The sequence below is a fragment of the Kitasatospora sp. NPDC001603 genome (assembly GCF_040298365.1).
GTDB lineage: Bacteria > Actinomycetota > Actinomycetes > Streptomycetales > Streptomycetaceae > Kitasatospora.
Map to the genome: position 1 here is coordinate 56344 of NZ_JBEPAA010000017.1, position 56442 is coordinate 112785.

General features: G+C 75.2%; 45 protein-coding genes, 1 pseudogene and 1 riboswitch (2 of these 47 cut by a window edge). Of the genes and pseudogenes, 17 read left to right on the top strand and 29 right to left on the bottom strand.

The features are described from left to right. Nucleotides 1-580: the start of a CHAT domain-containing protein gene (locus ABT263_RS13895; RefSeq protein ID WP_352290718.1), read on the bottom strand. It extends 2969 nt beyond the left edge of the window; 580 of the gene's 3549 nt are visible here — the first part of the coding sequence; the start codon lies at nucleotides 578-580; the stop codon falls past the left edge of the window. 151 nt (nucleotides 581-731) lie between these two features. Between ABT263_RS13895 and ABT263_RS13900 the strand changes: the two genes are divergently transcribed. Together ABT263_RS13900 and ABT263_RS13905 are read left to right on the top strand one after the other, a co-directional pair. Continuing rightward, nucleotides 732-1193: a hypothetical protein gene (locus tag ABT263_RS13900; protein ID WP_352290719.1), complete on the top strand. Its 462-nt coding sequence runs from the start codon at nucleotides 732-734 to the stop codon at nucleotides 1191-1193. Beyond that, complete coding sequence (locus tag ABT263_RS13905; RefSeq protein ID WP_352290720.1) at nucleotides 1190-2101, top strand: hypothetical protein; 912 nt, start codon at nucleotides 1190-1192, stop codon at nucleotides 2099-2101. The genes ABT263_RS13900 and ABT263_RS13905 overlap by 4 nt, the downstream gene beginning before the upstream one ends. A gap of 231 nt (nucleotides 2102-2332) precedes the next feature. Here the strand turns inward: ABT263_RS13905 and ABT263_RS13910 are convergent, their stop codons facing one another. The 5 genes from ABT263_RS13910 to ABT263_RS13930 all read right to left on the bottom strand — a co-directional run bounded on the left by ABT263_RS13910 (nucleotide 2333) and on the right by ABT263_RS13930 (nucleotide 10059). Further along, the gene (locus ABT263_RS13910; protein WP_352290721.1) at nucleotides 2333-5293 is read right to left on the bottom strand and encodes a bpX6 domain-containing protein; all 2961 of its coding nucleotides are present in this window, start codon (nucleotides 5291-5293) and stop codon (nucleotides 2333-2335) included. Beyond that, complete coding sequence (locus tag ABT263_RS13915; RefSeq protein ID WP_352290722.1) at nucleotides 5290-6966, bottom strand: hypothetical protein; 1677 nt, start codon at nucleotides 6964-6966, stop codon at nucleotides 5290-5292. The genes ABT263_RS13910 and ABT263_RS13915 overlap by 4 nt, the downstream gene beginning before the upstream one ends. 390 nt (nucleotides 6967-7356) lie before the next feature. Further along, on the bottom strand, nucleotides 7357-7869 hold the full coding sequence (locus ABT263_RS13920) for a bpX5 domain-containing protein (RefSeq protein ID WP_352290723.1): 513 nt from the start codon (nucleotides 7867-7869) through the stop codon (nucleotides 7357-7359). Then, on the bottom strand, nucleotides 7866-9116 hold the full coding sequence (locus ABT263_RS13925; protein ID WP_352290724.1) for an AAA family ATPase: 1251 nt from the start codon (nucleotides 9114-9116) through the stop codon (nucleotides 7866-7868). The genes ABT263_RS13920 and ABT263_RS13925 overlap by 4 nt, the downstream gene beginning before the upstream one ends. A gap of 379 nt (nucleotides 9117-9495) precedes the next feature. Next, nucleotides 9496-10059, bottom strand: a complete 564-nt coding sequence (locus tag ABT263_RS13930; RefSeq protein ID WP_352290725.1) for a hypothetical protein — start codon at nucleotides 10057-10059, stop codon at nucleotides 9496-9498. A gap of 481 nt (nucleotides 10060-10540) precedes the next feature. Between ABT263_RS13930 and ABT263_RS13935 the strand changes: the two are divergent. Then, nucleotides 10541-11010, top strand: a pseudogene (locus ABT263_RS13935) (MFS transporter). Between the two features lie 15 nt (nucleotides 11011-11025). On the opposite strand, the gene ABT263_RS13940 reads toward ABT263_RS13935, so the two are convergent. From ABT263_RS13940 to ABT263_RS13950, 3 genes are read right to left on the bottom strand one after another with little or no spacing between them, the layout of a single operon-like run. Next, the gene (locus tag ABT263_RS13940) at nucleotides 11026-13122 is read right to left on the bottom strand and encodes a PQQ-dependent sugar dehydrogenase (RefSeq protein WP_352290726.1); all 2097 of its coding nucleotides are present in this window, start codon (nucleotides 13120-13122) and stop codon (nucleotides 11026-11028) included. Then, nucleotides 13122-14777, bottom strand: a complete 1656-nt coding sequence (locus ABT263_RS13945) for a glycosyl hydrolase family 8 (RefSeq protein WP_352290727.1) — start codon at nucleotides 14775-14777, stop codon at nucleotides 13122-13124. The genes ABT263_RS13940 and ABT263_RS13945 overlap by 1 nt, the downstream gene beginning before the upstream one ends. Before the next feature lie 11 nt (nucleotides 14778-14788). Next, nucleotides 14789-15832, bottom strand: coding sequence for a chitinase (locus ABT263_RS13950; RefSeq protein ID WP_352290728.1), 1044 nt, complete (start codon nucleotides 15830-15832; stop codon nucleotides 14789-14791). 321 nt (nucleotides 15833-16153) lie between these two features. Here ABT263_RS13950 and ABT263_RS13955 point away from each other — a divergent pair, with 321 nt between their 5' ends. Then, complete coding sequence (locus tag ABT263_RS13955) at nucleotides 16154-17605, top strand: APC family permease (RefSeq protein WP_352290729.1); 1452 nt, start codon at nucleotides 16154-16156, stop codon at nucleotides 17603-17605. A 115-nt stretch (nucleotides 17606-17720) separates the two neighbouring features. Here ABT263_RS13955 and ABT263_RS13960 read toward each other — a convergent pair whose 3' ends face one another. Continuing rightward, on the bottom strand, nucleotides 17721-18530 hold the full coding sequence (locus ABT263_RS13960; protein WP_352290730.1) for an arylamine N-acetyltransferase family protein: 810 nt from the start codon (nucleotides 18528-18530) through the stop codon (nucleotides 17721-17723). 214 nt (nucleotides 18531-18744) lie between these two features. Here ABT263_RS13960 and ABT263_RS13965 point away from each other — a divergent pair, with 214 nt between their 5' ends. Together ABT263_RS13965 and ABT263_RS13970 are read left to right on the top strand one after the other, a co-directional pair. After that, complete coding sequence (locus ABT263_RS13965; RefSeq protein WP_329491412.1) at nucleotides 18745-18963, top strand: hypothetical protein; 219 nt, start codon at nucleotides 18745-18747, stop codon at nucleotides 18961-18963. 805 nt (nucleotides 18964-19768) lie between these two features. Continuing rightward, on the top strand, nucleotides 19769-21181 hold the full coding sequence (locus ABT263_RS13970) for a lamin tail domain-containing protein (protein ID WP_502885802.1): 1413 nt from the start codon (nucleotides 19769-19771) through the stop codon (nucleotides 21179-21181). 97 nt (nucleotides 21182-21278) lie between these two features. On the opposite strand, the gene ABT263_RS13975 is transcribed toward ABT263_RS13970, so the two are convergent. Both ABT263_RS13975 and ABT263_RS13980 read right to left on the bottom strand, forming a co-directional pair. Continuing rightward, nucleotides 21279-22505 carry an ROK family transcriptional regulator gene (locus ABT263_RS13975; RefSeq protein ID WP_352290732.1) on the bottom strand — a complete coding sequence of 409 codons (1227 nt, stop codon included), beginning with the start codon at nucleotides 22503-22505 and terminating at the stop codon, nucleotides 21279-21281. Nucleotides 22506-22695: 190 nt separating this feature from the next. Beyond that, nucleotides 22696-23541, bottom strand: a complete 846-nt coding sequence (locus ABT263_RS13980) for an SDR family NAD(P)-dependent oxidoreductase (protein WP_352290733.1) — start codon at nucleotides 23539-23541, stop codon at nucleotides 22696-22698. Nucleotides 23542-23629: 88 nt separating this feature from the next. Between ABT263_RS13980 and ABT263_RS13985 the strand changes: the two genes are divergently transcribed. Beyond that, complete coding sequence (locus tag ABT263_RS13985) at nucleotides 23630-24097, top strand: MarR family winged helix-turn-helix transcriptional regulator (protein ID WP_352290734.1); 468 nt, start codon at nucleotides 23630-23632, stop codon at nucleotides 24095-24097. Between the two features lie 136 nt (nucleotides 24098-24233). Here ABT263_RS13985 and ABT263_RS13990 read toward each other — a convergent pair whose 3' ends face one another. The 3 genes from ABT263_RS13990 to ABT263_RS14000 form a co-directional block, all read right to left on the bottom strand. Next, on the bottom strand, nucleotides 24234-25427 hold the full coding sequence (locus tag ABT263_RS13990; RefSeq protein ID WP_352290735.1) for a trans-sulfuration enzyme family protein: 1194 nt from the start codon (nucleotides 25425-25427) through the stop codon (nucleotides 24234-24236). A gap of 106 nt (nucleotides 25428-25533) precedes the next feature. Further along, on the bottom strand, nucleotides 25534-25740 hold the full coding sequence (locus ABT263_RS13995; RefSeq protein ID WP_329491405.1) for a hypothetical protein: 207 nt from the start codon (nucleotides 25738-25740) through the stop codon (nucleotides 25534-25536). Nucleotides 25741-26142: 402 nt separating this feature from the next. After that, a complete protein-coding gene (locus ABT263_RS14000; protein ID WP_352290736.1) occupies nucleotides 26143-26880 on the bottom strand; it encodes a hypothetical protein in 738 nt (245 codons plus the stop codon). Between the two features lie 377 nt (nucleotides 26881-27257). Here ABT263_RS14000 and ABT263_RS14005 point away from each other — a divergent pair, with 377 nt between their 5' ends. Beyond that, nucleotides 27258-28085, top strand: coding sequence for an alpha/beta fold hydrolase (locus ABT263_RS14005; protein ID WP_352290737.1), 828 nt, complete (start codon nucleotides 27258-27260; stop codon nucleotides 28083-28085). Nucleotides 28086-28241: 156 nt separating this feature from the next. On the opposite strand, the gene ABT263_RS14010 is transcribed toward ABT263_RS14005, so the two are convergent. From ABT263_RS14010 to ABT263_RS14035, 6 genes are all read right to left on the bottom strand, one after another. Then, nucleotides 28242-28901, bottom strand: a complete 660-nt coding sequence (locus ABT263_RS14010) for a helix-turn-helix domain-containing protein (protein ID WP_352290738.1) — start codon at nucleotides 28899-28901, stop codon at nucleotides 28242-28244. Nucleotides 28902-28984: 83 nt separating this feature from the next. Beyond that, nucleotides 28985-30058, bottom strand: coding sequence for a helix-turn-helix transcriptional regulator (locus tag ABT263_RS14015; protein WP_352290739.1), 1074 nt, complete (start codon nucleotides 30056-30058; stop codon nucleotides 28985-28987). 298 nt (nucleotides 30059-30356) lie between these two features. Next, the gene (locus ABT263_RS14020) at nucleotides 30357-31526 is read right to left on the bottom strand and encodes a magnesium and cobalt transport protein CorA (protein ID WP_329491400.1); all 1170 of its coding nucleotides are present in this window, start codon (nucleotides 31524-31526) and stop codon (nucleotides 30357-30359) included. Between the two features lie 358 nt (nucleotides 31527-31884). Next, nucleotides 31885-32058: riboswitch (M-box (ykoK) riboswitch) on the bottom strand. 78 nt (nucleotides 32059-32136) lie between these two features. Continuing rightward, entirely contained in the window at nucleotides 32137-33060 is a 924-nt protein-coding gene (locus tag ABT263_RS14025) for an ATP-grasp domain-containing protein (RefSeq protein ID WP_352290740.1), read from the bottom strand. 281 nt (nucleotides 33061-33341) lie between these two features. Further along, nucleotides 33342-34367, bottom strand: a complete 1026-nt coding sequence (locus tag ABT263_RS14030) for a hemolysin family protein (protein WP_352290741.1) — start codon at nucleotides 34365-34367, stop codon at nucleotides 33342-33344. Further along, entirely contained in the window at nucleotides 34364-35731 is a 1368-nt protein-coding gene (locus ABT263_RS14035; protein ID WP_352290768.1) for a hemolysin family protein, read from the bottom strand. The genes ABT263_RS14030 and ABT263_RS14035 overlap by 4 nt, the downstream gene beginning before the upstream one ends. 364 nt (nucleotides 35732-36095) lie before the next feature. On the opposite strand from ABT263_RS14035, the gene ABT263_RS14040 reads away from it, so the two are divergent. Then, complete coding sequence (locus ABT263_RS14040) at nucleotides 36096-37457, top strand: MFS transporter (RefSeq protein WP_352290742.1); 1362 nt, start codon at nucleotides 36096-36098, stop codon at nucleotides 37455-37457. Between the two features lie 45 nt (nucleotides 37458-37502). On the opposite strand, the gene ABT263_RS14045 is transcribed toward ABT263_RS14040, so the two are convergent. Continuing rightward, nucleotides 37503-38297 (bottom strand): metal-dependent hydrolase, encoded by a 795-nt coding sequence (locus tag ABT263_RS14045; RefSeq protein WP_329491395.1) that lies wholly within the window; start codon nucleotides 38295-38297, stop codon nucleotides 37503-37505. Between the two features lie 381 nt (nucleotides 38298-38678). Between ABT263_RS14045 and dnaE the strand changes: the two genes are divergently transcribed. Then, nucleotides 38679-42236, top strand: a complete 3558-nt coding sequence (dnaE, locus tag ABT263_RS14050; RefSeq protein ID WP_352290743.1) for a DNA polymerase III subunit alpha — start codon at nucleotides 38679-38681, stop codon at nucleotides 42234-42236. 10 nt (nucleotides 42237-42246) lie between these two features. On the opposite strand, the gene ABT263_RS14055 is transcribed toward dnaE, so the two are convergent. From ABT263_RS14055 to ABT263_RS14065, 3 genes are all read right to left on the bottom strand, one after another. Then, nucleotides 42247-43827, bottom strand: a complete 1581-nt coding sequence (locus ABT263_RS14055; RefSeq protein WP_352290744.1) for a PE-PGRS family protein — start codon at nucleotides 43825-43827, stop codon at nucleotides 42247-42249. Between the two features lie 815 nt (nucleotides 43828-44642). Beyond that, a complete protein-coding gene (locus ABT263_RS14060; protein ID WP_352290745.1) occupies nucleotides 44643-45401 on the bottom strand; it encodes a class I SAM-dependent methyltransferase in 759 nt (252 codons plus the stop codon). 581 nt (nucleotides 45402-45982) lie between these two features. Continuing rightward, nucleotides 45983-46627 carry a lysophospholipid acyltransferase family protein gene (locus tag ABT263_RS14065; RefSeq protein WP_352290746.1) on the bottom strand — a complete coding sequence of 215 codons (645 nt, stop codon included), beginning with the start codon at nucleotides 46625-46627 and terminating at the stop codon, nucleotides 45983-45985. A 122-nt stretch (nucleotides 46628-46749) separates the two neighbouring features. Here ABT263_RS14065 and ABT263_RS14070 point away from each other — a divergent pair, with 122 nt between their 5' ends. Together ABT263_RS14070 and ABT263_RS14075 are read left to right on the top strand one after the other, a co-directional pair. Beyond that, entirely contained in the window at nucleotides 46750-48231 is a 1482-nt protein-coding gene (locus ABT263_RS14070) for a bifunctional phosphatase PAP2/diacylglycerol kinase family protein (RefSeq protein WP_352290747.1), read from the top strand. A gap of 221 nt (nucleotides 48232-48452) precedes the next feature. Then, nucleotides 48453-48659, top strand: coding sequence for a hypothetical protein (locus tag ABT263_RS14075; protein ID WP_352290748.1), 207 nt, complete (start codon nucleotides 48453-48455; stop codon nucleotides 48657-48659). Between the two features lie 140 nt (nucleotides 48660-48799). Here ABT263_RS14075 and ABT263_RS14080 read toward each other — a convergent pair whose 3' ends face one another. Further along, nucleotides 48800-49189 carry a winged helix-turn-helix transcriptional regulator gene (locus ABT263_RS14080; protein WP_329491386.1) on the bottom strand — a complete coding sequence of 130 codons (390 nt, stop codon included), beginning with the start codon at nucleotides 49187-49189 and terminating at the stop codon, nucleotides 48800-48802. 158 nt (nucleotides 49190-49347) lie between these two features. Here ABT263_RS14080 and ABT263_RS14085 point away from each other — a divergent pair, with 158 nt between their 5' ends. Next, nucleotides 49348-50211 carry an SDR family oxidoreductase gene (locus ABT263_RS14085; RefSeq protein ID WP_352290749.1) on the top strand — a complete coding sequence of 288 codons (864 nt, stop codon included), beginning with the start codon at nucleotides 49348-49350 and terminating at the stop codon, nucleotides 50209-50211. A 41-nt stretch (nucleotides 50212-50252) separates the two neighbouring features. Here ABT263_RS14085 and ABT263_RS14090 read toward each other — a convergent pair whose 3' ends face one another. The 3 genes from ABT263_RS14090 to ABT263_RS14100 all read right to left on the bottom strand — a co-directional run bounded on the left by ABT263_RS14090 (nucleotide 50253) and on the right by ABT263_RS14100 (nucleotide 52442). Further along, complete coding sequence (locus ABT263_RS14090) at nucleotides 50253-50822, bottom strand: MepB family protein (RefSeq protein WP_352290750.1); 570 nt, start codon at nucleotides 50820-50822, stop codon at nucleotides 50253-50255. Between the two features lie 47 nt (nucleotides 50823-50869). Further along, nucleotides 50870-51988 carry a DUF6745 domain-containing protein gene (locus tag ABT263_RS14095; RefSeq protein WP_352290751.1) on the bottom strand — a complete coding sequence of 373 codons (1119 nt, stop codon included), beginning with the start codon at nucleotides 51986-51988 and terminating at the stop codon, nucleotides 50870-50872. Nucleotides 51989-52115: 127 nt separating this feature from the next. Next, the gene (locus ABT263_RS14100; protein WP_352290752.1) at nucleotides 52116-52442 is read right to left on the bottom strand and encodes a DUF8820 family protein; all 327 of its coding nucleotides are present in this window, start codon (nucleotides 52440-52442) and stop codon (nucleotides 52116-52118) included. A 153-nt stretch (nucleotides 52443-52595) separates the two neighbouring features. Between ABT263_RS14100 and ABT263_RS14105 the strand changes: the two genes are divergently transcribed. From ABT263_RS14105 to ABT263_RS14120, 4 genes are all read left to right on the top strand, one after another. Beyond that, nucleotides 52596-53549, top strand: coding sequence for an STM4015 family protein (locus tag ABT263_RS14105; RefSeq protein ID WP_352290753.1), 954 nt, complete (start codon nucleotides 52596-52598; stop codon nucleotides 53547-53549). A 112-nt stretch (nucleotides 53550-53661) separates the two neighbouring features. Next, the gene (locus ABT263_RS14110; RefSeq protein ID WP_352290754.1) at nucleotides 53662-54603 is read left to right on the top strand and encodes an STM4015 family protein; all 942 of its coding nucleotides are present in this window, start codon (nucleotides 53662-53664) and stop codon (nucleotides 54601-54603) included. 15 nt (nucleotides 54604-54618) lie between these two features. After that, nucleotides 54619-55896, top strand: coding sequence for an STM4014 family protein (locus ABT263_RS14115; protein WP_352290755.1), 1278 nt, complete (start codon nucleotides 54619-54621; stop codon nucleotides 55894-55896). A 74-nt stretch (nucleotides 55897-55970) separates the two neighbouring features. After that, nucleotides 55971-56442, top strand: partial view of an STM4013/SEN3800 family hydrolase gene (locus ABT263_RS14120; RefSeq protein WP_352290769.1) — the 5' portion only. The gene runs 446 nt beyond the window's last position; only the first 472 of its 918 coding nucleotides appear in the window; it begins with the start codon at nucleotides 55971-55973; its stop codon lies off the right edge, out of view.

Sequence of the window (56442 nt, forward strand, 5' to 3'; positions counted from 1 at the left end):
CGGCGAGACCGAGCAGCAGGGCGACGAGGTCGTCGGGGTCGGACGGCAGGCCGTCCAGCGCCCGCCGGTAGGCGCTCTCGGCCCGGGTCAGGTCCTGCTCGCGGCCGGCGGCCCGGTAGCGCTCGGACAGCGCCGCGCCGAGGCCGGCCAGCGCCTCCCCCACGGTGGGCGGCTGCTGCGGCAGGCCGGCCGCGCGGGCGAACATCGCCACCGCGCCGTCCAGATCCGCCGGCCGGTGGTCGAGGTCGAACCTGGTCCGGTACCCGAGGGCGAGCAGCCGGACGTCCTGGGCCGCGGGCGGCTCGGCCGCCGCGCGTTCGACGCCGAGCTCGATCAGGGCGTCCAGGTCCCGCCGGTCGCCGAGCAGTTGCCAGCGCACCAGGAGCGCCACCAGGAGGTTGCCCGCCCGGACGGACCGGCCCGGGTCGTCCGGCGGGGCCTTGCGCAGGTACTTCCGGGTCGTGCGGACCGCCCGGTCCAGGGCCGCCCGGTCGCCCGTTCTGAGGTGGTGCAGCAGGAGTTCGGCGGCCGGATCCGCCCCGCCTCCCGTCACCGAAAGCCGCGCCTGCGAGACGATCACCCCCGGGCGCTCCGTCGCGCCGATCGGCCGGTCTGCTCCAACTCCCCGCCGCGGCGGGTGGAATCCCTCCATATCCTAGCGAACGTACCGTCAGAAGGCCGTCGTTATACTGATCCACGATCCGCGACGACGATCCATGATCCGACGATCCATGATCCGCGGACGACGCCAGGAAGGGGGCCGGGTGGTCGAGACGGCGAGCCGCGAGCCGGACGGTCCGGCGGCCGGGCACGCGCGGTTGGGGGAGTTCTGCCGGCGGCTGACCTCCGCGCCTGACTCGCTCGACCTCGGCCCGGCGGGGCACCGCCTGGTGGAACACCTCACCGCCGAGCTGCGGGCCGGCCGGCCGCCGGCGGAACTCGACGACGCGTTCGACGAGTTGGAGGAGCTGCTGCTGATGGCCGGGCACAGCGCCGGGCTCGGCTCCTTCCGCACGACCCCCGTTCCCGGCCCCGCCTACCGCGCCCTGCCGGTCTCCGGCCCGGGCCACCCGCCGCTGCACGTCCTGGCCTGCCCGCACGGCCACTGCGGCCGGGTGGAGGTGCCGGACGCCGCGCAGGCCTCGCAGTGCCGGGTGTTCGGACAGCCGCTGCGGGCGGTCGGACTCCGGTGACCAGCGCCTTCCTCGGCGCGCTGGGCGGCCGGATCGCCGAGCGCTGGGTCACGCTGCTCGCCCTCCCCGGCCTGCTCTACCTCGCCGCCCTGACCACCGCCGGCGTCCTCGGCCAGCGCCACTGGGGCGACCTCGGCCGGCTCCGCTCACGACTCGACGAGCTGGCCGCCGCGCCCGGCTCGCACAGCGCCGCCGTGATCGCCGTCGTCGCCCTGGCCGTCCTGGTCGGCGCGGCCGCGATCGGGGCGGCCGCCCAGGCGCTGGGCACCGGGGTGGAACTGCTCTGGTGCGCCGAGGCGCGCGGCCCCCTGCTGCGCCGCCTCGCCGACCGGCGGCTGCGCCGCTGGCGCACGGCGGACGAGGCCTACCGGTCGGCCCTGCTGGCGGCGGGCCGCGCCCGGATCGCCGGCGCGGCCGACGCCGACGACCTGGCCGACACCGCGGAGCTCCGCTACGCCGAACGCAACCGCGTCGCGGCGGCCCGCCCGCGCCATCCGTTCCGCACCGGGGACCGGCTGGCCGCACCCGGCCAACGCCTCTGGCGCGCCTACCGCCTGGACCTCGCGGCCGCCTGGCCCCACCTGTGGCTGCTCGCCGCCGACGGCACCCGCGCGGAGCTGCACACCGCCCGCCTCCAGCTGGGCGCCGCCGCCCGGCTCTGCGCCTGGGGCATCGGGTACCTGCTGCTGGGCCTCTGGTGGTGGCCGGCCGCGCCGGCGGGCGCGGCCGCCGTCGGCCTCGGCCTGCGCCGGGGGCGGGACGCCGCGGTGGCGTTCGCCGACCTCACGGAGGCACTCGCCGACCTGCACGTCCGCGAACTGGCACAGTCCCAGGGCATCGACTGCCCCGACGGCTTCGACCGCGCGGCGGGCGAACGCCTCTCCCGGGCCCTGGCCAAGGTGGACTGACCGCCCGCCGAGGCCCCGCACCGCCGCCCGGCAGCCGGCACCGGGCTCCGGCGGCGCTCCACCGGCGGTCCACTGGCGCCCGGCCGGTGGCGGCGGCCGGGAGGCCGTCCCCACCGGGGCGACGAGCCCCGTGGCGGCACCCCGGGCGGGCAGCCCAGCGGCCCGCCCCGCCCGGTGGGGGTCCACCGCGCGCCGCTCGGCGGCCGGCTCCGCTCGGCGGCCGAGCAGCGGTCACCCGGTGGTGACCCGCAGGTTGGCGAGGACGGCCGAGCCGTCGGCGGTGGTGGCGAGCACCCGGCCGGAGCGGTGCCAGAACGTCAGTGCCCCGCCGTGGTGGCGCAGGCCCACCGCCGGCGGACCGGCACCCGGCCGCCCCGCCGCCGTCGCGTTCGGGAGCAGCAGGGTCCGCGGCGGCTCCGCCTCGCTCGCGGTGCCGGTGTGGACGCGGACGGTGCCGTCGGCGGCCGGGGCGAGCGTCAGGGCCCAGTGCTCGCCGTCGACGACCGGCCCGGCCGGGGCCACGCCGTCGACGAGTCGTTCCACCGGCTCCCGGTCGGTCGACCAGCGCAGTGTGGTGCCGCCCCGGGCCGGATCGGGTTGGCCGGCCAGCAGCCGGCCGGTCGCCAGCAGTGCCGTGCCCTCGCCGAGGAGGTCGGCGTCCAGCGCGGTGCGCGAGCGCAGCTCCCAGCCGGGCTGGTCCCAGCGCCACAGCTCCGTCAGCACGCCACCCCCGGGCAGCTGGGAGGCGACGACGGACGCGCAGGACGTGGGGGTGCGCACCAGCGGGCCGACGGGCCGCTGCTCGCCACCGAGCTCCCGCCACACCACGGTCGGGCGCGCGGCCAGGGTGTCGAGGACGGCGATGCCCTCCTCGTCCCGGGTCAGCAGCTGTCGGCCGTCGAAGGACCGCACGAGCCCGCGCACCCGCAGCGTGCCCCAGGACCGGACGGCGCGGGTGCCGAGGTCCAGCCGGGAGATCTCGCGGACCTGCCCGTAGCGGGCCACCAGCAGGGCGGCGCCGCCGTGGTCGGCCAGGACGAGTTCGTCCGCCGGGACGTCCCAGCGGGCCTTCACCCGGCCGTCGGGCCCGAGCAGTCGCACCCCCGCCTGGCCGCAGGCCACCAGCAGCAGGCCCGACTCCAGCCGCGCCGCGTCCAGGACCGGGAGCGTCCCGGGCCGGTCCACGAAGGCCCACTCGTGCCCGCCGTCGGCCGTGGGACGGGCGGGCCGGCGCGGTCGCGGCAGATCCGCCGCGACCAGCGGGTCGGCACGCTTCGCCAACTGCTCGAACAGGGCGGTCTCGGTGCGCTGGTCGAGCGGGGCGCCGGAGCCGCCGGCCCCGCCGAAGCCGCCGTCGCGGACCACGGCGCGGAGCGCCGCCGTGGCGAGTTCGCGGTCGCCCGCCGGGTCCGCGCCCGGCAGCCCGGCCAGCGCACCGGCCAGCGCGGACCGGCCGGTCGCCCGGCCGCGGCCGGCGTCGGTGACGCCGGTGTCATCGGTGGTGCCGGTGTCGTCGCCGGCGTCCTCCAGGACGGCCAGCGCGAGCGCCCGGGTCGCCTCCCCCGCGCCGAGGGCCAGCAGGTGGGCCAGTGCCCGGCCGCGCGCCGGGCCGCCGAGCGCGACCGCGTCCCGCAGGTCGGCGGCCACCGAGGGCCGCAACTCCTCGTCCGGCCAGGCGGCTTCGACCGCGCCCAGTCGGTCGCCGCCCGCGCGGCTGTGCTCGACCCAGGCGGCCCGCAGCTCACGCCCGGCCCCCGGGTCGTCGGCGCTCAGCCGCTCGACGGCGTCGGCGAAGGCCGCCCGCCGGTGCGCCGTCCGGACCGCCCGCGCGCGCTCACCCGCCCGCCACCAGAGCCGCACCACCAGATCGGCGGCCAGCCCCCGGCCCTCGGCGAGTTCGGCGGCCTGAGCGGTCCGGCCGTGCCGGTCCAGCAGGGCGACCGCCTCGGCCGGGGCGTCCATCAGGTCGGCGAGCACGAACGCCGCCTCGTCGATCCGCCCCTCCCGCTCCAGCGCGGTGGCGGCCTGCCGGTAGAGACCGGCCAGGTGCTGCTGCACGGTCGGCCCGGACATCGGCGAGACGCCCGCCGGGCCGCCGGTGACCGGGGTCGGCCGCAGCGCGCCCGCGAAGCGCCGGGGCAGGCCGAGCGAGAGCCACCCCTGCTCGGTGGGGCGGGATTCGCCGGCGAGCCGGAGCGCGTCGCGCAGCGCGTCGTCCCAGCGGCGCTGCTCGAAGGCGCGGGTCAGCTCCCGCAGGTAGCGGGCGTGGCGGCCGTGGACCAGCCGGCCGGCGGGGCTGCGCACGACGAGCCGGGCGAGCAGCCCCCGCAGCAGCGGCCGCCGGGTGCGGACCGGCCGCCCGCCCGCCGGGCGCGGAGCGGTACCGGCGGTACCGCCGGACGTGCCCCGGGCGGCCCGACTGCCCCGGGCGAGGAGGGCGGTGACGGCCACGGCGAGGAGGACCCCGCCGGGGTGGAAGCCGCGGTCCACGATCAGCTGGGCGAAGCGGACGACCAGGAACACGGCGACGACGACGAGGACGACGGCCGCCGCCATGAACGCCACCGGGCCGGACCCGTCCCCCCAGCGGGGCAGCCGAAGCCGGCCAAACCACCGGGCGGCCCGGGCCAGGCCCGGGAGGCGGACCCGCCGACCGCCGCCGGCCGGAGCCGCCTCGGTCAGCCGGCGCGCGCGCTCGGAGCGGGCCCCGACGCCGGCCGCCGCCCGCAGGTCGGGCCGGGCGGGCCGGGGCAGGTCCTCGACGACGGGCGCGGGCTCGGCCACCGCACCGACCGGCGCGAGCCGGTGGAGGGTGAGTCCGGCCGGGTCGAGCCAGTCCGCCGGGTCCAGCGGCGGCAGTTCGGCGATCGGGTGCGTCGTCACCGCCCCCGCCACGGGGAGGGCGAGCCGGCCCGTCGGCACCGGGGCGCCCTCGGCGCCGACCGCGGCCAGACCGCCGCCGGGCAGGCGCCGCACGGGCAGCCCGGGCGCGCGGTCCGCGCGGGCCTCGACCGACTCGGCCAGGACGAGCAGCCAGCGGCCGTCCGGGAGCGCGCGCAGCTCGGCGCCGTCCGCCCAGTGGGCCAGGACGCGCTCGGCGGCCTCGTCCGCGCCGATCACCGGGACGTCCAGGACGAAGCCGGCCGCGGCCACGGTGGCGCGGAACGCGGCGGCGGCGGCGGTGGCACTCACTGGTCGCTCCCGAGGTGGTAGAGGACGCGGCCGGTGTTGGCGTCGCCGATGACGATCCGGCCCGGGCGCGGTTCGACGGCGAGCAGGGGCAGGGTCGGGTGGACGGCGGGCGGGCTGACGCCGCCGGAGAAGCGGGCGAGCGTGCGGGTGCCGTCCGGCCGGATGCTGCGCACCTGCCGGCCGTCGAGGGTGCAGGTGATCAGCGCCGGCACCGCGCCCTGGTGGACCAGGCCGACCACCTCGGCCCGCTCCCGGAACGACAGCCGGACCCGACCGCCCTGCCGGGGCTGCACCACCCAGTTCCTGCCGTCCTCGGACCAGGCCTGGGTGGTGCCGCCGTGCACGACGTGCCGGGCCCGCTCCGCCTCGGGCAGCAGCGGGTGCGGGAACAGCCGCCGCTCGCGGACCCGCTGGAAGCCGCGCTCCTCCGCGCCGGGGGCCAACGGCCCGTCGTCGCGGGCACTCCCGCCTCGCTCGATCCGCCACCACCGGCCGCCCAGCGGGCAGAGCAGGTCGTCGCCGTCGCGCAGCACCGGCCGGAGCGGGCCGGTGCACACGGTTTCCAGGACGGCCCGGTCGAGCCCGAGGGCGGCCAGCTCGACGGTGAACTCGCCGCTCGCCCCGAGCGGGCGGCCACTGACGTACGGGAGGAGCCGCTCCCCCCTGAGGTGGAGCGCGATCAGACGCCGGCCGATCCGGCCGGCCGCGACCACCGGCCCGTGCAGGTGGTGGCGGCGGGTCCGGATCGCGCCGTCGTGCTCCGGCCCGGCACCGGGCAGGTTGGCCGCGAGCAGGGTGGCGGTGTTCCGGCCCCTCAGCAGGAGTGTGCGGGCCTCGGTGGTGAAGACCGGCTGCGCCCGCCCGGTCGCCCCGACCGGAACGGCGACCACCGCCGGCGCGGCCCGGCGGAACTCGGCGCCGCGCAGCGCCCGGACGGCGATCGGCGCCGGAGGCAGCGGCAGCTCGACGGACGTCCGCGCGAGGCGCACGGTGACGCGGACGGCGCCGTCGGCGCTCCAGCCGCTCGGCTCGCTCGCCAGCACGTGCTGGCGGGAGGCGAGCCGGTCGGCCAGCCGGGGCGAGGTGAGCAGCCAGGACCGGTCGGCGTCGTCCAGCCCCTGCCGGGCCAGCCGGACGTCCTCGGGCGTCGGGTCGGTGTGCCGGCGGGCGGCGAGCCAGCGCGGCAGCAGCTCCGGGAGGTCCCCGGTGAGCCACTGGCCGGGCGGGTCACCCAGGATGCCGACGACCAGTTCGGTGCCGCGCGCGGCTGCCCGGCGGTGCAGGACCAGCAGGGCGGCGAGCTGGACGAGCCGCCCGGCACCCGCCTGGGCGGGGCCGGTGTCGGCCAGCGCGACGATCCGGCCGCGTACCGTCGGGGTGCGGAACTCGGGCGCCAGGTAAAGGAGTTCACCCTCGGCCAGGCGGCGCAGGAACTCGTCGGGGGCTTCGTCGGCCAGCAGCCACTCGGAGGGCAGCAGTTGGTCGGGCCGGCCGGACCGGACGAGGCCGCCGTGCCCGTCCGGGGTGCCGCGGTCGTCGACGGCGGGCTCGCGCTCGCCGATCAGGGCATCCAGGCGGCGCAGCAACGGGCCCAGCGCGACGGCGAGTTCCGGCGTCAGCGCGGACAGACCGGCGGCCCAGGGGGCCAGCGCGGCGGGGAGGCGGGCGGTCATCGCAGGCCACCCCCGCAGGACGGGCCCGGGGCGCTCGGGGCGCGACGGACGGCGGACGCGGACGCGCGAGCGGGCACGAACCCGACACCGGGGACCAGGCAGCCGCACCCTGACACGGCGGCAACCGGACGCCGACGGCGGGTTCGCCCGGCCGGCCCGGGGTGGCCCGGCGGGACGGCCGTGGGTCGGGCGGTCATCGCGGGCCACCCCCGCAGGACGGGCCCGGGGCGCTCGGGGCGCGACGGACGGCGGGCACGGACGCGCGAGCGGGCACGAACCCGACACCGGGGACCAGGCAGCCGCACCCTGACACGGCGGCAACCGGACGCCGACAGCGGGTTCGCCCGGCCGGCCCGGGGCGGCCCGGCGGGACGGCCGTGGGTCGGGCGGTCATCGCGGGCCACCCCCGGCGGCCGGATCCGGCGCCGCCGGGGTGGACGCGTCCTCGGTGGAGCCCGTGTAGGGGTCCAGTGCGGCGGGGTCGGTGGTCGGGGGCGGCGGGTCGGCGACCAGGGCGTGCCCGGGGAACAGGACGCAGAGCCGGTCGCCCTCGGCACCGACGGCCCGGCGCCAGAGCGCCGCGGCGGGCCGGGGGCGCGCGGTGGTGGGTACCAGGACACCGGCGTCGAGGCCCAGGTAGCGGGCGCCGTCCGCCCAGGGCAGGTCGGCCTCGGCGCCGAGCACCAGCAGCGCGCCGTCGCCGGCGACCACGCCCAGCCGGGCACCGCCGGCGAGCCGTTCGCGCGCGGCCACGGCCAGAGCGGCCACGGCATCGCCCAGGGCGAGTACGGCGGCGGCGGGCAACGGCGGCTCGCGGCGCTCCCAGCGGAGCGGGACGGACGGCGAGCCGGACGGCGAACCGGGCAGCGAACCGGACGGCGGGGCGGTGACGGTACCGGTCATGCGGGCGCGACCGCCGCGACCAGCTCGGCACGTATCCCGGCCAGGGCCCCGGACAGGTCGGCCGGGTCGAACCCGGCGTCGATCTCCCGCAGCGCGGCCTCCAGCCGCAGCCGGGAGTCCCGCCCCTCGGGGAGGGTGCGGTGCGCGGCCAGCAGCTGCGTACCGGTGCGGACGAGCCGCTCGGCCCGGGCCGCCGAGCTGCGCGACAGCTCCTCGGCGGCGTGCGCGAGGCTGCGGTTGGCGGCCTTCTCGACCAGGTCGGCGAGGGTGTCGCGGGCCTGCGCCTGGGCGTCGGCGGTGGGGGCGACCAGCGGCAGCACCCACAGGTCGCGGGCCGAGGCCGCCGTCCGGCCGTCGAGCACGGCGGCCGCGGCGACGAGCTTCTGCGACCGGACCGCCCGCCGGTCGCTGATCGGCACGCCGGCGGCGCGCAGCCGGCGCAGCGCGGCGGCGACCAGCGGGGTGACCTCGTCGAGGTCGCAGGCCCGGGCGGCGGCGGCCAGCCGGTCGAGCGCGCCGAGCCGGTCGGCCGCCGCCGCGAGACCGGTCGGGCCCATCGGATCGCCCGAACCGGCGAGGTCGCCCGGACCCGCGAGGTCGCCCGGACCCGCGAGGTCGCGCGGGTGGAGTGGGGACGCCGCCGGCCGGCGGCCGGCCTCCAGCAGTTCCTCCAGCCGCGCGTCCGCCACCGGCTCCACGAAGACCCGGGCCAGGAAGCGGTCCGCGAAGGCGGCGAGCGCCGGGTCGTCCGGGAGGTGGTTGGCCGCGCCCACGCAGACCCGCAGCGGGCTGTGCAGCACGGTGCCGCCGCGCCGGAAGACCCGCTCGTTGAGCAGGCCGAGCAGGGTGTTGAGGACGGCGGTGGAGCCGAGGAACACCTCGTCGAGGAAGGCGATCTCGGCCTCGGGAAGCATCCCGGCGGTCTCGAACTCGATCCTGCCCTCGCGCAGTCGACGCAGGTCGACGGGGCCGAACAGCTCGTTGGGCTCGGTGAACCGGCCGAGCAGGTACTCGAAGTAGCGGCCGCCGAGCTGCCCCGCGATCCGGCGGACCGCCTCGGACTTGGCCGTGCCCGGCGCGCCGACGACCAGCAGGTGCTCGCCGGCCACCGCGCACAGGACCACCACTTCGGCCACGGTCTCGCGGTCGATCATGCCCTGCCCGGCGGCGGCGACGGCGTGCCCGATCAGCTCGGCGTCGGCGGCGTCGGCGGCATGGGCGGTTGCGGTGGCGCTGGTCTCGGTCACGAGCACCGGAGTCTACGGGCGGCTCCGAGCCGCCCACCAACCGGTTTCCGGGCTGCCCGCCCGCGGCATCCAGACCCCCACGGGTTCGCTGCTCACCGCTGTGGGAGCGATGCGGGCCGGCCGCTCCGTCACTCTCGGGCCTCACTGCAGGCCCGTGTCGGACAGGCTCCGAATCCGCTCGGTCGCCTTCTTCCGAGAGCAAGGCCCCGACCGCCCGACGAGGTGGGCACTCATCGGGTCGGTGAACTGCCCCGGTGCGTGTCCGGAGGACGTCACCGACCTCGGCACTTCAAGGCGTCGGGTGGTGGGAGGTCGAGGTTGGCGGGGAGCCGATGAGGGAGCCGGCGGGGCGGGGGCCTCATCGGTGCGGGCCGGCGGATCAGGCCTGCCAGTGCGGCTTGCCGCTGACCATGCGGCAGTAGATCACCCGGCCGCCGGCCTCGTGGGTGCTCTTGCCCAGGTCGGCGTCGCGGCAGAACTGGCCCGCCTTGTAGCAGTTGCCGGCGTTGGAGCGGATCTCGCAGTCGCCGGCGGCCGCCTTGGGCTGCGCGGTCGGCTCCGGGTCCGTCGGCGGCTTCGCGGTGGTCGCCTTGGGCTCCGGCGCGGCCTTGGTGACGGGCGGCTGTGTCTTGGGCGCGGCCGACTGGGGCTTGGCCGTGGTCGGCGCGGGTGCCGGCTCCGCGGGCGGCACCGGCGTGGTCACCGCCGACGGGGTCGCCACGGGCGCGGGCGCGGTGGCCACCGGTGCGGGGGTGGCCGGCGGGACGGTGGCGACGGGTGCGGCCGGGGCCGTGACGGCGGGCGGGGAGGCGGCGGTCGTGGCGCCGTCGGCCGGCGTCGGGTCGCACCCGGTCAGCGCGAGACCGACGGTGAGGACGAGTCCGGCGACGGCGGCCAGGCCGCGACGACCGCCGCGCGTGCGTGCAGCCGTGCGGGACGACATTCGTGCGGACGTGCGTGAGGGCATGAGGGGAGACACGAGGGGAGACGCTCCGATCCGATGAAAAGATGTTCGGGATTCAATCAGGGTGACCACACGCCACCAGCACATCCCGCACACTTCGTTGGCAGATCGAGACCTTGCGACCACGGAGCGCGACCGGGCCGCCCGGGGCCGATCACCCAGCGCCGATCACCCACGGTCGACCGGCCCCCACGCCCGTCCGGCCCGCGCGCCGCCGTCTCCGCCGGACAGGTCCTGGATCCGCCCGCCCGGCCGCGCTTGCCGGGCTTCGAACCCCTGTGGTGCGTACGGTCGGTGCCGTCCCGACCGAGCCCGGTCGGCGGGCTAAGGGCGGGTCGTCGTCTCTCGCACGGGCGGGAGTACGAGGACAGGGCGAAGGAGACCGGCAGCCGTGCAACGCAAGTGGTGGACCCTCCTCGCCGTCTCCGTGGCGACGTTCATGCTGCTGCTCGACATCACGATGGTGAACGTCGCCCTGCCGTCGATCCGCAAGGACCTCGGCGCCGACTTCGCCGACCTCCAGTGGGTGTTCGACGCCTACGCGCTCTCGCTGGCCGCGCTGGTGCTGACGGCCGGCTGGCTCGCCGACCGCCTCGGGCGGCGCCGGGCCTTGCCGCCGGCCTGGTGATCTTCTCCGGCGCCTCGCTGCTCTGCGCCCTCGCGCCGAACCCGGCCTTCCTCAACGTGTCCAGAGCGATCCAGGGCGTCGGCGGCGCGGTGGTGTTCGCGGTGTCGCCGGCCCTGGTCGCCCAGGAGTTCCCGCCCGGCCGCGAGCGGGGCACCGCGATGGGCGTCTACGGGGCGACCATCGGGATGGCGGTCGCGGTCGGCCCGCTGGTCGGCGGCGAACCGAGGCCGTGGCGGCCCCGCCCCGCGCAGGCCGTGACGGCCCGGGCCGGAGACTCCTCCGGGCCCGGGCCGTCACGGTAAGGACGCCCCGCGCCGCTAGCCGATCGAGATCGTGAAGACCTTGTCGGCCCCGTCGGCCGCCCCGCCGTTGTTGTCGGCGTTGGTGGTGGTGAGCCAGAGCCGGTCGGCCCCGGGCACCTTGGACACCGTCCGCAGCCGGCCGTAGGCGCCGACGTAGTACGCGGTCGGCGTCCCGACGTTCTCGGTGTTCCCGTCGATCGGGATGCGCCACATCCGCTCACCGCGCAGCGCCGCCATGTAGACCACGTTGCGCACGATCGCGATCCCGCTCGGCGAGGCCTCGTTGACCGGCCAGCTCGCCTTGGGGTCGGTCATCCCGGCCACGCCGCAGGTGCCCTCGCAGGTGGGCCACCCGTAGTTGGCCCCGGGCTTGACCAGGTTGAGCTCGTCCCGCTTCGAGTCGCCGAACTCCGCCTCCCAGAGCCGTCCGTTGCGGTCGAACGCCAGGCCCTGCGGGTTGCGGTGACCGTAGCTGTAGACGTAGTTGCCGAACGGGTTGCCGGGGGCCGGCTTGCCGTCGGTGGTCAGCCGCAGGATCTTCCCGTTGAGCGAGTTCTTGTCCTGCGCCAGCGAGGACGTCTGGGCGTCACCGGTCGACGCGTACAGGTACCCGTCGGGGCCGAAGGCCAGCCGGCCGCCGTTGTGGTAGCGGTTCTTCTTGATGCCCTGGAGCAGCACCTTGTAGCCGCTCAGCGTGGAGCCGTTGTACGTCATCCGCACGATCCGGTTGCCCTCGGCGGCGGTGTGCATGAGGTACACGTAGTGGTTGCCCGCCCAGTCGGGGTCGACGGCGATGCCGAGCAGGCCGCCCTCCCCGTCGGTGGTGACGGCGTTGGGCACGGTGCCGACCGCCGTCTTGGCGCCGCCCGTGGTGAGCCGGAAGACCTTGAAGCTGTCCCGCTCGGTGACCAGCGAGGTGGTGCCGTCCGGCAGCCAGGCGATGCCCCAGGGAATCGTCCACCCCGTGGAGAGGGCGCTCGGGGAGCCCGGGACGCCGCCGTCGGCCGGGCAGGCGCCGGTGGTGAAGGAGACGGGGTCGGACGGCGCCGAGTAGTTGCCCGCCGTGTCCCGGGCGACCACCGAGAGCGTGAACGGCGCGTCGCAGGCGAGCCCGGTGACCGCCGCCGAGGTGGCCGGCGGGGTGCCGGTGACGGTCTTCACGACGGCGGAGCCGCTGCGGATCTCGTACCCGACCACGCCCTTGTCGTCCGTCGCGGCGCCCCAGGTCAGGGTGGCGCCGGTGGCGGTGACGGCCGAGACGGTCGGGGTGCCCGGCCGGCCGGGCGCCGGGTCGGTGCCCGCCGTGGTGGTGCAGTCGACGGCGACGCTGGCCGGCGAGGCGTTGCCGGAGGCGTCGCGGGCGATCACGGTGAGGTTGTAGGTGGTGGCCGGGGCCAGCCCGGTGAGCTGCCGGGACGTCGCGGTGCCCGGGGCCTCGGCGAGCTTGTTGCCGTGCTCGTAGATGTCGTAGGCGGCGACGCCGACGTCGTCGCCGGCGGCTCCCCAGCCCAGCGTCAGAGCGTTCGGCCCGACGGCGGAGCAGCTCGGCGCGCCGGGACGGCTCGGCGGGGTGGTGTCGGCCGCCGCGCCCACCCGGAGGCGGTCGAGGTTGGGGCCGCCGTCGGCGGTGGTGGCGGTGGCCCGGATCCGGTTGGCGCCGGCGGCGAGGGCGACGCCGACGGTCTTCTCCGCCCAGGTGTCCCAGTCGGCGGTGGGCGGGAAGGCGACACCGGCGGCGACGACCTTCCCGTTGACCGCGATGTCCATCGGGCGGTTCGCCGTACCGGCGTTGGCGTACCGGAAGGCCAGCGAGGCCGTCCCGGCCGCGGTGGCGCTCACCGTGAACTCGACGGCGGAGCCGGTGGTGTTGGTGTAGTCGACGAAGCCGGTCCCGGTGTACCCGGTGTGGTTGGTGGCCGTCTTCGCCTGCGCGAGCACGGCGTCCTCGGCCTGGTAGTCGGTGCTCGCCGCCGGGGCGGCGGTCGCCGCGGGCGGCGCCGCCACGGCCCCCAGGACCAGGGCGGCCGCGGCGAGCGCCGCTCCGCCGGCCCGGGCGAGCGCCGTCCGCCGGTGCGCCGCGGCTGTCGTGCGCGGGTGTCCGGTGTCGGTCATCACGGCACCCAGTAGTTTCCGGAGGCGACGATCATCGACTGCAGCTGCACGCTGCCGCCGTAGTAGAGGGCCGGGTCGATCGCGGTGCCGGCCAGCTTGGCCCAGAGCGCGTCCAGCCAGGCCTGCGAGCCCGGGTCGGTCATCGCGGTGACCACGAACGGCGCGGTGAAGGCCATGTCACGGCCGTTCTCGAAGACCGTGCCGTTCAGCTTGTAGCCGGTGGCGATGGTCGCCGGGTCGCCGCCCGTCTTGCCCTTGATCCAGGTGTTGATCTTTCGCGCCGAGGCGAGCGAGGCGGCGTCCCCGCTGGTGACGGCGTCCGCGCCGATCCGCCACGGGTCGCGGCAGGCGTTCCAGCTGTAGTCCCCGTCGTGGGGGCTCTCCAGCACCTCGCCGGCGGCGGGCTTGGCGGTGCCGTTGGTGTTGACCACGAAGTCGGCGAGCAGCCCGGTGTTCGGGGCGTAGCCGCTCTGCTGCTTGGTGATCAGGTTCTGGTGGGCGGTGCGGACGGTGTCCCAGGTGGTGTCGCCGGTCGCCGCCCGGAAGGCGCGGAAGTGGTCGATCATCCAGTCCGAGGAGCGGGTGATGTAGTAGGTGGAGTCGCCCGAGGTGGACCAGTCGCCGAGCCGCATCAGATGGGTCGTGGGGTTGACCTCACTGGCCTTGATCGCGTTGATGTGCTTGACGGCCAGGCCCTTGTAGTCGTACGTCCCGCCGCTGCCCCACTGCCGGTCGGCGAGCAGCAGCCCGTACGCGACGTCCAGGTCCCCGTCGGTCGCCGAGTCGGAGCCGTTGACGCTGCGGCAGGAGGAGTCCTGCTCGGCGGCGAGGAGGTTGGCGTTGTTCACCGACGGGTGGGCGAGCACGAACTTCACCATTCCGTCGAAGACCGTCCGCGCGTTGGCGTCCGCGCCGGCCATCAGGGCGGTGACCACCATGCCGTAGCCCTGGCCCTCGGCGACGTACGGGTGGTCGGCGTCCGGCGAGATGGTCTCGTACCAGCCGTTGCCGCAGTTCTGCCGGACGAAGGCGGCCTTCCAGGCGTTGTACTTGTCGATCACCTGCTGGTCGGTCACGGACTGCGCGCCGGAGGGCTTGAGGGTGCCGGCCGCGTACGGGTAGCGGTGGCTGCCGAACGGCACCGCAGGGCCGCCCGGGGCCGGGCCGCTGCCGAGGTCGACGTCCAGGTAGTCCAGGTTGGCCGTGCCGCCGGTGGTGGTGGAGGTGAGCCGGATCCGGTTGGCCCCGGCGGTGAGCCGGACGGTGAGCGTCGAGGTCGCCCAGGTGTCCCAGCTCCCGGTGGACGGGAAGGCCCGGGCCGGCTCGACCGTGGCGCCGTTGACGGCCACGGCCGCCGGGCGGTTCGCGGTGGTCCCGTTGGAGTAGCGGATGCCGAGCACGGCGTTTCCCGCGCTCGCCGCGTCGACCGTGAACTCGACCCAACTGCCGGTGGCGTTGTCGGTGTTGACGAATCCGGTGCCGGAGTAGCCGCTGTGGTTGGACTCCACCACGCCCTGCGACAGGCCCGCACCCTCCGCCTCGTAGCGGACCGGCGCGGCCGAGGCCGGCGGGGCCGCGAGCAGCCCGGCGGCCAGGCCGGCCCCCGCGACCAGGGCCGCGGCGCGGCCGCGGTGTCTGGTGTTCGGTCGTGTCATCGGAATGCTCCTCAGCCCTGGTACTGGACGACGATCTTGGTGAACTCGTACGGGGACTGCGCGACGCCGCTGCAGGCGTCGGCGTCCGTGCCGGAGCCGCAGGCGCGGTCGCGGTTGACCGACCAGAAGGCGTACCGGGCCAGGTGGTGCTGCTGCGCGTAGCCGAGGATGGTCCGGAAGTCGGCGGCGGTGACCGTCTCGCCCGCCTCGTCGGTCTTCCCGTTCATCGAGGAGACGCCGATGTGCCGGTACGCGGCGTCGTCGCCGTAGCCGTAGGCGCTCTTGACCGCCGCCTTCAGGCCCTCCAGCGCGCTGACCGAGGCCTGGCCCATCGTGCCGCTGTGGCCGCCGAAGTCGAACGGCATGATCACCCAGCCGTCGTTGGCGAGGCCGGCCTGCGCACCGCGCTTGATCAGGTCCTTCCCGGTGGCGTCCGGGCCGCTCGGGGTGGTGCCCATGGTCACGTAGGTGACGATGCCCGGGTTCTTGGTCTTGACGATCTTCAGGGCGTCGACGACGCGCTGACGGACCGTCGCGTTGGAGAACTCGGTGTCCTCGATGTCGATGTCCAGCGCCTTGAGCTTGTAGGCGTCGATCACCTTCTGGTACGCGCCGGCGAGCGCGCTCGCGCTGGAGCACTTCTCGCCCAGCTTGTTGCCGCTCCAGCCGCCGACCGAGATCACCACGTCGCCGCCGGCCGCCCGGATGGACTTGATCGCCGCTTCGTCGGACCCACCGGTCAGCGCCCGGCTGCCGTCCCACTTGGGGTTGCAGCCGCCGTCGGAGAGGACGAACGCCAGGGTGAACCACTTCACCCCGGTCGCCTTCATCACGTCGGTGGGCTTCTGCGGGCTGCCCCAGCCCAGGTACTCGTACGGCGCGGCGGCCATCGCGGGCACGGCCGCCGCCGCGGCGGGAGCGACCGGGGCGGCTTGGGCGGCTGACGTGGCCGGGGCGGCTGTCGCGGTGGTCGCCGGGGCCAGCAGCAGGGCGGCCGAGCCGAGGACGGCGACCACCGACGGGGCGGTCGGACGGACTCCGATAGATATGGGCATGCCAACTCACTTTCGCCGATCCACCGCCTGCGACGGCGGATCGAGGGGGAGACGGGCGAGGCGGAGGGGGAGCGAAGCGGATGGGAGCGAGGCGGAGGGAGGAGCGGAGCACTCGGGGCGGACGGCGGCGACCACAGCGGGCGCCTACAGAATCGGGGCGGCGCGGCGCGCGGTCAATGGCTTTCGTTAGGAAAGTTTCCCAACTGTCACCGGAGTAACCCCCTTGCCGCCCGAGCGGCTTGACGAAATAAGTAATGCTCCCTAACTTGAACCCCCCGGCACCCCGCCCGGCGCCCCACTCCCCCACGTTCGGAGGCCCCGGTGTCCCCCGGCCTTACCCGAAGAATCGGCCTCTTCCAGGCCACCGCGCTCAACATGAGCCAGATGTGCGGCATCGGCCCCTTCGTCACGATCCCGCTGATGGTCGCGGCCTTCGGCGGCCCGCAGGCCGTCATCGGCTGGATGGCCGGCGCCGTCCTGGCCCTCGCCGACGGCCTGGTCTGGGCCGAACTCGGCGCCTCCCTGCCGGGCGCCGGCGGGACGTACGTCTACCTGCGCGAGGCCTTCCAGTACCGGACCGGGCGCCTGATGCCGTTCCTCTTCGTCTGGACGGCCATGCTCTTCATCCCGCTGATCATGTCCACCGGCGTGGTCGGCTTCGTCCAGTACCTCGGCTACCTCTGGCCCGGCATGACGAGCGGCCAGGGCGACCTGGTCGGGGTCGCGTTCTGCGCGCTGGTGGTGCTCCTGCTCTGGCGGCGGGTCGAGAACATCGCCCGGCTCACCACCGTGATGTGGGGGGTGATGATCCTCTCGGTGCTCGCCGTGATCGTGGCCTGCTACACCCACTTCAGCCCGAGCCGCGCCTTCGACTGGCCCGCGCACGCCGTCGAACTCACCCACGGCCAGTTCTGGATCGGCTTCGCGGCCGGCCTCACCATCGGCATCTACGACTACCTCGGGTACAACACCGCCGCCTACGTCGGCGCCGAGGTCCGCGACCCGGGCCGGGTCCTGCCGCGCGCCATCGTGCTGTCCATCGTCGGCATCATGACCATCTACCTGCTGCTGCAGATCGGCGTCCTCGGCGCGATGGACTGGCACGCGATGCTCGACCCGGAGTCGGTGGCCTCCAGGTCGGTCGCCTCGGCGGTCCTGGAGAGCACCTGGGGCAAGGGCGCCGCCCAGGTGGTCACCGTACTGATCCTGGTCACCGCCTTCGCCTCCGTCCTCGCCGGCCTGTTCGGCGGCTCCCGGGTGCCCTACGACGCGGCACGCGACGGCGTCTTCTTCCGGGCCTTCGGCCGGCTCCACCCCAGGCACGGCTTCCCCGTCCTCGGCCTGGCCGCCATGGGCGTACTCACCGCGGCCGGCTTCCTGCTCGGCCGCCACCTCGGCGCCAGCACCGACCACCCCCCGCTGACCCTGCTGATCAACCTGCTCACCACCGTGATGGTGATCGTCCAGGCCCTCGCCCAGATCGTCGCGGTCACCGTCCTGCGCCGCCGCCAGCCCGGACTCGTCCGGCCGTACAGGATGTGGCTCTACCCGGCGCCCGGCATCGTCGCGGCCGTCGGCTGGCTGGTCATCTACGGCTACGCGGACCGCAACGCGCCCGGCTTCCACCCCGTCGAGTGGTCGCTGGCCTGGGTCGTCGCGGGCTGCGGCGCCTTCCTCCTCTGGGCCCGCACCGAACGCACCTGGCCCTTCGGCCCCCGCGAGATCCGCGAGGAGTACCTGACGCCGACCGCCACGGCGGACGCCACGGTCTGACCCGTCCGACGACGGCGCGGCGGCCCCGGAGCTTCGGCTCCGGGGCCGCCGCACCGGTGCCCCGTGGTCCGGGGTGCGAGGTGCGAGTGCGGGGTGCGGGCTCCGAGGTGCGGGGTCAGAAGGCCGCGGCGACGCCCGGGGGCGGGTTGATGCCGAACTCGGACGCCAGCAACTCCACCAGTTCCTCGGGGCTTTCGAGCTCCCGGGCGGTGGTCGTGCCCGCCGCGTCGGTGTGGGTGAAGGTCTTTCCGTCGAGCCGCACGTGATCGGCGGTCCGGGTGCGCTGGAGGTAGAACCGCCGGAACGGCGAGCGCGGGTAGGTGGCCACGAACCAGTTGGACATCGTGAGGTCGGGCGCCGGGACCGGGTCCAGGGTGAAGGCGTGCTGGTCCTCCCAGGCCTCGCCCGTCCTCGCCTGCAGCACCCAGACAGGCGCGGGGCCGTCCGCCTCCTCGACGACCAGCCGGTGGGTGCGCCCGGCAGCCTCGCGAGCTTCACCGGGGATCATCGGGAGCGGCTCCAGCAGCCCGCCGATGGACCCGAATCCGACGTCGACGAGGTGGCGGCCGGATTCGCCGGGCACCTGGACGGCCAGCACCATATGGGTCCGCGGTCGGATCTCCCCGGCACGCGCGCCGACCCGCACCCGGCCGGTCAGCCGGGTGACCCCGAAGCCCAACTCGTCCAGCACCGCGGCGAACAGGGAGCTGTGTTCGAAGCAGTAGCCGCCGCGGGAGCTGTCGACGAGCTTCGCCTGGAGCTCACCGACATCCAGCGAGGGCACCGAGCCGGTGACCACGTCGAGGTTCTCGAACGGGATGCCGAGGATGTGGGCACGGTGCAGGGAGCGAAGGGTCGCGGCGGTGGGCGCGGACTCGCCCTCCCATCCGATGCGGGCGAAGTACTTCTCCAGATCGACAGTCATTCCACCACGGTACGGACCGAGCGGTCCGGCCGGCCTCCGCCGCTGGTCCCGGTCGCGATCGGCCGAGCGGCCTAGGCTCTGCCGCCGGGTCGGTCCCGGCTGGAGGATCATGGTCCGGCCATGAACGGCGGGAACACGGACGACTACGCGCGGTTCCCCGCCGCCCAGGGCGCCCCCGTCCCGACCCGGCACCGCGATGCGAGAGAATGAACCCATGAACGACGACCAAACCCCACCCGCCTCGGCGATCGAGCGCCGGCAGCGGCTCCTGGACATCATGCGGAAGGACGGCGGCACCTGGGACTGGCACCGGGCCCGCGAGACCTACCTGCCCCGCCCGGACCCGCGCACCGTGCGCCGTGACCTCCAGTTGCTCGCCAAGGCCAAGCAGATCTTCCGCGCCGAGGACGGTGGGTACCAGGCTGTCGGCTAGGCGCGGACCGGGGCCCGCGCCTAGGCGGCGCGCGGGCTCCTCGGCCGCCGGGTCGCCGACACGGGCACGGAAGTCGGCGACCGTACGGTGGACGGCGGCGGCCTGCTCGTACTGTCCGGCCTCCGCCAGCGCGTCACCGGCCTCCTCCAGCACCAGGTGGGCGGCCAGCTCGTCGCCCAGACCGAGCAGCCCCTCGGCCGCCTCGGCCAGGAGGCTCAGGCCCAGGTCACCGCCGGCCCGCCCGACCAGGCCGAGGGCGATGAGCTCGCGGCGCCGGTCGCCGGCCTCGCGGAAGGCGTGCACCGCGAGCGCGAACAGCGCTCCGGCGGGCACCGCCCGGACCATCAGGTCGAGGCAGAATCCGTGCCGCCGACGGGGCGAACCGATCGCGAAGGCCGCGGCCCGCCCGATGCGCTCCCCCGGCCGCTCCCACCCCTGCCCCGGCCGGCCGGACCTCCGGATCGGTCGTGCCGAGCCCATGACGCTACCTCATATTCCTTGACGCGTAAGGGCTTTGGACATCGAGAGGATGCCCCCGGAAGCCGCTGCCCGCCACGGCGGACCCCACCGGCCCCGGGCGCCCCGGGGGTGCTCCCGCCCCCGCCGGAGCCCGGGCCCGCGGGAGGGGCGGTTCACGGGGGCGGCGAGGGGAACAGTGGGAGGTACGACCTACCCGGTCTCCCGCCACCCGGGCCGCGCCCGGCGGTTCGTCCGCTGTTCATACGGCGCTCGCCCGGCGGCGGGCACCCGTTGGGTCGGTGGCGGAAGGGTGGTGACACCCTGACAGGACGATCCCGGGACGGACATCGTGACCGAATCGCGCGTACCGCGCTGGCGCCGAAGCCTCGCCTTCCTCCTCGTCGCCGCCGCCGGGCCGGCGGGGCTGCTGAGCGCCTCGCCCGCCCGCGCGGCCTCGACCGACGACATCCGGATCAACGAGGTGGTGACCACCGGGGACGTCGACGACTCCGTCGAGCTCTACAACAAGGGCACCACCGCGGTGGACGTCTCCGGCTGGATCCTCAAGGACGACGACAACGGCTCGAAGTACGCGATCGCCCCCGGCACCACGCTGGCTCCCGGCGGGTTCCGCGCCTTCGACGTCCACGGCGCGTTCGGCCTGGGCTCCTCCGACAAGGCGCGGCTGTACCTGCCGAACGGCAGCACCCTGGTCGACAGCTTCAGCTGGAGCGAGCACTCCGCCCCGTCCTGGTCGCGCTGCCCCGACGGCACCGGCGCCTTCCGCAAGGCGGCGCTCACCCTGGGCGCGGCGAACGCCTGCGGCAGCACCGGCGGCACCTCGCCGGTGGCCTGGCCGGGCAGCGGGACGGTGGCGAACGCCGACGCCTCCAACGTCTTCGGGTCGGACCTCAGCGGTCTCTACCAGGAGGGCGGCGTGCTGTGGGGGGCGCAGAACTCCGGCAAGCTGTGGCGGCTGGTGCCGAACGGGTCCGGCGGGTGGAAGCCGGACACCGCGAACGGCTGGACGGCCGGCAAGAAGCTGCGCTTCCCGGGCGGCTCCGGCACCCCTGACAGCGAGGGCGTCACCCTCACCGGTGCCGGCGCCTCGGGGGGCGTGTTCGTCGCGAGCGAGCGCAACGGCGACGCCTCCGGCACCAGCAGGCTCTCCGTCCTGCGGTACGACGTGAGCGGCACGGGCACCACGCTGACCGCCGCGAAGGAGTGGAACCTGACCTCCGCCCTGCCGTCGGTGGGCTCCAACCTCGGGCTCGAAGGCATCACCTGGATCCCCGACGGCTATCTGACCGGCGCCGGGTTCACCGACGAGTCGACCCACGCGGCCTACGACCCGGCCGGATACGGCGCGCACGGGGGCGGGGTGTTCCTGGTCGGCGTCGAGGGCGGCCAGATCTACGGCTTCGTCCTCCAGGACAGCGGGGCGTTCACCCGGGTGGCCACCCTCGGCAGCGGCATGGCCGGGGTCATGGAGCTGCAGTGGGAGCCGCAGGCTTCCCGGCTCTGGGTGGTGTGCGACGACACCTGCGACGGCCAGCACCGGACGATGCAGATCGGCGCGGGCGGCACCTTCGTCACCACCGCGGTGTTCAACCGGCCGAGCGGCCTGGCCAACCTGAACAACGAGGGCTTCGCCCTGGCCGGCGCCGGGGAGTGCACCGCCGGCGCCAAGCCCGTCTACTGGGCCGACGACAGCAACACCGGCGGCCACGCGCTGCGCCGGGGCAGCATCAGCTGCTGACCGACCGCCGCGCCGTGGTCCGGGCCGCTCCGGCCGGGGCCACGGCGCGGCGGTCAGGCCGGCCGGTCCGCCGCCGGAGCGGCGGGGCCGCGGTCCGTCAGAGCGGCACGCCGTGGTCCGCCAGGGCCGAGCGGCGCTCGAAGACCTCGGGCCGCGCGGTGTCCAGGGCGGTGGCGACGGCGCCGAGCAGCACGGCCTGTTCCCCCAGCCCGCTCGGGGCGAGCTTGGGGCGCAGCGGGGTGAGGCGGTGCAGCTCGCGCTCCAGCGGTTCCAGCAGGAGGTCGGCGCTGCCGCCGACGCCGCCGCCGAGCACCACCAGGTCCGGATCGAGCACGGCCGCGAGCACGGCGATCGCGTAGGCGAGCTGTTCGGCCTCGCGCTCGACCGCGCGGGCGGCGAGCGGGTCGCCGGCCCGGGCCGCGTCGAAGACCTGCTTGGCCGTCAGCGGGCCGCGCATGCCGAGGCCCAGTGCGGTGCGGACCACCGCGTCGGCCCCGGCCTCCTGCTCGATCGTCCGGCCCGGCCCGCCGTCGGCTCCGGGGGGCAGCGGCACCAGACCGACCTCGCCGGCCGCGCCGTGCGCGCCGGAGAGCAGTTCGCCGTCCTTGAGGACGCCGACGCCGAGGCCGGTGCCGATCAGCAGGTAGGCGAACATCCGGCTGCCCCGCCCGGCGCCGAGGGTGAACTCGCCGAGGGCGGCGAGGTTGGCGTCGTTGCCGACGGTGACGGCGGTCTCCAGTCCCGCCGCGATCCGGTCGAACAGACCGCGTCTGCCCCAGCCGGGCAGGCTGGTCGCGTACCGCACGCCGCGCCGCTGCTCGTCCCAGACACCCGGGGTGCCGATCACCGCGTGCACGATGTCGCCGGCCGCCAGCCCCGCCTCGGCGGCGGTCTCCCGGGCGGCCGCGACCACGGCGTCGGCCACCGCGTTGGCCGAGCGGCCCTTGTTGGGCACGTCCCGGCGGGCGACGATCCGCCCGGCGAGGTCGGCCACCGCGACCCGGAGCCAGCCCCGGCCGATGTCCACGCCGAGTACGTGGCCGGCCGTCGGGTCCGGCTCGTAGAGCACCGCCGTCCGGCCGCGCTCGGGGACGAACCGGCCCGCCTCGCGGGCCAGTCCGGCCTGCTCCAGCGCGGCCAGGGCGGCGGAGACGGTGGGCTTGGACAGCCCGGTGTCCCGGGCGAGCTGGGCGCGTGAGGAGGGACCGCCGGTGCGCAGCAGTTCGAGCAGCAGCCATTCGTTGTTGCTCCGCAGTCGCTGCCGGTTCCACGGCTGCGCCGGCGTCGCGCCCGGCGGAACGGTGGTCGGCAGGTGGCGGCTCATCGGTTCCTCCGGTCTGGGGCGTGCTCGGCGCCGTCGTCGACGCCTGTGGCCTGCGCTCAGGCCTCGCCCAGTATGACCGGTCGTCAATCCGTCCATCGGCTGGAACCTCTCGGAGGCACATGCCGCTCCGCACCTCGCTGACCTGGCATGTCCTCAACCAGAGGAGGTGCGGGGGCGGCCCCGGCGGCGGTCAGCCGACCCAGCCACCGGTGAGCTCCTGCACCGCGGAGCCGTCCAGATCGGCGAGCTTGGCGCCGACGAAGGCGCGGGCGGTCTCGGAGGTCTGCATCCGGAACGGCGGCTGCTCGGCGGTCAGCGCCTCCACCACCGACTCGGCGGCCTGCTCCGGGGTCTGCGCCCGGCTGAACGCCGCCCGGGTGCGGGCGGCGTAGGCGTCCAGCGCGGGGGCGTAGGGGCCGGCGGCGGCCAGCAGGGCGGGGATGTCCAGGCCCTGGCTGGCGACGAACTCGCTGGCCACCGCGCCCGGCTCGACGACGGTGACCTTGACGCCGACGGTGGCGGCGACCGGCGCCAGCGCCTCCATGAAGCCCTCGACGGCGAACTTGGCCGCGCAGTAGGCCTCGTTGAAGGGCTGCCCGACCACGCCGCCGACGCTGGTGACGGTGACCACCCGGCCGCCGACGGCCCGCAGGTGCGGCAGCGCGGCGCGGGTGACGTCGACGACACCGAAGAAGTTGACCTCCATCGTGGCCCGGACCGGCTTCAGTCCGTCCTGCTCGACGGTGCCCACGTAGCCGGCCCCGGCGTTGTTGACGACGGCGTCGAGGCGCCCGTGCCGGGCGACCACACCGGCCACGCAGGCCTCGACCGACCGCGGATCGGTGACGTCCAGCCGGGCCACCTCGATCCGGTCGGCGACGCCCGCCGCCTCGGCGGCGGCGAGCAGCGCGCCGGAACGGCCGGTGTCCCGCATCGTGGCGACGACGTGGTGCCCGGCACGGGCGACGGCCACGGCGGCGGCCATGCCGATGCCGGAGGACGTACCGGTGATCAGGGCGATGCGGGCGGTGGTCATGAGGGCGCTCCCGACGGCTCGGATTTGCGTGCGTGCACACACACCATAGATCCGTGTGTGCGCACACGCAAACGGGTAGGGTGTCGGCATGGCGCGTACCGAACTCACCCTGGGCGAGCTCACCGCCCGCGACCACGCCTTCTACGGGCTCGTCTGGGCCGGCACCACCCTCAGTGCCAAGGTCGACCAGGCCCTCGGCAAGGCCCACGACCTGCCCCTCTCCTGGTTCGAGGTGATGCTCTGGCTGCACGGGCAGCAGGAGCCGGTGGCCGCCTCCGACCTCGGCGCCAAGACGCTGCTCAGCCGGAGCCAGGTCTCCCGGGTGGCCGACTCGCTCCAGGCCCGCGGCCTGGTCGAGCGCGTCCCCTCCCCCGTCGACGCCCGCTCGGTGCGGATCACCCTGACCCCCGAGGGCCGCCGGCTCTTCGCCGCCGCCGACTCCACCCGGCGCGCCGTCCTGGCCGAGGCCTTCGACGACCGGCTCGACGACGCGGACATCGCGGCCCTGGAGGTCGTCTGGGCCAAGCTCAAGCAGCCGCCCGCACCCGGGGCCTGACCGCGCCGCACGCGCCGCCGGCGGGCCGGACGACCTGCTCTTAGCCGCACGCGCTCGGCCCGGCCGCCGCCGGGGCGACCGAGGACGACATCGTCGTCCTGGCCGCCCCGGCCGCCCCGCCGCACCGCCGTCGGGCTCACAGCTTGGCGAGCGCCTGGTCCAGGTCAGCCCAGAGGTCCTCGGGATGCTCGATGCCCACGGCGACCCGGACGGTGCCCGGGCCGATGCCGGCCGCCGCCAGTTCCGCGTCGTCGAGCTGGCGGTGCGAGGTGCTGGCCGGGTGCAGGACGAGGGTGTGCACGCCCCCGAGCGAGGGGGCCAGCGAGGCCAGCCGGACCGACTCGGTGAAGGCGCGGGCCGCCTCCCGGCCGCCGGCCAGGTCGAAGGCGAGCACCCCGCCGTGGCCCTCCGGCAGCAGCCGGCGGGCGAGTTCGTGGTCGGGGTGGGCGGGCAGGCCCGGGTAGTGGACGCTGGTGACGGCCGGGTGACCGGCCAGCCGGCCGGCCAGCTCCCGGGCGCTCTCGCAGTGCCGGCGCACCCGCAGGGCCAGGGTCTGCAGGCCGCGCAGCGTCAGCCAGGCGCTGTGCGGGTCGGCCGAGGCGCCCAGTTCGACCGCGTAGTGCCAGACGGTGCGGTGGAGTTCGGGGTCGGCGAAGACGGCGATCCCGGCCAGCACGTCGGAGTGCCCGCCGAGGTACTTGGTGGCCGAGTGGACCACGATGTCGGCGCCGTGCTCGATCGGCCGGCAGAGCAGCGGGGTGGCGAAGGTGTTGTCCACCACGCTGAGCACCCCGGCCTCCCGGGCGACCCCGATCAGCCCGGGCAGGTCGGTGACGCGGGTGGTCGGGTTGGAGATCGTCTCCAGGTGCAGCAGGCGGGTGTGGGGGCGCAGTGCGGCCCGCACCTCCTCCGGGTCGTCGCCCCCGACGTGGGTGACCTCCACGCCCCAGCGCCGGGCGAGGTCGGCGAGCATCGCGAAGGTGCCGCCGTACAGGCTCCGCTGGGCGATCACGTGGTCGCCGGAGCTCAGCAGTGCGAGCAGCACGGTGTTGATCGCGCCCATGCCGGAGGCGGTGGCGATCGCGCCCGCGCCGCCCTCCAGCCCGGCGACCGCCTGCTCCAGCGAGCGGACCGTCGGGTTGCCGTAGCGGTTGTAGAGGAAGGCCTCGTCCGGTCCGGCGAACGCGCGCGTCAGGGCGTCGTTGTCCTCGAACGCGAACAGGTGGCTCTGGTGCAGCGGCACTCCCATCGGGCGGCTGCCGGTCACCTCCGGGACGGGCGGGTGGACGATCCGGCTCTCGGGGCGCAGCGCGCTGTCGAAATCGCTCATACCGCTCATCCTCGGCCGGTCCGCTCCGCCGGGGCCAGGGCCAATCCCGGGCAAGTGGCCTGCCGCGGCCCGGTCCGGGCCCGGGCGGCACCGCCCCGACGGGGCTTCAGAGTCCGCCGACGGGCAGCAGAACCACCCGCGCCGGGTCGAACGGCTCCCAGCGGGCCGGGTGACCGCTCCGGGCCACCCTCAACCGGCACCAGCGCCGTCCGCCCGCGTCCTGCCACCATCCGCTGATCCGCCCGAGGGCCCATCGGTCGTCGTCGAAGTGCACCTCGACCGGCTGGTAGACCCACTCCACCTCGGTGTCCACCGGGCCCGCGCCCCGCTCCGGTGCGCCCCGCTCCGGTCCGTCCGGCCCGGGTTCACCCCGCCCCGGTCCGCCCGGTCCTGTTCCGCGCGGGTCTGTTCCGTCCCGTGCCTCGCGCCTGCCTTCGAGTACGGGCATGCCCCGACCTTCCACCACGGTTGCGCCCTCCCGTTCCGGTGCGGTCGCCGGCTCCCCGACGGGACGGCCGCGCGACCGGGCGTAGTCGCCACCCGAACGACTCTACAGCGCTGTAGAGGATCCGTACCGGAGCCTGCCCGGATCATCCGTGTTCCGCACCGCCCGCCGACCGCACCACCGGCCGCCCGGGCCATCGGTGGGCCGCACCGCCTGCCGACCGGACCACCGGCTGTCCGCGCCACCGGCGGGCCGCACCGGTCAGGACGGCTACAGGGCCCTCGCCAGGTCCTCCGCCTCGCGCAGCTGCGCGACGCCCAGCCGCCGCAGGCCCCGGAGCAGCAGGGCGGCGTCCGCGACGGCGGCGTCCGGCCCGGGCAGCTCCGGCGGCAGCGGCATCCCGAGGAGCGCCGCGAGGTCGCCCACCGGGATGCCCAGCACGAGCGCGAAGTCGGCGACCAGGTCCGGGGTGGGCGCCTCAGCCCCGGAGGAGATCCGCCCGTACGCGTCGGACATCCAGTACCGGCCGGTGAGCAGGTGGAAGATCTTCGTGGTTCCGGTCCACCCGAGGTTCCGGGTGGCGACCATCCGCATCAGCAGGTTCCCGGCGGAGGCCGGGTCCGGCGCCGAGGCGGGCAGCCCCTCGATCCGCCCCGGCCGGTCGGCCGGCGGCCGCGAGGCGACGAAGGAGCGCAGTTCCGCTCGCCGGTCGGCCGACAGCGCCATGCCGAACCGCACCACGCCGACGATCGAGGTGGTGGCCATCCCGCCGGCCGGCGCGAGGTCCGCCGGCAGCGGCAGCGCCGCGATCTCGAACAGGTCGGCGGTGTCCAGGCCGAGGGCGGGCGCGAGTCGGCGCAGCAGCGCCGGATCCGGCGCTGCACCGTCCAGCACCGCTGCCAGCTCGGCGTCGGTGACGCCGGCCCGGCGGGCCGACTCGGCGGGCTCCGGGCCCCGGTGGTCCAGTAGTCGGGCCAGCAGCGCGGCGAAGCCGGGAAGTTCGGTCATCCCGCCAGCATAGGACGGCCCGGACGCCCGGCGGACCGCTGCCCACCAGGCGCGATGGCAGCTGTCCGGCTCCGGACGGGGGCCGTCGCCGAACCGTCGGCCGGGCGGGCCCGGGCTGCCTCGGCCCCGTCCTCGGTCACCCGTTCGGCCGACGTTCCCGGCCGACACGCTGACGGAGCGTCACGTTCGCGGGGTGGCGGGCCCGCTCCGGGCCTAGCGTCGGCGGAGTGCGCGGTCATCCCTCACCGGGCCGCCCGACCCGCACGACCGACCCGCACGACCGACCGGCCCCGGGGACAGCCGAAGCCCCGACCGCGCCCCGACCCCGCCCTGTCCCCACCTCCTCCCCGTCCCGCATCCCGTGCGAAGGAGCCCCCTTGCCCACCATCACCACCAGCGACGGCACCCGGATCCACTACAAGGACTGGGGCAGCGGCCGCCCCGTCGTCTTCAGCCACGGCTGGCCGCTGAACGCCGACGTGTGGGACGAACAGCTGCGGCTGGTCGCCGGGAACGGCTTCCGTGCGATCGCCCACGACCGGCGCGGCCACGGCCGGTCCGACCAGCCCTGGCACGGCAACGACATGGACACCTACGCCGACGACCTCGCCCAGCTGATCGAGCAGTTGGACCTGCGTGACGCCGTCCTGGTGGGCCATTCGACCGGCGGCGGCGAGGTGGCGCGCTACCTCGGCCGGCACGGGTCGGCCCGGGCCGCCAAGGCCGTCCTGCTCGGCGCCGTCCCGCCGCTGATGCTGCAGGGCCCCGGCAATCCCGAGGGCACGCCCCTCGCCGCCTTCGACGACATCCGGGCCGGGGTCGACGGCAACCGCTCGCAGTTCTACTGGGAGCTCAGCGAGTCCTTCTACGGGTTCGACCGCCCCGACGCGGACCTCGTCGGCGCCGCGGGCATCCGCCGGGCGTTCTGGCTCTGGGGCATGCAGGTCGGCGCGCGCGGCGCGTACGAGTGCGTCCGGCAGTTCTCCGAGACCGACTTCACCGAGGACCTGCGGCGCATCGACATCCCCACGCTGATCGCGCACGGTGACGACGACCAGATCGTCCCGATCGCGGCCGCCGCGCTGAAGGCGGCGGAGCTCGTCCCGAACAACGTCCTCAAGGTCTACCCGGGCGGCTCGCACGGTCTGCACGGGGCGTACCGGACCGCCTTCGAGGCCGACCTCCTGGAGTTCCTCAAGTCCTGAGCGCCCCCGCGCCGCAGCCCTCCCCCCGGACCCCGGGGGACGGCCGCGGCGCCTCCGGACACCGCCGCTCGTGCCGCTCCCCGCGCTCTCCTCGACACTCGTCCCCGGCCCCCTCCGCACCGCCTCGCGGGGCCCCGACCGGAACCCCGCCGACAGCTAACGCACGGGGGTTCCCGGCTTCGCCCGGACGTGGATGCGTTCGCCCTGGGCGCCGAACAGGCTGAGGAACTCGACCGCGTTCGGCCCGGCGTTGCCGAACGCGTGCGGGGTCCTGGTGTCGAACTCGGCGGCCTCCCCGGCGGTGAGGACGAGGTCCTGCGAGCCGAGCAGCAGGCGCAGCCGCCCGGCGAGCACGTAGACCCACTCGTGGCCCTCGTGCACCCGCGTTTCGAGCTCGGGGCCGGCACCGTGGCCCGGCGGCATGATGTGCTTGTAGGCGTGCAGCCCGCCGAGGTGGCGGGTGAGCGGGATGAAGGTCTGGCCGTAGCGCTTGAACGGGCGGGCGTGGATCCGCGGGTCGCCGGTGGCCGGGGCGCCGACCAGTTCGTCCAGCGGCACCCGGTACTCCCGGGCGAGCGGCAGCAGCAGTTCCAGGGTCGGCTTGCGCTGACCGGACTCCAGGCGGGACAGCGTGCTGAGGGAGATCCCGGTGGCCGCGCTCAGCCCGGCCAGGGTGCTGCCGCGCTCGCGCCGCAGGGCCCGCAGGCGGGGGCCCACCGTGGTCAGGACCGCGGCGAGGTCGTCACCGGCGGCGCCGCCGGGGTCCGCGGTGGGGTCTGCGGTGGGGTGGACGCTGTCGTGGGGGTGGTCGGCCATGGCTCCTATCTGCCGCTCCGGCAAGGGGATTTGTCAAACGGGCATCGGCCGACCGGGTTCCGTCGCCCGCCCCGCCGCCCCGCTCAGTGCCCGCCGCCGAGCATGATCCGGGCTATCAGCTCGCGGCGGCTGGCCACTCCCGCCTTGGCGAACACCGACTTGAGGTGGTCCTGCACGGTGTACGGCTTCATCGTCAACAGCCGTGAGACGTCCCGGGTGTCGCAGCCGCGCACCAGCAGCAGGGCCACCTCCTGCTCGCGCGCGGTCAGCCCGTACGCGGAGAGGTAGAGCGGCATCGCGTCGGCCGGGGTGGCCGCGGTCGCCACCACCGTCACCTCGTCGGCCGCCGAGCCCTGCAGCGACGAGCCGTGCAGCACGTACCAGCGGCCGTCGCGGGACTGGATACGGATCTTCGCCTGGGGCACCGGCAGCCCGCTCGCCGTCCGCCTGGCCTGCTCGGCGGCCATCGCGAAGGCGGTCGGCAGCCCCAGCGAGGTGCGGGACGGATCGGCCAGCCGGGCGAGCAGTTCCTCGGCCGGGCCGGAGAGGGCGACCAGCCGGTTCGACGGGCCCAGCACCACGACGGCCGGTCCAGCGTCGGCGTCCGCCCCACCGCCCGGCGGCAGGTGGCAGGCCCGCAGCGCGTGGCCCAGGTGCCGGGCGGCGGTGTCGGCGAGCTCGCGGTGGCGGCCGAGGAAGTGCCCCCGGTCGGCGGCCCGCATGAACGCGGCGCAGCCCCACATCCCGCCGTGCGCGTCGAAGGTCGCGCGCAGCTCGTCGCCGAACCCGGCCGGGGCGATCTGCTCGCGGAAGCGGGCGGCACGCTCGGGGCGGCCCTGGGTCGCCCGGCTGAGCGTCTCGGCCCGGACGCCGCTGCGGCGGATCCTGGGGAAGGTGGCCGGGTCGTCGGCCCACACCTCCAGCCGGACGGCGTTCTCGAAGGAGTCCAGGCTGAGGTCGTCACTCAGGACGGAGTTGACCAGACCGGTCGCCGGGTCGGCGGTGTGCCAGCAGACGGCGTCGTACTCCAGGACGTCGCGCAGCAGTTCGTCGGCCCGCCGGAACACCTGCTCGGCCGTCAGCCCCGCACCGGCCAACTCCCTTACGCCCTCGATCGCCTGCTGCGCCGCGGCCGCGCGTGACCCACGTGATCCCATGGCCCGGAAGCTAGCACGCACACCAAGCACCGGGCGCGCGCCGATCGGCGGGGTGCCGGATCCCCCGCAGGGATGGCACCGGCCCGGTCCCCTACACCGGAGGTCCCGGCCCGTACGCCGGGAGTGCCGGCCCCGTACGGCCGGAGTGCCGGCCCCGTACGCCGGGAGTCCCGGCCCCGTACGCCGGAACGGCCGACCCCGTACGCCCGGCGTCCCGACCCCGTACGCCCGGCGTCCCGACCCCGTACGCCCGGGGTCGGGTCCCCGTACGCCCGGGGGTTCCTGTCCCGCTCCCCCGCTACAGCCAGTCGCGCCGCTTGAAGATGAAGTAGAGGCTCACGCAGACCAGCGCCATCAGGCCGATCGCGAACGGATAGCCGAAGGCCCACTTGAGCTCGGGCATCTTCTCGAAGTTCATGCCGTAGACGGTCCCGATCAGGGTCGGCGCGAACAGGATGGCGGCCCAGGAGGAGATCTTCTTGATCTCGTCGTTCTGCATGTGCCCGGCCTCGGCCAGCTGCTTCATCTCCTCGTTCTGCCGCTGCGACACCAGGGTCGCGTTGACGGTGAGGATGTTCTGCAGCATCTGCCGGAAGCCGTCCACCCGCTCGGCGGCGTAGGTGGCGTGGTCGGCGACGTCCCGCAGGTACCGCTGGAGCTCGTCGTCGGTGCCGTACTTGCCGAAGCCCGCCTCCAGGCTCTTCATGATCTCCAGCAGCGGCCGGGTGGCCCGCTGGAGCTCGATCACCTCGCGGGAGAGTTCGTAGATGCGCCGGGAGACCTGCGGGTCGCCGCCGAACACCTCGGTCTCGATCTCGTCGATGTCGTGCTGGAGACCGGCGATCACCGGCGCGTAGCCGTCGACCACCGCGTCCAGCACCGCGTACAGCACGGCCTCGGGGCCGAGGGCGAGCAGCTCCGGGTCGTCCTCCAGCCGGCGGCGCACCGCGGAGAGGTCGGGCGCCTGCGAGTGGCGCACGGTGAGGACGAAGTCGGGGCCGACGAAGAGGTGGACCTCGCCGAAGTCGACCTCCTCCACGTCGTCCAGGTAGCGGGCGGCGCGCAGCACGACGAACAGCGTGTCGCCGTAGCGCTCCAGCTTCGGCCGCTGGTGGGCGACGATGGCGTCCTCGACCGCGAGCTCGTGCAGGTTGAACCGCTCGGCGGCCTCCAGCAGCTGTGCCTCGGCGGGCCGGAACAGCCCGATCCAGGCCATCGTGCCGGGCTTGGCGGGCAGTTGGCGGTAGATGTCGGCGAGGCTGGCGGGCGGCTCGACCCGGCGGCCGTCGCGGTACACGGCGGCCTCCACGACGGAGCGTTCCAGCGCCACGGGCTCGACCGGCTGGTCGGGCCGGGGGTCCATCGAGTGCTCGGGCGCCGGCTGGACCTCGCCGCCGGGGGCGGTGTTGTCGGAGCGGGAGAACGGACGCTTGCTCGCGCGCACGGCGCGCACACGCCAGTCGGACATGGCGGGGTACCTCCATGGTTCGGTGTCCGCCGCGCTCCCTGGACGTCGGTCGCGGGAAGCCGGGGCGGGTGGGGAGGCGCCCGGCCGGCCTCCACCGCGCACGGCGCCCGGCCGCGCGGTGGCCCGTTGTCAGCGACGGGCGGTGCGGCGGCGGGGAGCGGTACGGGAGGAGGGGTGCCGGGGGCCAGGAGAAGAGGGGGCGGTGCCGGGGCAGGGCCGACTTCGGCCCGGACTACTGGGATCCACAGCTCTCACCTCCTCGCCGTCGGGGCGCCCGTACCCCGGGTCGCCGTTACCGGGCCATCAGGGAGCGAGCCACGCCGTACGGCCGAGGGCACGGCTGCCCTGCGGGAACGGGTGGGCACCCCTGATCTCGTCAGAGCTTTGGCACGCCACGGCGTAGCACCCGGGGGTGCAGCCACTTGGGGTCACCCCTTAGGCCGGGGAGACCTGTCCTGAACCTGGGCGTCTCTCGACGTCGTGGGGTCAGTGGCCTGTGTCCGTGGCGACGCCTCACCGAACGAGGTGCCTGCACAACTGTCCCGATTCTAGTACCCTCGCGCCCGCGCCTCCGACCAGGGCCCCGACCGGAGTGGCGCCCCGGCCCCGGCTAGAGGTGCGCGGCCACGTACGGGACGGCGGTCGACTCCAGGCCGCCGACGGTGCCGAACTGCGGGTGGACGTTCACCTCGAAGACCACGCCGCCGCTCTCGGCCGCGAGGTCGACGCCGGCCAGCGGGAGGCCGAGCGACTTGGTCGCGGAGATCGCCAACTCGGCCAGACCGGCCGGCAGTTCACTATCCGGCAGGACGGTCGAGAGGGCCCCCCGGCTCTCGTTGCAGGGCGCGTCCGGGTCCGGCTGGACGTGCTCGACGGCGCGCACCACGCGTCCGTCGAGGACCACCACCCGGTACTGGTGGCGCCGGCCGTCCGCGGTGAAGTTCCGGGCGTCGCGGGCGATCAGCCAGTCGGCCCCCGCCTCGGCGTAGTAGCGGGCGGCGGCGGCGAGTTGGGCAGCGGTGGTGAGGTGGAAGACGTCGTTGCCGCCCATCCCGACGGTCGGCCGGGCCCAGACGTCGCCGCCGAGCCGGTCGAAGGCCTCGGCGACGGCCCCCGGGGCGGGCCGGGAGAACGCGACGGTGGGCATGTGCGCGATGCCGTCCCGGGTGAACCGTTCGACGGTGCGGTCCTTCTCGGTGGCCACCCGCCAGGCGTCGACGTCGGTGCCGAGCGAGCGGGCGCCGTGGGCGCCGAGCAGGCGCTGGCACTGCTCGAAGTCGCGGCGCCGGTGCGGCGGGATCTCGTAGACGATCACCGCCCCGGCCGTCACGGCGACGCCCTCGCCGGGCACCTCCAGCCGGAGGCCGCCGCCCGCGCCGGAAGCACCGGAACCGGAGCCGGAACCGGAGATCCGGCCGGTGCCGCCGGTCATGAAGTGCCGGGCGTCGACGAGGACGGGTGCTCGACCGGTGAGTTCCCGCACGGCGGTCGACAGGATCTCCCGGCTGCCCTCGGTCGAGCTGTGATCGGTCATCAGAACGAGCTCGCTTCGGACCATGCCGCCATGGAACAGCCGCCCGGCCTACGGCGACAAGGGTGCCTCTTGCGCCGCTCCGGCCCCGGATGGCCGAAACCGCCCCTGCCGGACCGTCGGGCCGGCGGGGCGGCGGGGCGGCAGGGCGGCAGGGCCGGCAGGGGCGGTCGCCGGTCGCGCCGGCTCGACGGCGGGCTCCGGAAAGCCCGCAGCCCGCCCCGGTCGCGTCCGGGGCGGGCTGTCTCACGGGTGCGGGCGGCGGGCGCGCGTCCCGCCCGCCGCTACGGCCGCGCGGGGGCCGGGCGGACCAGCTCCTTGAGGACGTCCTCCATGGTGACCAGGCCGGAGGCGGTGCCGTCGGCGGCGATCGCGGCGGCCAGGTGGGTGCCGGAGCGGCGCATGGCGGTCAGCACGTCGTCCAGCGGGGTGGACTCGGGGACGCGCGCGATCGGACGCAGCGCGCGGGCCGGGAACGGCCGGTCGCGGGCGCCGTCCTGCTCCAGGGCGTCCTTGATGTGCAGGTAGCCGAGCACCGTCCGGTCCGCGTCCAGCACCGGGAAGCGGGAGAACCCCGTCCGGGCGGCGAGCTGCTCCAGCTCGACCGGCGTGGTGCCGGGCCCGGCGAAGACGATCTCCTCGCGCGGGGTGACCACCTCGGAGACCGGGCGCGAGCCCAGCTCCAGGGCGTCCCGCAGCAGCTCGGTGTCGCGGTCGCTGAGCAGCTCGGCGTCGGAGGAGTCCTTGACCATGCGGGCCAGCTCCTCCTCGGTGAACACCGAGGCGACCTCGTCCTTGGGCTCGACCTTCAGCAGGCGCAGGATCCGGTTGGCGAAGGCGTTGATGGAGAAGGCGATCGGCCGTACCGCGCGGGTCACCGCGACCAGCGGCGGCACCAGCAGGTAGGCGGCCTTCTCCGGCGCGGCCAGGGCGATGTTCTTGGGGATCATCTCGCCGAGCAGCATGTGGAGGTAGGTCGCCACGGTCAGCGCGACGACGAAGGCGATCGAGTGGATCAGGGCGTCCGGCACGCCGACGCTGTGCAGCGGGGGCTCCAGCAGGTGGGCGATCGCGGGTTCCGCGACCGCGCCGAGCACCAGCGAGGAGACGGTGATGCCGAGCTGGGCGGTGGCCAGCATCGCGGAGACGTGCTCCAGACCCCAGATCACCGTGCGGGCGCGCCGGTCGCCGGCTTCCGCGCGCGGTTCGATCTGGCTGCGCCGCACCGAGATGAGGGCGAACTCGCCGCCGACGAAGAAGGCGTTGGTCACCAGCGTGAGCAGCCCGATGACGAGCTGGATCGCGGTCATCGGTTCTCCTCCGGGCGGCGTCCGGTGCCGTCGGCGGCGCCGGTGTCCGGGTCGGCGTCGGGTGCCGGGCCGCTGATCCGGACGCGTTCGGCGACGTGGTGCGCGACGGCCGTGACGTGCAGGGTCCAGCCGTGGGTCTCGACGACGTCGCCGGGCACAGGGATCCGGCCGAGGCGGTCGGCGATCAGTCCGGCGAGGGTCTCGTACGGCCCCTCGGTGTCGGGCAGTCCGACGGTGTCGAGCTGGTCGGTGCGGGTGATGCCGTCGGCGTCCCAGCGGTGGCGGCCGTCCTGGCCCTCGCCGAGGTCGATGAGGTCGGGCAGTTCGGCCGGGTCGTGCTCGTCGACGACCTCGCCGACGACCTCCTCGACGATGTCCTCCAGGGTGGCGATGCCGGCGGTGCCGCCGTACTCGTCGATCACCACCGCCATGGTCTCCTCGCCGCGGAGCAGGTCCAGCAGGCGGTCGACGGTGAGCGTCTCGGGCACCAGCAGCGGCTCGGTCACCAGGTTCGCCACCGGGTGCAGGTGGCGCCGGTCGGCGGGGACGGCGAGCGCGTCCTTGATGTGGACGGCGCCGACGACCTGGTCGAGGTTGCCGCGGTAGACCGGGAACCGGGACAGCCCGGTGGCCCGGGTGAGGTTGGCGACGTCGGCCGCCGTGGCGTGCTCCTCCAGGGCCCGGACGTCGACCCGGGGGGTCATCACGTTCTCCGCCGTCAGCTCGCGCAGGTTGAGCGAGCGGACGAAGAGTTCGGCGGTGTCGGGCTCTATCGCGCCGGCCCGGGCGGAGTGCCGGGCGAGGGCGACCAGCTCCTGCGGCGTCCGGGCGGAGGCGAGGTGCTCGGCGGGCTCCAGGCCCAGGCGCCGCACCACCCGGTTCGCGGTGTCGTTGAGGTGCCCGATCAGCGGCGAGAAGGCGGCCGAGAAGTAGTACTGCGGCCCGGCCACCACCTTCGCGACGGCGAGCGGGCGCGAGATGGCCCAGTTCTTGGGCACGAGCTCGCCGGCGACCATCAGCACGACGGTGGAGAGCAGGACCCCGAGCAGGATCCCGACGGTGTTGACCGCGCCGCTCGGCAGGCCCAGGGCCTCCAGCGGTGCGCGCAGCAGCCCCGCCACGGCCGGCTGGGCGACCATGCCGATCACCAGGCTGGTGATGGTGATGCCCAGCTGGGCTCCGGAGAGCTGGAAGGTGAGGCGCCGGGCCGCCTTCAGCGCGACGGGGGCGCCGCGCTCGCCGGCGTCGGCGGCGCGTTCGAGGGCGCCCCGCTCGACGGTGGTCAGGGAGAACTCCGCGGCGACGAAGACCGCGCAGGCGGCGGTGAGCACCAGGGCGAGGAGCAGCAGCAGGACGTCGGTCACCGTGCCACCCCCGCCCCGTTGGTCGAACACGTCGTGACGGGAACAGCACGGTGAGAACTGGGAGGTTCGTCCATCGCGGGGTCCGCGACTCCTTCACTGCGACGAGGGTGGCCGGTCGGCGGGCGGCCCGGTCCGGGGGGAACGGGTCACCAGCTCTACAGGAGTGTAAAGGGTTGGCAAATCAGAGTGCCGTAAGGGCCGCCACCTGTGTGGTCGCCGCCGCTTCGGGCCAACCCTGCCGTCGCCGCGGCCGTCACCGCCGCCGGCACGATCCTCGCCGCCGGAAACATGTGCACAGGTGCGCACATGTTGGCTACGATGGTGGGCGTACCCGCACGACGCCGACCGGGGACGGGACCACCGCATGCCGGCCATCCTGCGCAACCGCACCTACCGCCACCTGTTCACGGCCCAGCTCGTCGCCCTGGTCGGCACCGGTCTGGCCACCGTGGCGCTGAGCCTGCTGGCCTACGACCTCGCCGGCGACCACGCCTCGGCCGTCCTCGGCACCGCACTGGCGATCAAGATGGTGGCGTACGTCACCATCGCCCCGCTCGCCGGCGCGCTGGCGGACCGGATCCCGCGCCGGGCGCTGATGGTGGCCATGGACCTCACCCGGGCCGCCGTCGCGCTCACCCTGCCGTTCGTCACCCAGGTCTGGCAGGTCTACGCCCTGATCTTCCTCCTCCAGGCCGCCTCCGCCGCGTTCACGCCGACCTTCCAGGCCACCCTGCCGGAGGTGCTGCCCGCCGAGCGCGACTACACCCGGGCCCTGTCGCTGTCCCGGCTGGCCTACGACCTGGAGAGCCTGTTCAGCCCGGCCCTCGCCGCCGGGCTGCTGGCCCTGCTCTCCAGCGGCTGGCTGTTCGCGGGCACCGCCGCCGGCTTCCTCGCCTCGGCGGCCCTGGTGGTCTCCGCCGTCCTGCCCAAACCGGCGCCCGTCGAGCGCGCCGGCGGCGTCTACGCCAAGGCCGCCTTCGGCACCCGGCTGTTCTGGGCCACTCCCCGACTGCGGGCCCTGCTCGCCCTGGACCTCGGCGTCGCCGCCGCGGGCGCCATCGTCTTCGTCAACACCGTCGTCCTGGTCCGCGAGCACTTCCACCGGCCGGCCGGCGCCCTCTCGCTCGCGCTCGGCGCGTACGGCGCGGGCTCCATCCTGGCCGCGCTGCTGCTGCCGCGCGTGCTCGGGCGGATCGGCGACCGGGCGGTGATGCTGCCGGCCGCCTTCGCCCTGCCGGTGGTCCTGGCGGGCGTCGCCGCCGTCACCGCCACCGCCCCGAGCGCGTGGTCCTGGGGCGCCGTGCTGACCGCCTGGGCGGCGATCGGCGCGGCCTGCTCGGCGGTGCTCACCCCCGGCGGCCGGGTGCTGCGCCGCTCCGCGGCCGACGCCGACCTGCCGGCCGCCTTCGCCGCGCAGTTCTCGCTCTCCCACTCCTGCTGGCTGCTGACCTACCCGCTGGCCGGCTGGCTGGCCGCCGGAGCGGGGCTCCCGGCCACCGCCGCCGCCCTCGGCGCCGTCGCGCTCGCCTCGGCGGCCGCCGCCACCGCCCTCTGGCCCGCCCGGGAGGCCGCCGAGCTGGACCACGTCCACGCCGACCTGCCGCCGGACCACCCCCACCTCGGCGACGCCCACCCGGCCGCCGGCGGCTGGCGGCACGGGCACCGCTTCGTCATCGACCAGTACCACCGCCGGTGGCCGGCGCACGGCGACGTCCGCCCCGGCTGACGGCCGGGCACCCCTGGCCGTCAGGGGCACCCCCGGCCGCACGGCTCAGCCGAAGAAACCGAGCGCCCCCAGCGCGCAGACCCCGCCGAGGCCCATGAACACCGGCGTGAGCACCTTGAGCTCGACCCAGCTGCCCGCCCGGAACCGCATGCCCTTCGGCGGCCCCACCGGGTACCAGCGCTTGCGCCCGATCGGGATCGGCCAGAACACCGGGCAGCCCGAGACCGTCAGCGCGTCCCCGAGGCAGTGCACCAGCGAGCCGAGCGCGATCGGCAGGCCGATCCACAGGTACTGCTGCCCGGGCTGGTCGAACAGCCACTGCGAGCCGTTCCCCGGCTTGTCCAGGACGTCCGCCAGGACCCAGGCGCTGGTCGCCCCGAGCAGCCAGACCAGCACGTCGCTGGAGACCCGGGCGTGGCGCCACAGCAGCCCCTCGATCGCCAGCACCATGTGCACGAAGAGCACCGCCAGCACGCCCCAGCGGCCGCCGTAGACCGCCACCGCGGCCGCGCCGGCGCCGCACAGCACCGCCCACAGCCAGGTGTGGGTCAGCGTCCGGTGCCCGCCCGAGCGGCGCGGGTCGCCCTTCTTCCGGGTCGACCGGTAGGCCGCGTACGAGAGCTTGTCGATCACCTCGCAGAGCGTCCGGGACACCGGCCCGAACGCCCGGGATATCGTCGCCGCCTTGTGGTCCAGATCCGGCGCCAGCGCGGCCCCCGCACAGATCAGCGTTCCCGCCAGCAGCACCGGCCAGGGCATCGGCTCGCCCAGCCCCGCGGCGATCGCCCCCGCCCCCAGCCACGCTGCCGCACCCGACAGCGCATGCGCCGGTCCCATCATGAGCTGGCTCCCGCCCTCGTTCCCAAAGCGCCCTCCACGAGGACGTGACGGGGCAGCAGCCTAGCCGTCCAAGATCCACTCCCGTCGCCGGGTCGAACCCGGCCGCCCCCGTCGGCAGTGCGCCACCGAGGGCGCTGTCAAGCACCGCGCCCGCGACACGCCGCCCGGGCGGGACCGGCCGCCGCGATCGCGAGTCCGGGCCCGGGACCCGCTAGCCTGGACGGCTTACGCCCCCGGACCGCCAGCCCCACCGGCCCCGTGCACCGCGCCCCGCCCGCACCCGCCGGAGCCCCACCCGTACCGCCTCGCGCCCCGCAGCGAAGCGCACCGCACGCACCGAAGCGCGCAGCACCGCGCCGCACCGACAAGGAGCCCACCGCCGTGTCCGACACGTTCGCACACCTGCACGTCCACACCGAGTACTCGATGCTGGACGGAGCGGCGAAGAACGGGAAGCTCTTCGCGGAGGCCGAGCGGCAGGGCATGCCGGCCATCGCGATGAGCGACCACGGCAACATGTTCGGCGCGTACGAGTTCTTCCACGCCGCCGCCAAGACCGGCGTGAAGCCGATCATCGGCATCGAGGCCTACGTCGCCCCGGCCTCGCGCTTCCTGAAGAAGCAGGTGTTCTGGTCCCCCGGCGGCCAGCGCCCGGCGAGCTCCGACGGCGAGGGCGGCAAGGACGTCTCGGGCGGCGGCCGCTACACCCACATGACCATGTGGGCGCAGAACGCGACCGGTCTGCGGAACCTCTTCAAGCTCTCCTCGCTCGCGTCGATGGAGGGCTACTACATGAAGCCCCGCATGGACCGCGAGCTGATCGCGGCCAACGCGACCGGCATCATCGCCACCACCGGCTGCCCCTCGGGCGAGGTGCAGACCCGGCTGCGGCTCGGGCAGTACGACGAGGCGGTCAAGGCGGCCGGCGCCTACCAGGACATCTTCGGCAAGGAGAACTACTTCCTGGAACTGATGGACCACGGCCTGTCCATCGAGCAGGACGTCCGCCAGGACCTGCTGCGCCTGGCCAAGCAGCTGAACATCCCACTGCTGGCGACCAACGACTCGCACTACGTCACCGCCGACCAGGCGGACGCGCACGACAGCCTGCTCTGCGTCGGCGTGGGCAAGAACAAGGACGACCCGAACCGGTTCAAGTTCCAGGGCACCGGCTACTACATCAAGACCGCCGACGAGATGCGCGAGCTGTTCCGCGAGCTCCCGGAGGCCTGCGACAACACGCTGGCGATCGCCGAGCGGGTCGAGTCGTACGAGGACGTCTTCACCTACGTCGACCGGATGCCGCAGTTCGACGTCCCCGAGGGCGAGACCCAGGCGTCGTTCCTGCGCAAGAAGATCGACGCCGGACTGAAGGTCCGCTACGGCGACAACCCGAGCCAGGAGGTCCTGGACCGGATCGAGCTGGAGATGGGCGTCATCTCCCCGATGGGGTTCGACGCCTACTTCCTCGTGGTCGCCGACATCTGCCAGTACGCCCGCGACAACGGCATCCCGGTCGGCCCGGGCCGAGGCTCGGCGGCCGGCTCGATGGTCTCCTACCTCACCCGGATCACCGAGCTGGACCCGCTGGAGCACGACCTGCTGTTCGAGCGGTTCCTGAACCCCGAGCGCATCAACCCCCCGGACGTCGACATCGACTTCGACGACCGCCAGCGCGACCAGATGGTGCGCTACGTCACCGAGAAGTACGGCTCCGCCTACACCGCGCAGGTCAACACCTTCGGCACGATCAAGGCCAAGGCCGCCGTCAAGGACGCCAACCGCATCCTCGGCTACCCGTTCGCGATGGGCGACCGGATCACCAAGGCGATGCCGCCGGACGTCATGGGCAAGGGCGTCCCGCTCGCGGACCTCTTCAACGAGAAGCACCCGCGGTACAACGAGGGCACCGAGATCCGCTCGCTGTACGCGAACGAGCCCGACGTCAAGAAGATCATCGACACCGGCCTGGGCATCGAGGGCCTGATCCGCGGCACCGGTGTGCACGCCGCCGCCGTCATCCTCTCCTCGACCCCGCTGCTCGACCTGATCCCGCTGCACATGCGGGACAAGGACGGCGTGATCATCACCGGCTTCGACTACCCGTCGTGCGAAGCCATGGGCCTGATCAAGATGGACTTCCTGGGTCTGCGGAACCTGGGCATCATCGATCACTGCATCAAGATCGTCAAGGCCAACCGGGGCATCGACGTCGACATCGAGAAGATCGCGCTCGACGACCCCACCACCTACCAACTGCTCGCCCGCGGTGACACCCTGGGCGTGTTCCAGCTCGACGGCGGCCCCATGCGCGCCCTGCTCAAGCTGATGAAGCCCACCGAGTTCGCCGACATCTCCGCCGTCTCGGCGCTGTACCGGCCGGGCCCGATGGGCATGAACTCGCACACCAACTACGCGCTGCGCAAGAACGGCCAGCAGGAGATCATCCCGATCCACCCCGAGCTGGAGGCCCCGCTCAGCGAGGTCCTCGGCCCCACCTACGGTCTGATCGTCTACCAGGAGCAGGTGCAGCGAGCCGCGCAGGTGCTGGCCGGCTACAGCCTCGGCCAGGCCGACCTGCTCCGCCGCGCGATGGGCAAGAAGAAGAAGGAGGTGCTGGAGAAGGAGTTCGTCCCCTTCCACGCGGGCTGCAAGGAGCGCGGCTACTCCGACGAGGCCATCCAGGCGGTCTGGGACGTGCTGGTCCCGTTCGCCGGCTACGCCTTCAACAAATCGCACTCCGCCGCCTACGGCCTGGTCTCGTACCAGACGGCCTACCTCAAGGCCAACTACCCCGCCGAGTACATGGCGGCGCTGCTCACCTCGGTGGCGGACGACAAGGACAAGATGGCGGTCTACCTCGCCGAGTGCCGCCAGATGGGCATCAAGATCCTGTCCCCCGACGTCAACGAGTCCGTGGTCGACTTCACCGCCGTCGGCAGCGACGTCCGGTTCGGCCTGAAGGCCGTCCGCAACGTCGGCGTGCCGGTCATCGAGTCCCTGGTCAAGACCCGCAAGGAGAAGGGCAAGTACGCCTCCTTCGCGGACTTCCTGGACAAGGTCGAGCTGGTGGTCTGCAACAAGCGCACCGTCGACTCCCTGATCAAGGCGGGCGCCTTCGACTCGCTCAGCCACACCCGCCTGTCGCTCAGCACCGTCCACGAGAGCGCGATCGACGCCGTCACCGGCCTGAAGAAGCAGCAGGCGATCGGCCAGGACGACCTGTTCGGCGCCCTGGACACCGGGGACGGCGGCGCACCGGCCATCGGACTGGACTTCGAACTGACCGACCGGGAGTGGCCGCGCCGGCAACTGCTCAGCCTGGAACGGGAGATGCTCGGCCTGTACGTCTCCAGCCACCCGCTGGACGGCGCCGAGCACATCCTCTCCCGCAACCGCGACACCTCCATCGCCGAACTCCTCGGCTCCGGCCGCACCGAGGGCGAGGTGCGCCTCGCCGGCCTGATCACCGCCGTCGACCGGCGGATCAACAAGGCGGGCAACGCCTGGGCCATCATCACCCTCGCCGACCGCGACGGCTCGGTCGAGGTGCTCTTCTTCCCCGCCACCTACAACCTGATGGCCGATCAGATGGTCGAGGACAACGTCATCTCGGCCCGGGGCCGGCTCAACGAGCGCGACGGCTCGCTGAGCATCTTCGGCCAGGAGATCACCACCCTCGACGTCTCCTCCGCCGAACTCGGCACCAAGCCGCCGGTGCAGATCACCGCGCCGCTCGGCAAGATCACCCCGACCGTGGTGGGCGAGCTGAAGCTCGCCCTCCAGGCCCACCCCGGCGACGTCCCGGTCCGGCTGCTGACCACCAACTGGGACAAGGACACCCTCTACGAACTCGGCTTCCTGGTGAATCCCGACAACGGCCTCGCCTCGGACATCAAGACCCTGCTCGGCACCAACTCCTGGGCGGGCACCCTGTAGCGGGCCGCGTTCAGCCCTCCGGCCGGGCCGGCGCCCCGGCCCGCCGGCCCAGTGCGCGCAGCACCTGGACCGGCTGGCCGGGGTTCCCGGCCGCGACCGCCGCGGTGTCGGGCTCGCGCAGCAGGGCGACCAGGACGGCGGCGGGCAGCCGGGGATTGCGTGCGGCGGCATGTCGGACCCCCGCCCCCGGGTCGTCGAGCAGCCGGACCGCCGACGCCGCGGAGAGCCGCGGGTCCGACGCGGCCCGGCACCGCACCTCCTCGGCGGAGTCCCGGCCGAGCCGCTCGACCAGCTCGGCCGTCGACTCCGGATCGTCGGGGGCGAGCCGGCGCAGCCGCGGGTTCGGGTCGTCGGCGTACCGCAGGAGGTCCGCCCGGGGGAAGTTCGGGTGGCCGTAAGGCCGGTCGGGCACGCTGAGGCTGCCGGTCCACCACAGCCACACGTCCAGCAGCAACTCGGCCGGCGCGTCGTCGCAGGACTCGGCGAGGAACAGTCGCACGACCCGGTCCTCGTCCCGGGCCAGCAGCGCCACCACGTCCGGTGGCAGGTGCCCGGCGCGGGCCACGCTCCGCCGGACCAGCGGATGGGAGGAGCCCGCCAGGCGGCGCATCGCGTCGGGGTCACCGTGGAGCGCCGTGACCCACGCGAGGGGCGGACGGTGGATGCCCCCGTCGAGGTCGATGCGGACCCGTGCGCGCCGCTCCTCGGTGAGCTCGGGCCGGACCGACACCTCGAAGCGGACACGCCCGTCCGGGTCGTCGGCGAGCCGGTCGACCAGGTCGTGGTCGAGGTAGGGGTTGCGGGCGAGCGCACGGCGCCGGGCCGGATCGCCGTCGCCGACCAACTCCTCGGCGAGGTCGCGCACCAGCCGGCAGGACTCCACCGCGCGCTCCCCGAAACCGTCGGGCGCCCCGGACGCCCCGGGGCTAGCGGCGCCGAACACCGACCGCGGCATCGGGTGGTCGCGGTGCAGGTTCAGCAGCGCCTCCATCCCGACCATGCGGACGGGATCGGCGAGCAGCGCACGCCGGGCCGCGCCGTCGAGGTGCGGCCCGGCGTACCGACAGGCCACCGCACGCACCGCCGCCTCGGGGTCGGCGGCCAGCGCGGCAACCGTCCGACCGTCGATCCCGGGGAGGCGGGCCGCCTCGGCCCGGACCCTGGCCGACGGGTCGGCGGCGAGCCGCCGGAGCACGCCGCCCGGTAGCGCGACCCGCCGGTCCGCCGCCATCCAGGTCAGCAGCCACCGGCGCCGGCCGTCCGGCTCGTCGAGCAGGCGCGCCCACTGGCTGCCCGTGAGGTCGGACCGGAACTCCGCGAGGCCACACCGCACGGCCCAGTCCGGGTGGCCCACGGCCGCCTCGACCACGGCCGCGGGCAGCCCCGGCCAGGGCATCACCGCCGTCCGGGCCAGCAGTCCCACCACGACCTCGGGCGGGGTGGCGGGATTGAGCGCCAGCCCGACCGCCCAGGCATCGGCCAGTCGGTCGTCCACCCCGACCTGGTCACCCCCCGCCGCGACGGCCGCCCACACGGCAGCCCGCTTCTCGGGCGTCTCACCCCCGGCCGCCCGGGCCGCCGGATCAGCCACGGTGTCCCTTGCGCGCTCCGGCCTGGCCTCAGCTTCCATCCGCCCATCCTCTCCCAGCCCACGGAGTAGGAAGTCGGCCCACCCGACTTCCCGTCCGCTCCGGACCGGGAGACCCCTGGCCCGGAGCGGGAATGCGTCACTCCAACAGCTTCCCCGACCCGCTGCGCGCGGCCGGCGCCGGCAACGACTCGCTCGGCGCGTTCCCGCGCCACGCGGACGCGCTGGGAATCCGTCGTCCCCCCGGTCTCCGTGAACGCCTGGTCTCCCTCCGCCGAAGGGAAGCGGGCAGGAGCCGACGGGCAGTGCACGGATGGCTTCGAGCGCGTCGCGGTGACCCGCGTCGGTGGAGCGCAGGCCTCGCCGTGCGAGATCGCCGATGACAGCGATGGGGCACTGGAACCCCGTCCCCGCGCCGGCGACCGGAGTCGTGCGGATCCGCGGAAACGTGCGTCGGTACTGACCACCCTTGCGAGAAGGGCGAAGGAGGCCAGACCCCTTGTCCGCTCCGCCCGGCAGGCAGGTCGGCGGGCCACGAGCCGGAGTGCGCGTCCGCGAGAACGCCCGGGAAGGCCGACCGCATCGCGGCCCGGGACCTCCCGTACCGGCTGCGGCTCGGTGGCGTGGGTCCCGGGGGGAGCCGGACCACCCTGGTGATCCGGCCCGCGGTGGTGCCGGGGCCGTCGTTGGCGACGAACCCGTGCGGGAGAGTCTGACCGGCCGGGGGTCCATGCGGACGACCTCAAGGCGGGAGTTCGACGAACACACCCGGCAACTGCTGCCCGTCCAGCCGCGAACCACACACGGCGGCCGCGAGGTCATACCGGTTTGCGGGCCTCGATGAGGAAGCGTGCGGAGTAGGCGACGAACGAACCCTCGGCGCGGATCTGCCGGTCCAGGTCGTGGAGCCGGTCGCGATGGGCGGCGACCGTGAAGCCGGGCACCATCCAGATCACCTTCCGGAGGAAGTACACGACCGCGCCGATGTCGAAGAACTCCATCCGCAGCCGCTCGGACCGCAGGTCCGTCACCTCCAGCCCGGCGGCCCGGGCGTCGGCGCTCTCGGTGTCGGGGTGCCGCGCCAGGCGGGCCTCCGGCTGCGGGCCGAGGAAGTACTCGACCAGCTCGAACACCGAGGCCGGGCCGACGTGCTGCGCGAAGTACGTACCACCGGGCCGCAGCACGCGGGCGATCTCCGCCCACCAGACCGTCGCCGGGTGACGGCTGGTCACCAGGTCGAACGCCCCGTCGGCGAAGGGCAGCGGGGGTTCGTCCGGGTCCGCGACCACGATCGCTCCCAGCGGGTGCAGCAGCCCGGTCGCCCGGGCCACGTTGGGCGGCCACGACTCGGTGGCGACCATCGCGGGCGGCAGGGGACCGGCGCCGGCCAGCACCTCGCCGCCGCCCGTCTGGATGTCCAGCGCCGCCGAGGCCGCCGCCAGCCGCTCCCCCAGCAGGCGTTGGTAGCCCCAGGAGGGGCGCTGCTCGGTGGCCCGCCCGTCCAGCCAGGAGAAGTCCCAGCCATCGACGGACACGGCCTCGGCCTCGGCAATCAGCTCTTCGAACGTACGCGACATAACCGCATCATCGCGGCCCCCGGCAGGCCCGGCCAACCGGATTTCCGCAGGCGGGGCCGCTGCCGAGCGAGCACCGGCCGTCCCGGCGCGGCCCGGCGGCCTCCTCGTCGAAGGGGCCGGCGGAGGAATCGGCGACACCGGAGCCGCCCCGCCCCGAGATAGCCGGCGGTCGCGGAGCCGGGATCGCCGCCCGGGCCCAGCAGGTTGCCCGGGCGGACGCGCGGGGCCAGGACGGGGAGTCACCCGGTGTCCCGGCGGCCGACGGAGTGCGTGGCGGTGATCCACCTGCGCCGGGCGGGCCGGGTCGCGGGGCTTCGGCCCAGTCGCGGGGGCCAGCGGGTGGGGCGGCCGCGGGTGCGCCGGTGCAGGTCGCCCGGGAGGCCCCATCCGGTGGTCGGGGCGCGGGAGGGGGCCGAACAGGTCCGCGCGGCTGGTCACCGGGTGCGGCGACGTCCCCGCGGTCGGGTGCTGCGGCCCGGCGTCGGGTACCGGGGCCGACCGGCCCGCTCGGGTCGTCCCGTCGACGCAGAGGCCGGTCGACGCAGAGGCCGCCCGACGCGGTGGTGTGCCGCGGCTCCCCGTCAGGCGGCGGCGTTGCGGGCGGCGGTGGCCCAGGCGGCCGTGACGGCACGGTGGGCGGTGGCGGTCGCGGTGGCGAGGTCGTCGTCCAGGTGCACTGGGGCGCCGAGGTGGACGTGCAGGGCCGGGCGGCGCGCCGGGGCGGTGGTGAGGCCGGCGAGCTGCTTGACCGCGCCGCCTGAGCTCAGGCGGCGGGCTCCCGCCTGGCCGAGCGGGACCACCGGTGCGCCGGTGGCCCCCGCCAGCCGGGCGAGGCCGCTGCGGAACGGGCCGGGCGCCAGCTCGCCGGAGTCGGAACGGCGCGGCAGGCCGCCCTCGCCGTAGATGAGGACCAGGTGTCCGGCAGCGAGGGCGTCGGCGGCCCGGTCCAGGGCGTCGGCGGCGTGCTCGGTGCCGCGGTGGACGGGGATGTGCCCCTCGTGGCGCAGCAGCCGCCCCAGCAGCGGGACCCGCCAGAGGCCGGCCGTCGCGAGCACCACCGGTCGCGCGCCGAGGCGGTGCAGGGCGGCGAACACGATCGCGGGGTCGGCGAGCGAGGTGTGGTTGGCGGCGACGATGCTCCCGGGTGCGAGCACGGCCTCGGGGTCGGCGCTCACCCGCAGGGAGCCGAAGGCGGGGACGAGGAGGGCGGCGGTTCGGCTGAGCATGGCTGGTGGGTCCTCCGGTGGGCGGGTGAGCTGCCACCAGTGTTCGCCGTTTCGGCCCGGCACGCCTGAGTACCCGTACTCAATGCCGCGCAGATCTGCGGGAGCCCGACTAGGCTCGCCGGATGAGGCGACTCGACGCAGTGGACCGGGCTTTGTTCGACCGAGTGGCGCTGGCGCGCCTGCGCCATGCCCAGCCGTGGCTACGGCGCTTGAGCCGGGCGGCGGACCACGGGGTGCTCTGGATGGGCACGGCCGCCGTGCTGGGGGCGGTCGGCGGCCGGGCCGGGCGGCGGGCGGCGCTGCGCGGGGTCGGGTCGCTGGCGATGGCCTCGGCCGTGGCCAACATCGCCGCCAAGCAGCTGACCCGCCGTCCTCGCCCGGTGCTGGACCAGGTGCCGGTGGTGCGGCAGTTGCTGCGGCAGCCGGTGACGAGTTCGTTCCCGTCCGGCCACTCGGCCTCGGCCGCCGCGTTCGCGACGGCCGTGGCGATCGAGGCGCCGCTGCTGGGCGTCGTGGTGGCGCCGGTGGCGGCCGCGGTCGGGGCGTCCCGGATCTACACCGGCGCGCACTACCCCGGTGACGTGCTGGCCGGGTTCGCGCTGGGTTCGGGGCTGGCGGCCCTGACGCTTCGCTGGTGGCCCCGGACGAACGACCGGCCGCCGCTCGCCGGCCCGCCGCCCCGGCCGGCGCCGGCGCTGACCGAGGGGGCCGGGCTCTCGGTGGTGGTCAACAGCGGTTCGGGGAGCGGGGCGTTGCTCGCCGACGGCCCGGAGGACACCGCGGCCGTCCTGCACACGCTGCTGCCGCGCGCGCAGGTGCGGGTCTGCGGACCGGACGACGACCTGCCCGCCCTGCTCGCCGAGGCGGCCGACCGGGCGGCGGCGGACGGCGGCGCGCTCGGGGTCTGCGGCGGCGACGGCAGTGTCAATCTGGCCGCCTCCCTGGCGGTCGAGCGCGACCTGCCGCTGGCCGTCTTCCCCGGTGGCACGCTCAACCACTTCGCGCTGGACCTCGGGATCGAGTCACTGGAGGCGACGGCGGGCGCCGTGGAGGCCGGCTCCGCCTGCGGCGTCGACCTGGGCCTGGCCGTCGACGACACCGAGCGGCGGATCTTCCTGAACACCTTCAGTCTCGGTGTGTATCCCGAACTGGTCCGGCTCCGCGAGTCGTTGGAGGGCCGGCTGGGCAAGTGGCCGGCCCTGGCGGTCGCCGTCGCCCGGGCGCTGGGGAGCGCCGAACCGGTCACCGTCGAGGCCGGCGGACGCAGCCGGCGGCTCTGGCTGCTGTTCGCGGGCAACGGCGCCTACGACCCGCCGGGCTTCGCCCCCACCCGGCGGACCGGCCTGGCCGACGGCCTGCTGGACATCCGCGTGGTGGACGGCGGCAGCCCGTTCGCCCGGACCAGGCTGGCGGCGGCCTTCCTGTCCGGCACGCTGTCGCGTTCGCGGGTCTACCACTCGGCCCGGCTGACCGGCCTGGGCCTCGACTCGCTCGGCGACGCCGACCGGATCGCGGTGGACGGCGAGAGCCTGCCGGCGGCCGGTGCCCTGCGGCTGGGCAAGGCGCCGAACGCCCTGACGGTGTACCGCCCCGCGCCCTCGTAGCGCGCGGGGCCGTGGGGGCCTGCCGGAGGCAGCCCACCGTAGGCGCCGCCCGCGGCCGCGGTCCGGACTCTGGGTAGAGCCCCGGGCCGGGCCGCGGTCCCGGTCGCGGTCCCGGGCGGGGGGGCGACACGCAAGGCGCACCATTCGGGTGACATTCCCCGGCGGTGCCCGCCCCGATTCCCTAGTGTGCAGAGCAAGTTAGCCTACGAAGGGGTTACGCCATGTACCGTACCGTCCGCACCGTCGCCGTCCTCTTGGCCGCCATCGGCGCCGCCGCCGTCCCGACCCAGGCATTCGCCGACGGCCCCGAGGTGACCACCACGACCATCACGGTCATCGGCACCGGCAACCAGCTCGCCGGGGCCGACATCTTCAACACCGGTGGCGACAACGTGGTCGGCTCGTTCAACGGCAACGAGATCTCCTGACCCTCCGAGAACCGCCCGGCACCGGGCCGTACCGGTACTGCCCGGACCGCCACCACCGCCCGCGCCCCCCGGCGCGGGCGGCGGTGTGCTGTCGGCCCGCTTCCCGGTCACCATGGCGGCGCCGGCGGATCCTCCGAGGATCAGCGGGGCGGCGCGCTGTCGTACTCCTCGCGGGCCTGCGCGACGCGGTCCAGATTGGCGGCGGACCAGTCGGCGAGGGTGGCGAAGAGCGGGGCGAGACTGTCACCGAGTTCGGTGATCTCGTACTCGACGCGGGGCGGCACTTCGGCGTGGTACGTCCGCCGGACCAGCCCGTCGCGTTCCAGCTGGCGCAGCCGCTGGGTGAGCACCTTGGGGCTGATGTCCGCCACCCGCCGCTGCAGTTCGACGTAGCGCTGGCGGCCGTGCGCGTGGAGCGTCCACAGCACCGGGGTGGTCCAGCGGCTGAACACGAGGTCGACCACCGGGCCGATCGGGCACGCCCGCACCGGATCGGTCGTTCCGTCCGCCGCCCAGGCCATCTCGCTCATGCCGCCCCCTCCGAGCCGGGTCACTTTCCTCTAGGTACCTACTGTACGCAGGCTGTTAGCGTCGTCCTGTCGCCACCGAGGGATCCCCTCAGGTGGCCGCAACTCTCCTGTGAACAGCGGGAATTGACGATAGCGAAGAGTGAAGGACGGGGACGGACATGATCGTGGTGACGGGTGCGACGGGCAATGTCGGGCGACCGCTGGTGCAGGCGCTGGCGGCGGCGGGCGAGCAGGTGACGGCGGTGTCCCGGCGGCCGGCGGACGCCACCCTGCCGGACGGCGTGCGACACCACCGCGCCGACCTCGCGGACGCGGAGAGCCTGCGGACCGCCCTGGACGGCGCCGACGCGCTGTTCCTCCTCCTCTCCGGCGAGCTGCTGACCGGCGGGGAGAGCCCGGCCGCGCTGGTCGACGTGGCCAGGTCCGCGGGTGTGCGGCAGGTGGTGCTGCTCTCCTCCCAGATCCTGGGCACCCGGCCGGTGCCGCCCTCGCACGCCCGGCTGGGGGCCTTCGAGCAGGCCGTCCGGGAGTCCGGGCTCGACTGGACGATCCTGCGGCCGAGCGGCTTCCACTCCAACGCCTTCGCCTGGGCGGAGCCGGTCCGCACCGGGGGGACGGTGCCGGCACCGTTCGGCGACGTGGCCCTGCCGACCGTGGACCCGGCGGACCTCGCCGCCGTGGCGGCCGTCGTGCTGCGCGGCGACGGGCACCACGGCCGGACGTACGTGCTGACCGGGCCCGCGCCGGTCTCCCCGCGCGAGCAGGCCGCCGCCCTCGGGGAGGCGACCGGCGCGCCGCTCGCCTTCGTCGAGTTGAGCCGCGAGGCCGCCCGGGCGCACCTCCTGGCCTTCATGCCGGAGCACGTGGCCGACGGCACGCTCGACATCCTCGGCGCACCGACCGACGCCGAACGGCAGGTCAGCCCGGACGTGGAACGCCTGCTCGGCCGCCCCGCCGGCACCTTCGCCGACTGGGCCCGGCGCAACGCCGCCGCCTTCCACCGGACGAGCCCCGCCGAGTGACCGGCCGTCGGGGGCGGCCGGCCGTCGAGGCCCGGCCGCCGCTACCGCCGGTAGAGCTCCCGGGCCCGGGCGAGGTCGACGGGGCCGCCCTCGGGCAGGTGCAGGAAGTGCTCCAGCTGCCACGCCTGCGCGCTGCCGGCCTGCCGGTTGGCCGTGGTCACCCAGGGCGGGTAGACGCGGAAGGCCCGCTTCCCGCCGGAGCCGTCCACCGCGACCACACCGTGCCGGCGGAGCGCGTCCATGGGCAGGACGAACTGGCCGGCGTGGCGACCGTCGCGGGTGCCGATGACGAAGAGGTCGACGGGGTCGGTGGCGTCGAAGGGCTGGATCGGCCCGCCCGGGGACCTCTTCCAGACCGTGACGAACTGGCCGGCCTTGGTGGGGGTCGTCCTGGCCGCGCGGAAGCGGACCGGGCGGCCGTCCAGGGTGAAGGCGTGGGCGGCGTAGTCGGCGCTCTCGGCCTCGGGGACCGGCCGGGTGCAGGTGAACCCGCAGGGGTCGTAGACGAGCGCCTTCGCCGCACGGAGATCGCCGTGGACCCGATCGGTGTCCGACCACGGTTCGAGGCGGCCCGCGCGGGGACCGGCCGGGTGCTCGTCGTTCGTCGCCATGGCTTCACCCTGTCACAGCCGCCCGGGCCGCCCGGGCCGGCGACCGCTCAGGTCTCGCGCCGGGGGTGGTACTCCGCCTCGGGTATGCCGAAGGTCCAGGCGACCCCGGCCCGGGCCGTGCGGGTGCTCGGCGGGACCCGCAGCCAGTAGGTGCGGAAGGTGCCGTCCGGCTCGGCGGTGGAGTTGACCACCTCGACCATCACCACCGCCTCGTCGTCCGGGAGTTGGATCCGCCAGAGCACACCGGTCTCGTCGCGGTGCAGCGGCTCGGCGCCGGAGTCCGCCAGGTACCGCTCGTAGCCGTAGTGCTCCAGCAGGACGCGACGCAGCTCGGCGTTCTCCTCCGTCCGGATCCGCTCGACCGTGACGCCGCCGAGGCCGGACAGGAAGTCGGCCGGGACGGGCATGCCGCGCCAGGCGTGCAGGGCGAAGCCGTCGGCGAACCCCAGGGCCGGACCGTCGGCCCGGTCGAGCCGGCCCGCCTCGTCGCGGTGCAGCGCGACCGGCCGCTCGCTGACCAGGGCCACGCCCTCGTACGGCCACCACCAGCCGGCCTCGCCCGCGACCTCGGCCAGCGCGTCGATCCCGGCCGGCGCGTCGATCCCGGCCCGCTCCGCCGGTGCCCCGGCGAGCACGCCGGCCGCCTCGAAGGCGGCGAACCACGGCGCGTCGTGCTGGCCCCGGACGGCGTCCAGCAGCGCCAGCCGGACGGCGGTGCGTCGGGCGCGGGCCACGTCGGCCCCGGGCTGGTCGACCTCCTCGAGGTCGGGCTCGGGGGCGAGCCGGTCGAGCACCGCGTCGCGGATCCGCCCGGCCAGCGCGTTGGTCACCGGGCCGATCTCACCACCGGTCAGGGACCAGAGCGGCGCCCACCCGGCCGGCCCGACCCGCTCCACGGCCCGCCGCCTGGCGGCCTCCCACGGCAGCGTCCGCACGGCCTCGCGGACGCTGACCGCGCCGGCGGCCCGCAGCTCCAGGGCCGCCTGCGCCGCCGCCGGCGGCGAGCCGAACCAGCGGACCTCGGCCGGCTCGGCCAGCCCGGCCGCCCGGTAGGCGGCCCGCACCGCGCGCTCGACCGCGACCCGGTCGGCCGCCCCGGTGGCCGCCGCGCACGCCCGCCAGCGGGCCGTCACCTCGGCCGGCCCGACCGTCTGCTCCGTCACCATCACCTGCTCCTGTCCCGGCCGGGCCCGTGCCCGGCCGACCCACTCGTTCCGTCCACCGCCACCACCCCGGGAGCCGCCGGCCCCCGGCCCGCCCCGCCGCCCGCGGGCCCCGCCCGCCCGGACCTCGTCAGTCCGCGACGACGCGCACCGCGCCCGGCACGTACTCGCGCTGGCGCACCACCCGGTACCAGCCCTTGGGCAGCGGTATCGCGGCGTGCTCCTCGTGCACCACCCGACCGCCCTCGGGCAGGTGCAGCCAGGCGGCGCCGAACGACCCGGCCTCCCGGCGCAGCTCCCCCGGGCCGACCACGGCGTGCGCGTGGCCGGTGACCTCCCCGAGCGCCAGCACCAGCCGGCCCCGCGCGTCCCTGGGCTGCGCGGCCAGCGCCGCCACCCGCGGGGGCACCGCGGCCTCCGCCGTCGGCACGATCAGCACGTCACCCTGGCGATACATCAGTCCTCCCTGACCGACCCGACGGGCGTCGGAATCTCACGGTCCGAAACGTAGGACAGGGTCCGACAAACACGCCCGGGTCCGCCCCGGCGACCGGTTTGTCGGACCCGGCTGGTAGACAGTTGTTCGGCCCGCATCCCGGAGGAGCAGCGCATGACGGTCGGCAAGCACATCGAAGAGTTCCACGGCCTCCCGGTCCTCGACTTCGTCCAGGCGGTCGAGGACGGCACCGCCCTGCCCGAGGCGGCGGCGGTCGCCTGGAAGGTCGGCATCGAGTTCGACTCGCCGACGTCGTTCGTCGAGCGCTGGCAGCAGTTCCTCGACGCGGTCGACACCGAGCGGGTCACCGCCGTGGTGGTCGGCGAGTGGTCCTCCGACGGGCCGGAGAGCTTCACCGGGCCGCTGGCCGCGATCCTCGCCGCCGCCGACCGGCTGCCGGCCCTGCGCGCCCTGTTCATCGGCGACATCACGTACGAGGAGAACGAGATCTCCTGGATCAACATGGTCGACGTGACGCCGGTGCTGACGACGTACCCGCTGCTCGAAGAGCTGGTGGTGCGCGGCGCCGCGGGATCCATGGTCGAGGACGACGGGATCGCCCTCCAGGCACTGCGTCACGAGCACCTGAAGGCCCTGCGGTTCGAGTCGGGCGGCCTGCCCGCCGCGGTGCTGCGGGCGGTCGCGTCCAGCGACTTCCCCGCGCTGGAGCGGCTGGAGTTCTGGCTCGGGGTCGAGAACTACGGCGGCGACTCCTCCCTCGACGACCTGGCGCCCTTCCTCGACGGCGCCCGGTTCCCGGCGCTGCGCCACCTCGGCCTGCAGAACAGCGAGGTCCAGGACGACATCGCCGCCGCCGTCGCGCACGCCCCGGTCGTCGCCCGGCTCGACTCGCTCAACCTCTCGATGGGCGTCCTGACCGACCAGGGCGCCACCGCCCTGCTGGAGGGCCAGCCGCTCACCCATCTGCGGGCCCTCGACCTGCACCACCACTACCTCACCGACGCGCTCCAGGAACGGCTCCGGGAGGCCCTGCCCGGGGTGGCCGTCGACCTCTCCGAGGCCGGGAGCCCGGACGACCGGTGGCGCTACGTCGCGGTCGCCGAATAGCCGGGCACCGCCCCGCCCACACCTTCACCGCTCGCCGCTCGCCGCTCGCCGCTCGCCGCCCACCACTCACCGCCTGCCGCTCACCGGCAGCGCACGCAGCACAGGGGACCGTATGCACGCCTACCAGCACCAGCGGGAGTTCCACGGGCTCCCCGTGGTGGAGTTCTCCGGCGAGGCCGGGGCCACGGGCGACCGGCCGGCGCCGGGCGCCGCCGCGTGGCGGCTCGCCGTGCCCTACGGCGCGGGCACCGGCTTCGACGCGCTCTGGAACACCTTCCTCGACACGGTGGACCCGGACGAGGTCCGGGCGCTGCTGATCGGTCCCTGGTGGACGGACGGCTACGGGCCGGTGACCGACGCCCTGGCCCGGGTCGTCGATGACGCGGGGCGGCTCCCCGCCCTCGAAGCGCTCTTCGTCGCCGACGTGACGTCCGAGGAGTGCGAGATCTCCTGGCTGGAAATGTCCGACGTCACCGTGGTGGCGGCGGCCTTCCCCCGGCTCACCGAGCTGGTGGTGCGCGGTGGCGGCGGGCTGGCGCTCGCGCCGTTCCGGCACGACCGGCTGAAGGCCCTACGGTTCGAGGCCGGCGGGCTGCCCGGCACGGTGGTGCGGGCCGTGGCCGGCTCCGAACTGCCCGCCCTGGAGCGGCTGGAGCTCTGGCTCGGGGTGGACGAGTACGGCGGCGACTCGACCATCGACGACCTGGCGCCCCTCCTCGACGGCGCCCGGCTCCCGGCCCTGCGCCACCTCGCCCTGGCCAACAGCGAGTACCAGGACGAGATCGCCGCCGCCGTCGCGCACGCGCCGGTCGTGGCGCAGTTGGAGGTGCTCGACCTCTCGATGGGCGTGCTGTCCGACGAGGGCGCCGCCGCCCTGCTGGAGGGCCAGCCGCTGACCCATCTTCGGCTGCTCGACCTGCACCACCACTACCTCTCCGAGGAGCTCCAGCAGCGGCTGCGCGAAGCCCTGCCGGGGGTGGAGCTCGACCTCGACGAGGCCGAGGCGGAGTATGAGGACGACCCCGAGGACCGCTACGTCGCGGTCGCCGAGTAGCCCGGCGCGGTCCGGATGAGCACCCCCCAGACGGCCTCCCCGCAGCCGGCCTCCCGCTCGGCGGCCACCCCGCAGGCGCCCAGGCCGCAGACGGCCACCCCGCAGGCGCCCAGGCCTCAGGCGCTCCGGCCGGCCGCGCCCCCGGCCGGTACCGGGGAGGACGCGCCGCTGGCCGTCCTCGGTAATCCCGGGCACCGGCGGGTGGCGCTGTTCGCCGCCGCCGCCCGCGCGGCCGGCCTGCCCGAGCCGGTCGTGCTGCCCTGGATCGATGTCCTGCGGGGCCGGTTCGTCGTGCCCGCGGGGAGCCTGCTGCGGATCGAGTCGCCCGGCGAGGACCCGGCCGTGGACGAGCTGCTGCGCGGCCCGGCCCTCGGCCCCTCGTACGCGCCGACCAGGGTGGAGGGCGGCGCGGCCTGGTACACGGGGGTGGTGGCCGCCCTGCGCGCGGTGGCCCGGGTGCCGGGGGTACGGCTGCTCGGCGATCCGGAGGAGATCGCCGTGATGTTCGACAAGCGGCGGGCGCACGCACTGCTGGCGGGCGCCGGGGTGCCGGTGCCGCGCGCGCTCGACGGCGCCGGGATCACCGGCTGGGCGGACCTCCGGGAGCGGCTGCGGGCCGCCGGGCTGCGGCGGGTCTTCGTCAAACCCGCGCACGGCTCCTCCGCCTCCGGCGTGGTGGCGCTGGAGTTCGGGCCACGCGGGCAGGTGCTCGCCACCACCTCGGTCGAGCTGGCCGGCGGGCAGCTGCACAATTCGCTGCGGGTCCGCCGCTACCGGGACGAGCGGGAGGCGGCCGAGCTGGTCGACCGCCTGGCACCGGACGGGCTGCACGTCGAGCAGTGGATCCCGAAGGCCGCCCAGGCGGGCCGCTCGGCCGACCTCAGGGTGGTGGTGATCGCCGGGCGGGCCACCCACGTGGTGGTGCGCACCAGCGCACAGCCGATGACCAACCTCCACCTCGGCGGCGCCCGCGGCAGCCTCGCCGTGGCGCAGCAGGCCGCCGGCCACGCCTGGCCGGGCCTGCTGGAGACGGCTGAGCGGGCGGCGGCCTGCTTCCCCGGTTCACCGATGGTCGGCGTCGACGTCCTGCCCACCGCCGGGTGGCGCCGGGCCGTGGTCGGCGAGGTGAACGCCTTCGGCGACCTCCTGCCGAACCTGACCGGCCTGCCCGGCGGCCCGGCCGAGGGCCTGGACACCTACGCCGCCCAGATCTCCGCGCTACGACACCCGGGCCACCGGCCCGGGCCCAGGAACGACGCACCGACGACGGAACCCATGGAACCCACACGATGAACCACCAGCACGACCACCGGGCGCCCACGCCGGCCGCGCCGCCGACACCGTCGGCGGCCGCCGCCGCGCCCGACATGAACGCCGTCGTGGGCACCCACGACCTGCTCCTCGTCACCCTGGACACCCTGCGGTTCGACGTCGCCGAGGAGCTGGCCGCGGCCGGTCGGATCCCGCACCTCGCCGCCGTCCTCCCCGGTGGCCGCTGGGAGCGCCGACACTCCCCGGGCAGCTTCACCTACGCCGCGCACCAGGCGATCCTGGCCGGTTTCCTGCCCACCCCCGCCGCTCCGGGCGGTCCGCACCCGCGGCTGTTCGCCGCCCGCTTCGCCGGGTCGGAGAGCACCGCTCCGCGCACCTGGGTGTTCGACGCGCCCGACCTGCCGGGCGCGCTCGCCGGGCACGGGTACCGGACGGTCTGCATCGGCGGCGTCGGCTTCTTCAACAAGCAGGGCCCGCTCGGCTCGGTGCTGCCCGGGCTGTTCCAGGAGAGCCACTGGTCGCCGGAGATGGGCGTCCCCTCCCCCACCTCCTTCGAGGCGCAGGTCG

What these genes read in the sequence shown, in the direction of transcription:
- ABT263_RS13900 (WP_352290719.1), top strand. Translation starts at nt 732, where the DNA reads ATGATCCGCGGACGACGCCAGGAAGGGGGCCGGGTGGTCGAGACGGCG.
- ABT263_RS13915 (WP_352290722.1), bottom strand. Translation starts at nt 6,966, where the DNA reads ATGACCGCCCGCCTCCCCGCCGCGCTGGCCCCCTGGGCCGCCGGTCTG.
- ABT263_RS13920 (WP_352290723.1), bottom strand. Translation starts at nt 7,869, where the DNA reads ATGACCGGTACCGTCACCGCCCCGCCGTCCGGTTCGCTGCCCGGTTCG.
- ABT263_RS13930 (WP_352290725.1), bottom strand. Translation starts at nt 10,059, where the DNA reads ATGTCGTCCCGCACGGCTGCACGCACGCGCGGCGGTCGTCGCGGCCTG.
- ABT263_RS13940 (WP_352290726.1), bottom strand. Translation starts at nt 13,122, where the DNA reads ATGACCGACACCGGACACCCGCGCACGACAGCCGCGGCGCACCGGCGG.
- ABT263_RS13945 (WP_352290727.1), bottom strand. Translation starts at nt 14,777, where the DNA reads ATGACACGACCGAACACCAGACACCGCGGCCGCGCCGCGGCCCTGGTC.
- ABT263_RS13950 (WP_352290728.1), bottom strand. Translation starts at nt 15,832, where the DNA reads ATGCCCATATCTATCGGAGTCCGTCCGACCGCCCCGTCGGTGGTCGCC.
- ABT263_RS13960 (WP_352290730.1), bottom strand. Translation starts at nt 18,530, where the DNA reads ATGACTGTCGATCTGGAGAAGTACTTCGCCCGCATCGGATGGGAGGGC.
- ABT263_RS13965 (WP_329491412.1), top strand. Translation starts at nt 18,745, where the DNA reads ATGAACGACGACCAAACCCCACCCGCCTCGGCGATCGAGCGCCGGCAG.
- ABT263_RS13975 (WP_352290732.1), bottom strand. Translation starts at nt 22,505, where the DNA reads ATGAGCCGCCACCTGCCGACCACCGTTCCGCCGGGCGCGACGCCGGCG.
- ABT263_RS13980 (WP_352290733.1), bottom strand. Translation starts at nt 23,541, where the DNA reads ATGACCACCGCCCGCATCGCCCTGATCACCGGTACGTCCTCCGGCATC.
- ABT263_RS13985 (WP_352290734.1), top strand. Translation starts at nt 23,630, where the DNA reads ATGGCGCGTACCGAACTCACCCTGGGCGAGCTCACCGCCCGCGACCAC.
- ABT263_RS13990 (WP_352290735.1), bottom strand. Translation starts at nt 25,427, where the DNA reads ATGAGCGATTTCGACAGCGCGCTGCGCCCCGAGAGCCGGATCGTCCAC.
- ABT263_RS14000 (WP_352290736.1), bottom strand. Translation starts at nt 26,880, where the DNA reads ATGACCGAACTTCCCGGCTTCGCCGCGCTGCTGGCCCGACTACTGGAC.
- ABT263_RS14010 (WP_352290738.1), bottom strand. Translation starts at nt 28,901, where the DNA reads ATGGCCGACCACCCCCACGACAGCGTCCACCCCACCGCAGACCCCACC.
- ABT263_RS14015 (WP_352290739.1), bottom strand. Translation starts at nt 30,058, where the DNA reads ATGGGATCACGTGGGTCACGCGCGGCCGCGGCGCAGCAGGCGATCGAG.
- ABT263_RS14020 (WP_329491400.1), bottom strand. Translation starts at nt 31,526, where the DNA reads ATGTCCGACTGGCGTGTGCGCGCCGTGCGCGCGAGCAAGCGTCCGTTC.
- ABT263_RS14025 (WP_352290740.1), bottom strand. Translation starts at nt 33,060, where the DNA reads ATGACCGATCACAGCTCGACCGAGGGCAGCCGGGAGATCCTGTCGACC.
- ABT263_RS14030 (WP_352290741.1), bottom strand. Translation starts at nt 34,367, where the DNA reads ATGACCGCGATCCAGCTCGTCATCGGGCTGCTCACGCTGGTGACCAAC.
- ABT263_RS14040 (WP_352290742.1), top strand. Translation starts at nt 36,096, where the DNA reads ATGCCGGCCATCCTGCGCAACCGCACCTACCGCCACCTGTTCACGGCC.
- ABT263_RS14045 (WP_329491395.1), bottom strand. Translation starts at nt 38,297, where the DNA reads ATGATGGGACCGGCGCATGCGCTGTCGGGTGCGGCAGCGTGGCTGGGG.
- ABT263_RS14060 (WP_352290745.1), bottom strand. Translation starts at nt 45,401, where the DNA reads ATGTCGCGTACGTTCGAAGAGCTGATTGCCGAGGCCGAGGCCGTGTCC.
- ABT263_RS14065 (WP_352290746.1), bottom strand. Translation starts at nt 46,627, where the DNA reads ATGCTCAGCCGAACCGCCGCCCTCCTCGTCCCCGCCTTCGGCTCCCTG.
- ABT263_RS14070 (WP_352290747.1), top strand. Translation starts at nt 46,750, where the DNA reads ATGAGGCGACTCGACGCAGTGGACCGGGCTTTGTTCGACCGAGTGGCG.
- ABT263_RS14075 (WP_352290748.1), top strand. Translation starts at nt 48,453, where the DNA reads ATGTACCGTACCGTCCGCACCGTCGCCGTCCTCTTGGCCGCCATCGGC.
- ABT263_RS14080 (WP_329491386.1), bottom strand. Translation starts at nt 49,189, where the DNA reads ATGAGCGAGATGGCCTGGGCGGCGGACGGAACGACCGATCCGGTGCGG.
- ABT263_RS14085 (WP_352290749.1), top strand. Translation starts at nt 49,348, where the DNA reads ATGATCGTGGTGACGGGTGCGACGGGCAATGTCGGGCGACCGCTGGTG.
- ABT263_RS14090 (WP_352290750.1), bottom strand. Translation starts at nt 50,822, where the DNA reads ATGGCGACGAACGACGAGCACCCGGCCGGTCCCCGCGCGGGCCGCCTC.
- ABT263_RS14095 (WP_352290751.1), bottom strand. Translation starts at nt 51,988, where the DNA reads ATGGTGACGGAGCAGACGGTCGGGCCGGCCGAGGTGACGGCCCGCTGG.
- ABT263_RS14100 (WP_352290752.1), bottom strand. Translation starts at nt 52,442, where the DNA reads ATGTATCGCCAGGGTGACGTGCTGATCGTGCCGACGGCGGAGGCCGCG.
- ABT263_RS14105 (WP_352290753.1), top strand. Translation starts at nt 52,596, where the DNA reads ATGACGGTCGGCAAGCACATCGAAGAGTTCCACGGCCTCCCGGTCCTC.
- ABT263_RS14110 (WP_352290754.1), top strand. Translation starts at nt 53,662, where the DNA reads ATGCACGCCTACCAGCACCAGCGGGAGTTCCACGGGCTCCCCGTGGTG.
- ABT263_RS14115 (WP_352290755.1), top strand. Translation starts at nt 54,619, where the DNA reads ATGAGCACCCCCCAGACGGCCTCCCCGCAGCCGGCCTCCCGCTCGGCG.